This window comes from Amycolatopsis sp. NPDC004625, from assembly GCF_040609695.1.
GTDB lineage: Bacteria > Actinomycetota > Actinomycetes > Mycobacteriales > Pseudonocardiaceae > Amycolatopsis.
Genome location: NZ_JBEXKX010000021.1, coordinates 6,866 through 64,536, shown reverse-complemented (window position 1 = coordinate 64,536; position 57,671 = coordinate 6,866). Strand labels below are relative to the sequence as shown.

Annotated in this window: 42 protein-coding genes (1 of these 42 cut by a window edge); 23 read left to right on the top strand and 19 right to left on the bottom strand. The window is 73.6% G+C overall.

The features are described from left to right. Positions 1-299 carry the 5' portion of an SDR family NAD(P)-dependent oxidoreductase gene (locus ABZW17_RS24230; protein ID WP_354818280.1) on the bottom strand. The gene continues 397 nt to the left of window position 1, outside the view, so the window shows 299 of its 696 coding nt (coding positions 1-299); it begins with the start codon at positions 297-299; its stop codon lies off the left edge, out of view. Between the two features lie 65 nt (positions 300-364). Here ABZW17_RS24230 and ABZW17_RS24225 point away from each other — a divergent pair, with 65 nt between their 5' ends. The 7 genes from ABZW17_RS24225 to ABZW17_RS24195 all read left to right on the top strand — a co-directional run bounded on the left by ABZW17_RS24225 (position 365) and on the right by ABZW17_RS24195 (position 8,512). Then, complete coding sequence (locus ABZW17_RS24225; RefSeq protein ID WP_354818277.1) at positions 365-808, top strand: MarR family transcriptional regulator; 444 nt, start codon at positions 365-367, stop codon at positions 806-808. A 50-nt stretch (positions 809-858) separates the two neighbouring features. Next, positions 859-3,963, top strand: a complete 3,105-nt coding sequence (locus ABZW17_RS24220) for a BTAD domain-containing putative transcriptional regulator (protein ID WP_354818274.1) — start codon at positions 859-861, stop codon at positions 3,961-3,963. A 101-nt stretch (positions 3,964-4,064) separates the two neighbouring features. Beyond that, entirely contained in the window at positions 4,065-4,991 is a 927-nt protein-coding gene (locus tag ABZW17_RS24215; RefSeq protein ID WP_354818271.1) for a 3-oxoacyl-[acyl-carrier-protein] synthase III C-terminal domain-containing protein, read from the top strand. Between the two features lie 10 nt (positions 4,992-5,001). Beyond that, a complete protein-coding gene (lysA, locus tag ABZW17_RS24210) occupies positions 5,002-6,297 on the top strand; it encodes a diaminopimelate decarboxylase (RefSeq protein WP_354818268.1) in 1,296 nt (431 codons plus the stop codon). A 3-nt stretch (positions 6,298-6,300) separates the two neighbouring features. After that, a complete protein-coding gene (locus tag ABZW17_RS24205) occupies positions 6,301-7,098 on the top strand; it encodes a hypothetical protein (protein WP_354818265.1) in 798 nt (265 codons plus the stop codon). Between the two features lie 52 nt (positions 7,099-7,150). Then, on the top strand, positions 7,151-7,795 hold the full coding sequence (locus ABZW17_RS24200; protein WP_354818262.1) for a response regulator transcription factor: 645 nt from the start codon (positions 7,151-7,153) through the stop codon (positions 7,793-7,795). A 9-nt stretch (positions 7,796-7,804) separates the two neighbouring features. Continuing rightward, complete coding sequence (locus ABZW17_RS24195; RefSeq protein WP_354818259.1) at positions 7,805-8,512, top strand: MBL fold metallo-hydrolase; 708 nt, start codon at positions 7,805-7,807, stop codon at positions 8,510-8,512. 112 nt (positions 8,513-8,624) lie between these two features. Here ABZW17_RS24195 and ABZW17_RS24190 read toward each other — a convergent pair whose 3' ends face one another. Further along, positions 8,625-9,911, bottom strand: coding sequence for a sensor domain-containing protein (locus ABZW17_RS24190; protein ID WP_354818256.1), 1,287 nt, complete (start codon positions 9,909-9,911; stop codon positions 8,625-8,627). 142 nt (positions 9,912-10,053) lie between these two features. Here ABZW17_RS24190 and ABZW17_RS24185 point away from each other — a divergent pair, with 142 nt between their 5' ends. The 11 genes from ABZW17_RS24185 to ABZW17_RS24135 all read left to right on the top strand — a co-directional run bounded on the left by ABZW17_RS24185 (position 10,054) and on the right by ABZW17_RS24135 (position 30,412). Next, on the top strand, positions 10,054-10,848 hold the full coding sequence (locus tag ABZW17_RS24185) for an ABC transporter ATP-binding protein (RefSeq protein WP_354818253.1): 795 nt from the start codon (positions 10,054-10,056) through the stop codon (positions 10,846-10,848). Beyond that, the gene (locus ABZW17_RS24180; RefSeq protein WP_354818250.1) at positions 10,848-13,418 is read left to right on the top strand and encodes an FtsX-like permease family protein; all 2,571 of its coding nucleotides are present in this window, start codon (positions 10,848-10,850) and stop codon (positions 13,416-13,418) included. The genes ABZW17_RS24185 and ABZW17_RS24180 overlap by 1 nt, the downstream gene beginning before the upstream one ends. A gap of 107 nt (positions 13,419-13,525) precedes the next feature. Then, entirely contained in the window at positions 13,526-15,202 is a 1,677-nt protein-coding gene (locus ABZW17_RS24175) for an NAD(P)/FAD-dependent oxidoreductase (RefSeq protein ID WP_354818247.1), read from the top strand. A gap of 93 nt (positions 15,203-15,295) precedes the next feature. Continuing rightward, positions 15,296-15,562: an acyl carrier protein gene (locus tag ABZW17_RS24170; protein WP_354818244.1), complete on the top strand. Its 267-nt coding sequence runs from the start codon at positions 15,296-15,298 to the stop codon at positions 15,560-15,562. Positions 15,563-15,565: 3 nt separating this feature from the next. Then, on the top strand, positions 15,566-16,177 hold the full coding sequence (locus ABZW17_RS24165) for a DUF2786 domain-containing protein (protein ID WP_354818241.1): 612 nt from the start codon (positions 15,566-15,568) through the stop codon (positions 16,175-16,177). Continuing rightward, positions 16,174-17,391 carry an acyl-CoA dehydrogenase family protein gene (locus ABZW17_RS24160; protein ID WP_354818238.1) on the top strand — a complete coding sequence of 406 codons (1,218 nt, stop codon included), beginning with the start codon at positions 16,174-16,176 and terminating at the stop codon, positions 17,389-17,391. Before ABZW17_RS24165 ends, ABZW17_RS24160 begins: the two co-directional genes overlap by 4 nt. Next, a complete protein-coding gene (locus ABZW17_RS24155) occupies positions 17,382-18,347 on the top strand; it encodes a pyridoxal-phosphate dependent enzyme (RefSeq protein ID WP_354818235.1) in 966 nt (321 codons plus the stop codon). The genes ABZW17_RS24160 and ABZW17_RS24155 overlap by 10 nt, the downstream gene beginning before the upstream one ends. Continuing rightward, the gene (locus ABZW17_RS24150) at positions 18,347-28,351 is read left to right on the top strand and encodes an amino acid adenylation domain-containing protein (RefSeq protein ID WP_354818232.1); all 10,005 of its coding nucleotides are present in this window, start codon (positions 18,347-18,349) and stop codon (positions 28,349-28,351) included. The genes ABZW17_RS24155 and ABZW17_RS24150 overlap by 1 nt, the downstream gene beginning before the upstream one ends. Then, complete coding sequence (locus tag ABZW17_RS24145) at positions 28,348-29,166, top strand: ABC transporter permease (protein WP_354818229.1); 819 nt, start codon at positions 28,348-28,350, stop codon at positions 29,164-29,166. Before ABZW17_RS24150 ends, ABZW17_RS24145 begins: the two co-directional genes overlap by 4 nt. Before the next feature lie 77 nt (positions 29,167-29,243). Next, positions 29,244-29,447, top strand: a complete 204-nt coding sequence (locus ABZW17_RS24140) for an MbtH family protein (RefSeq protein ID WP_103349347.1) — start codon at positions 29,244-29,246, stop codon at positions 29,445-29,447. Then, positions 29,447-30,412 (top strand): ATP-binding cassette domain-containing protein, encoded by a 966-nt coding sequence (locus ABZW17_RS24135; RefSeq protein WP_354818226.1) that lies wholly within the window; start codon positions 29,447-29,449, stop codon positions 30,410-30,412. Before ABZW17_RS24140 ends, ABZW17_RS24135 begins: the two co-directional genes overlap by 1 nt. A gap of 61 nt (positions 30,413-30,473) precedes the next feature. Here ABZW17_RS24135 and ABZW17_RS24130 read toward each other — a convergent pair whose 3' ends face one another. The 9 genes from ABZW17_RS24130 to ABZW17_RS24090 all read right to left on the bottom strand — a co-directional run bounded on the left by ABZW17_RS24130 (position 30,474) and on the right by ABZW17_RS24090 (position 39,790). Then, positions 30,474-31,793 carry an MMPL family transporter gene (locus ABZW17_RS24130; protein WP_354818223.1) on the bottom strand — a complete coding sequence of 440 codons (1,320 nt, stop codon included), beginning with the start codon at positions 31,791-31,793 and terminating at the stop codon, positions 30,474-30,476. Between the two features lie 143 nt (positions 31,794-31,936). Further along, complete coding sequence (sbnA, locus tag ABZW17_RS24125) at positions 31,937-32,902, bottom strand: 2,3-diaminopropionate biosynthesis protein SbnA (protein WP_354818220.1); 966 nt, start codon at positions 32,900-32,902, stop codon at positions 31,937-31,939. Positions 32,903-32,915: 13 nt separating this feature from the next. Next, positions 32,916-33,953: a 2,3-diaminopropionate biosynthesis protein SbnB gene (sbnB, locus tag ABZW17_RS24120; protein ID WP_354818217.1), complete on the bottom strand. Its 1,038-nt coding sequence runs from the start codon at positions 33,951-33,953 to the stop codon at positions 32,916-32,918. A gap of 58 nt (positions 33,954-34,011) precedes the next feature. Beyond that, complete coding sequence (locus ABZW17_RS24115) at positions 34,012-35,412, bottom strand: hypothetical protein (protein WP_354818214.1); 1,401 nt, start codon at positions 35,410-35,412, stop codon at positions 34,012-34,014. Positions 35,413-35,426: 14 nt separating this feature from the next. After that, positions 35,427-36,167 carry a 3-oxoacyl-[acyl-carrier-protein] reductase gene (fabG, locus tag ABZW17_RS24110; protein ID WP_354818211.1) on the bottom strand — a complete coding sequence of 247 codons (741 nt, stop codon included), beginning with the start codon at positions 36,165-36,167 and terminating at the stop codon, positions 35,427-35,429. Then, positions 36,164-37,273, bottom strand: coding sequence for a beta-ketoacyl synthase N-terminal-like domain-containing protein (locus ABZW17_RS24105; protein WP_354818208.1), 1,110 nt, complete (start codon positions 37,271-37,273; stop codon positions 36,164-36,166). The genes fabG and ABZW17_RS24105 overlap by 4 nt, the downstream gene beginning before the upstream one ends. Then, a complete protein-coding gene (locus ABZW17_RS24100) occupies positions 37,270-38,520 on the bottom strand; it encodes a beta-ketoacyl-[acyl-carrier-protein] synthase family protein (RefSeq protein WP_354818205.1) in 1,251 nt (416 codons plus the stop codon). The genes ABZW17_RS24105 and ABZW17_RS24100 overlap by 4 nt, the downstream gene beginning before the upstream one ends. A 9-nt stretch (positions 38,521-38,529) precedes the next feature. Then, positions 38,530-38,781 carry an acyl carrier protein gene (locus tag ABZW17_RS24095; protein WP_354818202.1) on the bottom strand — a complete coding sequence of 84 codons (252 nt, stop codon included), beginning with the start codon at positions 38,779-38,781 and terminating at the stop codon, positions 38,530-38,532. A gap of 250 nt (positions 38,782-39,031) precedes the next feature. Further along, positions 39,032-39,790, bottom strand: a complete 759-nt coding sequence (locus ABZW17_RS24090; protein ID WP_354818199.1) for an AfsR/SARP family transcriptional regulator — start codon at positions 39,788-39,790, stop codon at positions 39,032-39,034. Positions 39,791-41,150: 1,360 nt separating this feature from the next. On the opposite strand from ABZW17_RS24090, the gene ABZW17_RS24085 reads away from it, so the two are divergent. Next, positions 41,151-41,396, top strand: coding sequence for an ATP F0F1 synthase subunit C (locus tag ABZW17_RS24085; RefSeq protein WP_354818196.1), 246 nt, complete (start codon positions 41,151-41,153; stop codon positions 41,394-41,396). A gap of 22 nt (positions 41,397-41,418) precedes the next feature. Here ABZW17_RS24085 and ABZW17_RS24080 read toward each other — a convergent pair whose 3' ends face one another. From ABZW17_RS24080 to ABZW17_RS24065, 4 genes are read right to left on the bottom strand one after another with little or no spacing between them, the layout of a single operon-like run. Beyond that, a complete protein-coding gene (locus ABZW17_RS24080; protein ID WP_354818193.1) occupies positions 41,419-43,959 on the bottom strand; it encodes a CHAT domain-containing protein in 2,541 nt (846 codons plus the stop codon). After that, entirely contained in the window at positions 43,956-44,423 is a 468-nt protein-coding gene (locus ABZW17_RS24075; protein ID WP_354818190.1) for a hypothetical protein, read from the bottom strand. The genes ABZW17_RS24080 and ABZW17_RS24075 overlap by 4 nt, the downstream gene beginning before the upstream one ends. Next, entirely contained in the window at positions 44,420-45,013 is a 594-nt protein-coding gene (locus ABZW17_RS24070) for a sigma-70 family RNA polymerase sigma factor (protein WP_354818187.1), read from the bottom strand. The genes ABZW17_RS24075 and ABZW17_RS24070 overlap by 4 nt, the downstream gene beginning before the upstream one ends. Beyond that, positions 45,010-46,599, bottom strand: coding sequence for a S8 family serine peptidase (locus tag ABZW17_RS24065; protein ID WP_354818184.1), 1,590 nt, complete (start codon positions 46,597-46,599; stop codon positions 45,010-45,012). Before ABZW17_RS24065 ends, ABZW17_RS24070 begins: the two co-directional genes overlap by 4 nt. Positions 46,600-46,933: 334 nt before the next feature. Between ABZW17_RS24065 and ABZW17_RS24060 the strand changes: the two genes are divergently transcribed. Further along, entirely contained in the window at positions 46,934-50,287 is a 3,354-nt protein-coding gene (locus ABZW17_RS24060; protein ID WP_354818181.1) for a LodA/GoxA family CTQ-dependent oxidase, read from the top strand. Further along, on the top strand, positions 50,277-51,329 hold the full coding sequence (locus tag ABZW17_RS24055) for an FAD-dependent oxidoreductase (RefSeq protein ID WP_354818178.1): 1,053 nt from the start codon (positions 50,277-50,279) through the stop codon (positions 51,327-51,329). The genes ABZW17_RS24060 and ABZW17_RS24055 overlap by 11 nt, the downstream gene beginning before the upstream one ends. Here ABZW17_RS24055 and ABZW17_RS24050 read toward each other — a convergent pair. The 3 genes from ABZW17_RS24050 to ABZW17_RS24040 all read right to left on the bottom strand — a co-directional run bounded on the left by ABZW17_RS24050 (position 51,251) and on the right by ABZW17_RS24040 (position 54,653). Continuing rightward, positions 51,251-52,249 (bottom strand): NAD(P)-dependent oxidoreductase, encoded by a 999-nt coding sequence (locus ABZW17_RS24050; protein ID WP_354818175.1) that lies wholly within the window; start codon positions 52,247-52,249, stop codon positions 51,251-51,253. The genes ABZW17_RS24055 and ABZW17_RS24050 overlap by 79 nt on opposite strands. Positions 52,250-52,307: 58 nt before the next feature. Beyond that, positions 52,308-53,750, bottom strand: coding sequence for a twin-arginine translocation signal domain-containing protein (locus ABZW17_RS24045; protein WP_354818172.1), 1,443 nt, complete (start codon positions 53,748-53,750; stop codon positions 52,308-52,310). 81 nt (positions 53,751-53,831) lie between these two features. Continuing rightward, the gene (locus ABZW17_RS24040) at positions 53,832-54,653 is read right to left on the bottom strand and encodes a PaaX family transcriptional regulator C-terminal domain-containing protein (protein WP_354818169.1); all 822 of its coding nucleotides are present in this window, start codon (positions 54,651-54,653) and stop codon (positions 53,832-53,834) included. 214 nt (positions 54,654-54,867) lie between these two features. On the opposite strand from ABZW17_RS24040, the gene ABZW17_RS24035 reads away from it, so the two are divergent. Further along, positions 54,868-55,803, top strand: coding sequence for a PHB depolymerase family esterase (locus ABZW17_RS24035; protein ID WP_354818166.1), 936 nt, complete (start codon positions 54,868-54,870; stop codon positions 55,801-55,803). On the opposite strand, the gene ABZW17_RS24030 is transcribed toward ABZW17_RS24035, so the two are convergent. Further along, entirely contained in the window at positions 55,798-56,586 is a 789-nt protein-coding gene (locus ABZW17_RS24030; RefSeq protein WP_354818163.1) for an inositol monophosphatase, read from the bottom strand. The two genes, ABZW17_RS24035 and ABZW17_RS24030, sit on opposite strands and share 6 nt — an antisense overlap. A gap of 27 nt (positions 56,587-56,613) precedes the next feature. Between ABZW17_RS24030 and ABZW17_RS24025 the strand changes: the two genes are divergently transcribed. Next, positions 56,614-57,513, top strand: a complete 900-nt coding sequence (locus ABZW17_RS24025; protein WP_354818160.1) for a LysR family transcriptional regulator — start codon at positions 56,614-56,616, stop codon at positions 57,511-57,513. Positions 57,514-57,671 lie beyond the last annotated feature (158 nt).

Sequence of the window (57,671 nt, the reverse complement as noted above, 5' to 3'; positions counted from 1 at the left end):
AGGGACAGCGCGGTGAAGTCCGGCATGGTCGAGGCGTTGTTCACGAGCACGTCGAGCCGGCCGAAGCGGGTGCGCAGGAACCCGGCGCACGCCTCGATGTCCGCCGAAGAGGTGACGTCGAGCCGGATGGCGTCGGCGGGGAGTCCTTCGCCGGCGAGCTGAGCGGCCAGCGCCCGGGTCCGGCCGAGGTCGCGCCCGGCGAGGACGACGTGGTGGCCGCGGGTGGCGAAGGCGCGGGCGACGGCGAATCCGAGACCCTGCGGGCGGCTCGCTCCGGTGATGAGGGCGATTTCGTTCATGACTCCTACTGTAGGGGATCCCCACGATTGTGCCAACCCACTGTTGGTGACCTAGGATCACCGGCATGGCCACCTCGTCGCCCGACCGTCCCCGCGCGCTCCTGCGCTGGCCCACCTACCTGATGGGGCAGCTGCACCGCAGCGGCGTCGGCCGGATCGACGCCGCGCTGGCCGGGTCCGGGGTGGCCCTGCGCGAGTTCTACGTGCTGGTCTGCATCGGCGAAGCCGGCCCGCTGTCCCAGCAGCGCGTCGCCGACCGGCTCGGCCTGGACCGCAGCGACCTGGTCAAGGTGCTCGACCGCCTCGAAGCCGCCGGCTGGGTGCGGCGCGAGCGGGACACCGAAGACCGCCGCCGGCACCTGCTCACCCTGACCGAAGCCGGGCGGGCCACGGTCGGGCGGGTCGAGGAGGTCTCGAGCGCGGTCACCGGTGAGCTGCTCGGCCGGCTGAGCCCGGGGGAGCAGGAGACGTTGCACCGGCTGCTGCTCAAGGCGATCGGCGAGGGCTGACGCCGCGAAGAACGCCAGCGGAGGCGCTCCGGCGCTGGCAGAATCGAAGGGTGGGCACAGGCAGGGGAGGCCATCCGCACACCGAGCCCGGCGACCCGGCGGGGGAGCCGTTCGCGGCGCTGCTGCGCCGCCGACGGGCCGAACTCGGCCTCACGCAGGCCGAACTCGCGCGGCGGGCGGGGGTCAGCGTGCGTGCCGTGCGCTACCTCGAACAGGGCCGCATCCGGACCCCGCGGACGGCGTCGGTCCGCCAGCTGGTCGCCGCCCTCGAACCGGAGCCGGGGGAGCCGGACTGGGCCACCACGCGGGTCGGCGTCCTCGGCCCGCTGCTCGTCGAAACTCGCGGGGAACAGCAGCACCTCGGCGACACCCGGTGGGCGCGCCTGCTCGGGCTGCTCGCCCTGCAGCCGAACCGGCCGGTCGGCGTGGACGACATCGTCGAGGCCCTCTGGGGCAGCCGGCCGCCGCGGTCGCACCTGGACCTGATCGGCAGCTCGGTGCGCCGGTTGCGCGCACTGCTGCACCCGCAGCTGCGGCTGGCGGCCACCGGGCACGGCGGCTACCGGCTCGAAGGCGCGCCGGAGCAGCTCGACGTCCTGCGGTTCGACGCGCTCGTCGAGGAAGCCAGGGCGACCGGCGACCGCGAGCGCGCCTTCCACGCCCTCCGCGAGGCGATGGCCTGCTGGCGCGGCCCGGTGCTCGCCGGGCACGGCGCGCTGCACCACCACGCCGGCGTGGCCGCCCTCTCACGCAGGCGGCTCTCCGCCGCTCTCGCCTTCGCCGACGCGGGGATCACCCTCGGCCGGCACGAAGAGGTCGTCGCGCAGCTGGAGAACGTGCGCGACGACGAGCCGATGCACGAGGGCCTGCACGCGCGGCTCATGGTCGCGCTCGCCGGCAGCGGCCGGCAGGCCGACGCGCTCGCGCTGTTCGACGACCTGCACCGGCGGCTGGCCACCGAGCTCGGCATCGAGCCCGGGCCCGAGGTCCGCGCGGCCCAGCTGCACGTCCTGCGCCAGGAGGTGCCCGCCGCGGCGCAGCCCTTCGGCAGCAGCAACTACCTCCCGCGCGACGTCGACCACTTCGTCGGCCGCGCGGCCGAAACCGTCCGGCTGACCGACGCCGCCGGCCGGAGCGCGGTGTACGGGATCTGCGGGATGGCCGGGGTCGGCAAGACCGCGCTGGCCGTCCACCTCGGCCACCGGTTCGCCGACCGGTTCCCGGACGGGCAGCTGTTCGCCGACCTGCACGCCCACGGCGCGGAGGGCCCGCTGGCCCCGGCGGCCGCGCTCGACTCGCTGCTGCGCCAGCTCGGCGTCGACGGTGCCCGGATCCCCGAACGGCTCGACCAGCGCGCCGCGCTCTGGCGGTCGCTGCTGGTCGGCCGCAACGCCCTGGTGGTGCTCGACGACGCGGCCGACGCCGCCCAGGTCCGCCCGCTGCTGCCCGGCGGCCCCGGCTCGCTCGTGCTGATCACCAGCCGGACCCGGCTGACGAGTATCGACACCGTCACCACGCTGTCGCTGGACGTCCTCGCGCCGGCCGAAGCCGCGCAGCTGCTCACCCGGGTCGCCGGTCCGGACCGCACCACCGGCCGGGACCGCGCGGTCGGCGAGATCGCCGTCCTGTGCGGGCACCTGCCGCTCGCGCTGCGCATCGCCGCCGCCCGGCTGCGCGACCGTCCGCAGTGGACAGTCGGGCACCTGGCCGGCCTGCTGCGCGACGAACACCGGCGGCTGGCCGAGCTGAGCACCGGCGACCGCGGCGTCGGCGCGGCGTTCACCCTGTCCTACCGCCAGCTCACCGAGCCGCAGCAACGGCTGTTCCGGCTGCTCGGCGAGTTCCCGGGCACCGACGTCGACGTCCTGGCCGCCGCGGCGATCGCCGGGGGCGACCCGCGCGGCACCGAGCGGCTGCTCGAAGACCTCGTCGACGTGCACCTGCTCGCGCAGCCCGCGCTCGGGCGCTACCGCTTCCACGACCTGATCCGCGACCACGCCCGCGCCACCGGCCGGGCCGGCGCCGCCGCGCCCCGGGAAGCGGCGGCGGACCGGATGTTCGACTACTACCTGCACGTCGCCGGGCAGGCCGCGGACGTGCTGGAGCCGACGAGGAAGCGGTTTCCGCCGGCCGGGTCACCCCCGGCGGCGCCCCCGCGGTTCGGCACCGAAGCCGAGGCGCTCGCCTGGCTGGAGGCCGAGCGGGCGAACCTGGCCGCCGTCGCCGCGGCGGCCGCGGACCGGGACCGCCCGCACCACTGCTGGCAGCTGGTCCAGACCCTGTGGCGGTTCTACTTCGTCCGCGGGCACGTCGACGACTGGCTCCGGACCCACCGGCTCGCCCTGCGGGTCGTCCGGGCGCTGGCGGACCCGGTGGCGGAGGCGGAGATCCGCAAGAACCTGGGCCTCGGCCACTGGCGCAGCGGCGACTTCGCCGAGGCGGCCGGCCAGCACCACCGCGCCCTCGCCCTCGACCGCGCGAACGACGACGGGTGGGGCCAGGCCAAGACCCACAACCACCTCGGGTTCATCCACGCCCGCGGCGGCAGCCACGAAGAAGCGCTCGAACACCACCGCCGCGCGGTCGAGCTGTACCGCGCGGCGGGGGACCCCTGCGGCGAAGCCCGGGCCCTGGTCGGCCTCGGCGACCTGCACTACCACGCCGGCCGCCGGGCCGAGAGCGCCGCGGACTTCCAGCGCGCCCTCGACCTGGCCCACCGGGTCGGCGACCGCTGGGGCGAGGCGCTCGCCGCCATCGGGCTGGGGTTTTCCAGCGCACCCCGGCACGCCCGCCGGCACCTCGAACGCGGCCTGGCGTACGCCCGCGCGGCGGGCGACCGCTGGGGCGAAAGCATGGCCCTGACCGGCCTCGGCATGGTCCGCCACGCCGACGGCGACCTGACGGAGGCGGCGAACTGCCTGCGCCAGGCCGTCACCCTGGCCCAGGAAGCCGGCGACCGCTGGTGGGAACGCATGGCCACCACGGCACTGGGCCGGGTGCACACCGCCCTCGGCCACCACGAGGAAGCCGTGGTCCACCACGGAAGGGCCGTGAAACTGGCGCGCGACCTCGAAGACGAGGCCGCCGAAGCCGAGGCGTTGGCCGCGCTGGCGGAGTCGTCGGTCCCCGGCCGCCGGGTCGACGCCGAGGTCTGAGGTCCGAGCAGCGGGTCAGCAGGTCGTCAGTGCGCCGTCAGCGTTCGCCGCAATCCTTGCCGGGCAAGCACGATCGGCAGGACCGGGAGGGTGACGGCACGATGACTTCGCTGGTGGCGGTGTCCGCCTACGTGCCGACGACGGTCTCGATCGAGTCGCTGCAGGACGAGCTGGGGCTGTCGGCCACGCAGCTGCGGCGCTTCCGCCGGATGTACGGCCTCGCCGACGTCTGCCGCTCGAGCGAGTCCGAGGCGGACATGCTCCTGGGTGCGGTCAGCAAGCTCGACTTCCTGGCCGGCCAGGAAGAACGCGTCCGGTACGTCGTGCGCGCCAAGACGATGCCGGCCGCCAGCCCGTACCCCGTCAACCCGATGCTCGGGGTGCGGGAGGCGCTCGGCCTGACCCACGCGACGATGTTCACCGTCACCGATCACGCCTGCGCCTCCGGGCTGCTCGCGGTCGACCTGTGCGGCACCCTGCTGGCCGCCGACGGCGATCCCGACGCGCTCGCGCTCGTCCTCACCGGCGAGAAGGCGTTCACCCACTCCGCGCAGGTCATCCCGGACACCGCGATCATGGGCGAGGCGACGGCGGCGGTCCTCGTCGGACCGGGCGACGGGCAGGACGCGATGCTCGGCTACGCCACCACCACCCTCGGCGGCCCGGGCGGCGAAGTCATCCTCGACGACGAGCAGGCCGCGGAGTTCCGGCGGATCTACCCCGGCGCCGTCGCCGACGTCGCGCGCGAGGCCGTCGCGGCGGCCGGGCTGACCGTCGAGGACATCGCGATGGTGCTGCCGCACAACGTCAACAAGATCTCGTGGGTGCGCGCGAGCGGGGCGCTGGGCATCCCGCGCAGCCGGATCTTCCTCGACAACGTCGGAACGACCGGGCACAGCTTCTGCGCCGACCCGTTCCTCAACTACCACACCGCGAACGGCCTCGGCCTGCTGGCGCCCGGGTCCTGCTACTTGATGATCTCGGTCGGCCTCGGGTCGACCTTTTCCGCCATGGTCTTCCGGAAATGAGGAGCGCTTCATGAGTGTCGAGTTCGAGATCCAGGGTATCGGCATCACCGAACTCGCGGAGCGTTACGGCACACCGCTGTTCGTCTACGACGGCGACGAGCTGGGCGGCCGGCTGACCGCGCTGCGCGAGCGGCTGCACCCGCGGCTGGAGATCTTCTACTCCCTCAAGTCCAACCCGAACATCTCGGTCTGCGGCCTGCTGCACGCCCACGGCGCGCGGGCCGAGGTCTCGTCGATGGCCGAGCTGATCACCGCCCGCCGGGCCGGGGTCGCCGGCCAGGACATCATCTTCCTCGGCCCCGGCAAGAGCGCCGCGGAACTGGCCGCCTGCCTCGACGAAGGCGTCTACACCGTGGTCTGCGAATCGTTCGGTGAGCTCCGGCTGCTCGACGACCTCGCGCGGGAGCGGGGGATCGAAGCGCGGGTCGCGCTGCGTGTGAACCCGAGCTTCGCGGTCAAGGGTTCGGGACTCACCATGGGCGGCAAGCCACGCCAGTTCGGCATCGACGAAGAGCAGCTGCTCGCCTCGGCCGGGCTCGCGGAGCAGCACCCGAACCTGCGGCTGATGGGCGTGCAGGTCTACATGGGAACGCGGATCCTCGACGAGGAGCCGATCGTCGAGAACACGCGGCGGATCTTCGAGCTCGCCGAGCGGGTTTCGCGGCAGATCGGGTTCCCCCTCGAAATGGTCGACGTCGGCGGCGGGCTCGGGGTCGCGTACTTCGACGGCGAACGGGACCTCGACCGCGATCGGCTGGCGTCGATGCTGAACCCGGTGATCGACGAGTTCGCCCAGCGGCACCCGGACACCCGGCTGGTGATGGAGCTCGGCCGGTACCTGGCCGCCACGTCCGGGACCTACGTCGTGCGCGTCCGGTACACCAAGACCTCGATGGGGCAGAACTTCGCCGTCGCCGACGGCGGGACCAACCACCACATGGCGGCCGTCGGCATCGGCTCCTACGTCAAGCGCGACTTCCCGATCCGGCTGCTCAACCGGATCGACGAGCCCGCCACCGAAACCTGGCAGATCACCGGCCCGCTGTGCACGCCCAACGACGTGCTCGCCAAGAAGGCCGCCCTGCCGCCGGTGCGCAGCGGCGACCTCATCGGCGTCACCCGGTCGGGCGCCTACGGCCCGACGGCGTCCCCGGTGCTGTTCCTGAGCCACGGCTACCCGGCCGAGGTGCTGGTCTACGGCGGGCGCGCGCACCTGGTCAGCGAGCGCGACGAGCCGGCGGACCTGCTGCGCCGCCAGCACCTGCACGAGTTCGCCCCGCTGGCCGCCGCGGGCGCGGAGCGCTAGGCGATGTACCGCGCCGCCGCACCGGTCCTGTCCGCCACGCCGCCGGTGGGCCTGCAGCCGTTCCCGCTGCCCCTGGCGTGGGCGGCCCGCCGCGAGTTCGGGCCCGGCGACCGGGAGATCGACGTCCCCGAACTGCACCACTACTTCGCCGACCTCAGCCGCGGGCACGAGATCGGCTTCCGCCCCAGCCGGGTGACGCGGGCCCGGGGCAACCCCTTCCTCGCGATGGCGCGCGAACTGCTCGCCGGGCGGCTGTCCGGCGAGCGGATCGACCTGGCGATCGTGGCGCACGCGGCGCCCGAGTTCGACCCGCGGCTGTCGGCCCCGGTGAACCTCACGGCCGTGCTCCCCGGCGGGCCGCTGGTGTTCGCCGTGTCGGGGCAGGGCGGCCTGGCGCCGTTCAGCGCCCTGCGCGTCGCGGCGGCCTACGTGCGGCGACACGGGTTCCGGCGGGTGCTGGTGCTGATCATGGACCAGGGCGGCACGCCCTACGACCTCCCGGAACGCATCGGCGACGCGGCGGCGGCGCTGCTCTTCGAGCCCGGCGGCGGCCGCACGGTCCGCGCCGGCGTCGTGCCGGGCGTGCCGGCCGCGGCCGTGGCCGGGTTCCGGCAGCCGGGCGCCGCCTTCGTCGGGCGCGGGCTCGCCCGCACGGACGCGTGGCCGGGCGCGGGCGTCGCGCCGGCGGAGTACCCGTGCACGGGCCTGTGGGCGCCGCTCGCGGACGGCACCGCGGGCCCGGTCGTGCTGGCCGACCACGACCCGCACCACCGCGCGCTCGGCGTCTGCGTGGTGGCCTGAACCCGCCCCTATGATGGGGTCGTCAACGGGCTCGACAGCGGGGGACGGACAAGTGCGCGTGGTCATCGGCGAGGACCAGTTCCTGCTCCGGGACGGGCTGGTGCGGCTGCTCGAGGCCCACGAATTCGAGGTCAGCGCGGCGGTGGACAACGGGCCGGACCTGCTGGAGGCGATGCTGCGCGAACGGCCGGACATCGCGATCGTGGACATCCGCCTGCCGCCGTCGTTCACCGACGAGGGCCTGCGCGCGGCGATCGAAGCCCGCCGCCGCATGCAGGGTTTCCCGGTGCTGGTCCTTTCGCAGTACGTGGAACGGTTGTACGCCGACGAGCTCCTCGCGGACGGCGAGGGTTCGGTGGGCTACCTCCTGAAGGACCGCGTCTTCCACGGCGACCAGTTCGTCGACGCGGTCCGCCAGGTGGCGGCGGGCGGCACGGTGATGGACCCGGACGTGGTGACCCGCCTCCTGACCCACAACACCCGCGACGACCGCCTGGAGCGCCTGACGGCTCGTGAACGCGAAGTGCTGAAGCTGATGGCCGAGGGGCGGTCCAACAGCAACATCGCGGGGGTGCTGGTGGTGTCGGAGAAGGCGGTTTCGAAGCACATCAACAACATTCTGGCGAAACTGAACCTGCCGCAGTCGGAAGACGCGAACCGGCGTGTGCTGGCGGTGCTGGCCTACCTCAAGCACTAGAGTCGTCGCATGCTGAACGAGGTGGCCGACGGCGTTTGGGTCCGGCAGAGCGAATGGGTCTGGAGCAACAGCATCGTCGTACGCGGGGACGCCGGGCTTATTCTCGTCGACCCCGGCATCACCGGTGCCGAGCTCGGCGAACTCGCCGACGACGTCGCCGGCCTCGGGATTCCGGTGGTCGCCGGGTTCGCCACCCACCCGCACTTCGACCACCTGCTCTGGCACCCCCGCTTCGGCGACGTCCCGCGTTACGCCACCGCCGCCTGCGCGGCCATCGCCACCGAAGCGCGGGAACGCGCGCAGGCGATGGCGAAGGAAACCGCGCCGGACATCCCCCTGGACGTGGTCGCGCGCGTCACGCCACTGCCCGGCGACGGCGGACCGCTCCCCGGCGAGCTCATCGAGCACGACGCCCACGCCCTCGGCCACGCGGCCCTGCTCCTCGCCGACCGAGGCGTCCTGCTCGTCGGCGACATGCTTTCCGACGTCCTGATCCCGCTGCTCGACCCCCGCCGCGACGGCCAGGAAGACGCCTATCCGGCCGCGCTCGACCGGCTCGAAGAGGCTGCGCGGCAGGTCGACGTCCTCATCCCCGGCCATGGCGCCGTCGCCAGGGGCCCCGAGGTGGCGGCCCGCTTCGCCACCGACCGGGCCTACCTCGAGGCTCTCCGGCGCGGTGAGGAACCGGAGGACGGGCGCTGGGGGAAACGCCGCTAGCCGGTGGTGCAGCCGGCCCGGTAACGCGGCCCGGCGCTGGGCCGCGGGTGGGTGGAAACGTGCGCAGGCCCATCCCTCGGCCAACTCGGGACAACGTCCCCGGACACCACAGCTAGCCCAGCGCTTCGAGGGCGCAGGGGATCTCGATCGTCACCATCGTCGGCCCGCCCAGCGGGCTGAGGATCGTGATGAACCCGTCGAGCGGCGCCAGGCGCTTCTCGATGCCGCGCAGGCCCGTTCCGTTTTCGGTGTTCGCGCCGCCGCAGCCGGTGTCGCTGATGTTGATCACCAGCCGGCCGAACTCGTAGTGGACGTTGATCTCGCCCGTCTGCGCGCCCGAGTGCTTCACCGCGTTGGTCAGCACCTCGGACACCGAAAAGTACGCCGCCGTCTCGACCGCCAGCGACGGGCGGCCGGGCAGGTCGATCGTGGTCGTGATCTGCAGCGGGTTTTCCAGCGCCAGCGTGCGGATCGCGTCGGCGATGCCGCGGTCGACCAGCACCGGGGGCTGGATGCCGCGGACGAGGTCGCGCAGCTGCTGCAACGCCTTCGCCGAACTGTTCTTCGCTTCGTCCATCAAGGACCGTGCCGCTTCGGGGTGGGAATCCAGCACGCGCATCGCGGCATCGAGCGTCATCCCCATCGCCACGAGGTGGGTCTGCGCGCCGTCGTGCAGGTCGCGCTCGATGCGGCGCAGCTCGCTCGCCTGGGAACCCACCGCGTCGTCGCGGCTTTCCGACAGGTGCTGCACGCGGTTCGTCAGCCGGGTCACCTCGGTCGGCGAAAGCAGCGTCGCCGCCAGCTTCGCGTGCAGCCGCAGCAGGTGGGGTGCGCTCCACAGCGCGAGCGGGAAGTGCGCCAGGCCGAGGATGGCCGCGAACCAGGCCGTCGGCTGGTCGTCCACCGGGAGCACGACGTACCAGCTGCCCAGCCAGTCGGCCGCCTCGGAACCGACCAGGAACGGCATCGCGAGCCCGCGCAGGCCGTGCAGGACCAGCAGCAGCGGCGTGAGCGTGAGCAGGATGCCGAGGGAGCTGTCCACCACCAGCCACAGCACGTCGCGCCAGTTCGCGCGGTCGCCGAGCAGGTGGTGGCAGCGGCGCAGCGGCGTGCTGCCGCCCGCCGGCTCCGGCAGGTACGGCTCCGGGATCCGCACGCCCGACCACGCCGCGGCCGACGCGCGCACGCCGTTGGTCAGGGCCCGCATCAGCAGCACGGCCGGGGGCAGCACGAAGAGCCCGACGCCCACGCCGAGCAGCGAACCGGCGGTCACCACGACGACGAACACGAGGAGTTCGGTCACCGCCAACACGGCGAGCGCGCTGCCTCGCACTGTCGCCAGGCCGCCGTCGCGCAGCAGTGACCGCGTCATCGTGGCGACCGGGCTTCCGCTAGTCATGGCGCCCATTATGCGCAGGTCGGCCCGGTCTCCGCGGTAGTGCTAACCCCCGCATAAGTCCGCTCCCTAGCACCCTCGGAAACCGGCGCGCGGCTTCGTAACGTGGTCGCCGTAAAGAAACGCGAAGCCAGGGGAGCCGCAGATGTACCAGCAAGGCGACACGGTCGAAGTCGTGCGGCTGCTGTCCGTACGCAAGGCGTACGGCAAGGACCGCGCCCAGGTCCTCGCCCTCGACAACGTGACGGCGGGCTTCGCCGGCGGCACGTTCACCGCCGTGATGGGGCCGTCGGGGTCGGGCAAGAGCACGCTGCTGCACTGCGCGGCCGGCCTGGACAAGCCGACGTCCGGCACGGTCACCCTCGGCGGCACGGACCTCAGCGTGATGCGCGAGGTCGAGCTGACCAAGCTGCGGCGCGACCGGATCGGGTTCGTGTTCCAGGCCTTCAACCTGCTGCCGGCGCTCGACGTCGAGCAGAACGTGACGCTGCCGTTGCGGCTGGCGGGACGGCGGGCCGACCCGGCCCTCGTGCGCCGCGTCATCGAGCAGGTCGGGCTCGGCAAGCGGCGCCACCACCGGCCCTCGGAACTGTCCGGCGGGCAGCAGCAGCGGGTGGCGATCGCGCGGGCGCTGGTCACCCACCCCGAGGTCATCTTCGCCGACGAGCCGACCGGCGCCCTGGACACCCGGTCCGCGCAGGAAGTCCTTACCCTGCTGCGGGAAGCGAAGCACGTGTCCCGGCAGACCATCGTGATGGTCACCCACGACCCGGTCGCCGCCTCGTACGCCGACCGCGTGCTGTTCCTCGCCGACGGCCGCGTCGTCGACGAGCTGCGGCAGCCGAACCCCGACGAGGTGGCCCGCCGGATGACCGCCCTGGTCGCCCGGACCGAACAACGGTCCCCGGAGGGACCCTGGCTGAGTGAGCTGACGCGCTGATGCTGGCACTCGTCCTGCGCACCCTGCGCTACCGCACCGGTGGTTTCATCGCCACCCTCGTCTCGGTGTTCGTCGGCACCGCCGTCATGCTCGCCTGCGGCGGCCTGATGGAAACCGGCATCCGGACCGTGATCCCGCCGCAGCGGCTGGCCGCCGCGCCGATCGTGGTGGCGGGCAACCAGTCCTACGACCTGCCGACGGTCGGCCACGGCGAAGACGCCGACCACGAGACCGCGACGCTGTCCGAGCGCGTCCGGCTCGACGAGGGCCTGGCGAACACGATCGGCGGGATCCCCGGTGTCGCCCACGTGGTCCCGGACGTCTCCTTCCACGCCGACGTGCTCGCCGACACCGGTGGCTCGTCCGTGCCCGGTACGCAGGCCGGCCACAGCTGGGTTTCCGCGGAGCTGGCGCCCTACCGGCTGACCGACGGCGTGGCCCCGATCCGCGAGGGCGAGGTCGTGCTCGACTCCGCCACCGCGGGCCGGATCGGCGCGCACGCCGGCAGCAAGGTCGACGTCGCCGTCCGCGGTGGCGTCCACTCCTACCAGGTCACCGGCATCGCCGACGCCGGCCGCCGGATGGCGGGCGACGCGGTGTTCTTCTCACCCGCGGAAGCCGGCGGGCTGCGGCCCGCGGCCGGGCGGGTCGACGCCTTCGGGGTGCAGCTCGCGCCCGGCGCCGACGTCAACGCCGTCAGCGCGCAGATCGCGACCGCGGTGCACGACCAGCACGCGGTGACCCTGACCGGCGACGCCCGTGGCTCGGCCGAGTTCGCCAGGGCGGCCGGCGACGGCGAGCTGCTGATCATCCTCGCGGCCGTGTTCGGCGGCCTCGCGGCGCAGGTCGCGATGTTCGTCGTCGCGAGCACGCTGACGCTTTCGGTGCAGCAGCGCCGCCGCGAGGTGGCCATGCTGCGGGCGATCGGCGCGACCCCGCGCCAGCTGAGCCGGATGATCACCGGCGAGTCGATGATCATCGGCACGCTCGGCACCGCGCTGGCGATCTTCCCGGGCATGCTGCTCGGCGACTGGCTCTTCGGCCGGCTGACCGGGTTCGGCGTGATCCAGCCGGTGCTCAAGTTCGAGCAGGGCTTCTACCCGGTCGTCGCCGCCGCGGTCGTCGGCCTGAGCTCGGCGTGGGGCGCCGCGTTCGTCGCCGCCCGGTACGCGGGCCGCACCCGGCCCGTGGAAGCCATGCGGGAGACGGCGATCCCCACGCGCTGGCTGACCCCGACGCGGCTGTGGCTCGGCGTGTCGAGCCTGATCGGCGCGGTGGCGCTGGCCTACCTGACGATCACGGTGGTCGACGGCCCGCTCGCGGCGAGCACGGCCGGCCCGGCCGTCACGCTGGTGGCGACCGCGGTGGCGTTGTTCGCGCCCGGCCTGACCAAGCTCCTGGTCGGGCTGGTGCGCCGGCCGATCGACGCGCTCGGCGGCCTGCCCGGCTACCTGGCCTCGCTGAACGCGCGCGCCCGCTGGATGCCGATGGCCGGCGCGGTCACGCCGATCATGCTCGCCACCGGCCTGGCGATCTTCATGCTGTACTTCCAGACCACCGAGGTGGCGGTCGCGGAGAAGCAGTACTCCGACTCGCTGCTCGCCGACGCCGTGGTGACGTCCGCGACCGGCGACCTGCCCCCGGACCTGCTCGCCAAGGTGCAGCAGGCCCCCGGGGTCGGCGGCGCCACGGCCTTCGTGACCAGCAAGGGGTACAACGAAAAGCCGTCGGACTCGACGCAGGACGAGGACGGCGTGGACCTCACCGGGGTCACCGCCGACGGCATCGCGCCGGCCTGGGGGAGCATCGTCGCCACCGGGAAGCTCGACGACCTGCACGGCAACACGATCGCCCTGCCGTCGGACCTCGCGCAGCGGCTCGGGGTCGGGGTCGGCGCCAAGATCGTGATGCGGCTGGGCGACGGCTCGCTGGCCACTCTGGACGTCGTCGCGACGCTGCGGACCACGGCGGCCTCGGCGTCCGCGCTGATGCCGGCCGACACCCTGGCCCCGCACACGGCCGCCGGCTCGGCCGACCGGATCCTCGTCATGGCGAAACCCGGGACCGCCGAAGCCGACCTGCTCACCGCGTTGCGCAGCCAGGTCGGGGGAACGGACGGCGTGCAGGTGGCCGGCCGGGAGGCGCTCACCAAGGCGTTCGTCGCGGAGGTCCAGGCCAATGCCTGGGTCAACTACCTGATCGTCGGGCTCCTGCTCGTGTACGCCGCCATTTCCATGGTGAACACGCTGGTGATGGCGACGGCGGACCGGCGGCGGGAGTTCGGGCTGCAGCGGCTCATCGGGTCGACCCGCGGGCAGGTGATGCGGATGATGGCCGTGGAAGCGGGGATCGTGGCCGCCATCGGGGTTTTCCTCGGCACGCTGGTCGCCGCGTCGATGCTGGTGCCCTTCAGCGCGGCGGTCTCGGACAGCCCCTTCCCGTCCGGTCCTTTGTGGATATATCTTGTGATACTCGGGCTGGCCGTCGTGCTGACGGTGGTGGCCACCTGTGCGCCGACGTGGTTCACGTTGCGCACCAGGCCGTCGCCTTCGACGCTCGCCCCTGAATAAGGTGACCTCGGGCGGGCCGGGGACCCCAGTGAGGCGCTGACGAACTCTCCCCCAGATTGTCAGCGCGCGGTCAGCCCGAGGTCACCGCTCCGGCATAGCGTCGGGGCGTGGACACAGAAGAGACGGCCGCCGGTCGCTGGGACGCCATCGTGGTCGGATCCGGCATCGGCGGCCTCGTGTGTGCCGGATACCTGGTGGCCGGCGGGATGCGGGTGCTCGTGCTCGAACAGCACGACGTCGCGGGCGGCAACAGCCACGTGTTCCGGCGGCGGCGGGCCTACCAGTTCGACGTCGGGGTGCACTACCTCGGCGACTGCGGACCGGACGGCCTCCTGCCGCGGGTGCTCACCGGGCTCGGCCTCGGCGACCGCGTGCGCTTCCACCCGATGGACCCCGACGGCTTCGACCGGATCGTGCTGCCGAGCGTCACGGTGGACGTGCCGGCCGGCTGGGACCGCTACGCCGACCGGCTGCGGGCCGCGCTGCCCGCGGAGGCCGAGGGCATCACCCGCTACATCGGCATCTGCTCGGCGATCGCGCAGGCGTGCCGCCAGTCCGCCTTCGCGGCGGGCCCGGCGGCGAAGGTGCCGGCCGTGATGCTGCGCTGGGGCCGCCGGACGCTGGCGCAGCTGTTCGACCACTGCGGCCTCTCGGCCCGGGCGCGCACCGTGCTGGCCGCCCAGTCCGGCAACTACGGCTCGGCCCCGGCGAGCACGCTCGTCATCGCGCACACCATGATGCTCGACGACTACCTCCGCGGCGCCTACTACCCGGAGGGCGGCGGGCAGGTGATCGCCGCGTCGTTTGTCGAGCTGCTGGAGTCGCACGGCGGCACCCTGCTCACCCGCACGCGGGTCGACCGGATCCTGATCGAGGACGGCAAGGCGGCCGGCGTCCGGCTGACCGACGGCACGGTCCACCGCGCGCCGGTGGTCGTGTCCAATGCGGACTACTGCCGCACGGTGCTGGAACTGTGCGGTGGCCGGGAAAACCTGCCCGACCCCGTGGTGTCCCGCGCCGAGACGGCGACGATGCGCCTGCCGCTGGCGGTCTGCTACGTCGCCCTCGACAAGGAACTCGACGTGCCCAGCGCGAACATCTGGTACTGGCCGGACGAAGACGTCGACGCCGCCTACGCGAAGGTGGAGTCGGGCAGCCTCGACGAACTGCCGTTCGCGTTCCTGTCCTTCGCTTCGCTGAAAGACCCGGTGCCGGGCGCGGCGTGCCCGCCGGGGCACACGAACTTCCAGATCATGACCGCCTGCCCGCCGGGGTACGCGCCCTGGGGACTCGCCGACGGTCCCGCGCACGGGGCCCGGTACCGGCGCGAACCGGCCTACGTCGGCGCCAAGGACCGGCTGACCGAGCAGCTGCTGGACCTGGCCGAGGCGGCGATCGGGCCGTTCCGCGCGAACGTGGTGCACGCCGAAACGTCGACGCCGCTGACCCAGGAGCGCTACACGCTTTCGACCGGGGGCACGGCCTACGGCCTGCAGACGTGGGGCCGCGTCGGGCAACGACCCGATATCGGTTCGGGCGTCGAAGGTCTCTACCTGACCGGCCAGAGCATCCTGCACGGGGGCGGCATCGTCGGCTGCGCCACCGGGGGAGCGCTCTGCGCGTCGACGATCCTCGGCCGGCCGGTCCTCGCGGACGGCCCGCTGGGGAACCCCGAGCTCCTCCCGGACCGCGAACCGGGCTGGGACCCGCTGCGCACCTCCCGCGGCCTGCGGCGGCGCGAGGCGCGTGGCCTCGCCCTGCTGGACCGGGTCGTCGCGGGCTAGGGAAGCGAACCGAAGAACTCGAGGCCCGGTTCCGGGCCCGTGGTGATGACTGCTGTCTTGACGAAGGGAATGGTGAGGATTGTGACCGAAACCGTGGCTGAACCGACGGAGATCCTGGACGACCGCGTCGTCGCGGGGATCTGCGCCGCGCTCGAATCCGTGCTGGAGACGGAGGTGTCCGACCTCGGCCCGGAGACCCGGCTCGCGGACGCGGGCCTCGACTCCACCGGCGTGCTGGAACTGCTGATGCAGCTGGAAGAGGCGCTGGGCATCGAATTCGACGCGGAGAACCTGGAAATGAGCCACTTCGAATCGGTGGGGTCGCTGGCCCGGTTCGTCTCGGCGGAAATGGCCGCCTGAGCGATGACCACGATCTCGCCGCCGATCACGGCGACCTGGCTGCGGTGCCACGACATCGCGCGCGCGGAAGGGATGGCCCCGGCGCTGGCGGCGCTGCACGCCGCGCTGCCGGCGGGGGCGCCGGTGTTCGGCACCGGCGGTTTCGCGGTCCTGCCGGCCGGGCCGGTGGACGGCGACGTGCTCGTGGTCCGGACCGCGGAGCTGCCGGGCGGCACCGTGGTCCTCGCCCGCACCGGCCGGCCCGCGGGCCCCGCCGGCCCGGTCCTGGCGATCGGGTCGGTGTGGCTGCGGCTGGGTCTGTCCGGCGCGCTGCTCGACGCGGCGCTGGGCTACCTCGGCGGCCGGCAGAGCGGCGACACGACGCTGCTGCGCCGCCAGCTGGTCCAGGGCGCGGTCGCCGAGGCGCTGACCGGGCAGCTCCAGGTGCGGGCGGCCCTGACCGCGGACGCCTCGGCCCCGGCCGCACTGTCCTACCTGCACACCCGGCTCACCGAGGCCGACCGGGTCCTGCTGCGCCTGCTGGGGGCGGCGGGGTTCGCCCGGGGCGGTGCGGGCGAGGTCGCGGACGTGTCCGAGCTGCTCGCCGGGGCCTACACGCCGGAGGTCGCGGCGTGACGGCGACGGTGCTGGACGAACGGCTGCGGGCACTGCAGGACGCCGCCCGCGAGTGGGGTGCGGAGTTCCGCACCGCGGGCGCCGGCCTCGACGCCGACCCCGACGGCGTGGCCGCGCACCTGGACCTGGCCGGGGTCCGCTGCCTCGCGAGCATGCTGGTCCCGGCGGAGTACGGCGGCACGGGCCTGCGCCTCGGCGGGCACCGCTTCCACGGCATGACGGCGATCGAGCGGGTGGTGGTGCTCGAAGAGCTCGCCCGCGGCGACGCCGGCCTGATGCTCGCCAGCCCGGGCGCGTCGATGTCCGGCGTGCTCGTCGACGTGCTGGCCGACCACGAGCAGAAGGAGTGGTTCTACGGGCGGCTCCTCGAACGTCCCACGTGGACGTTCTTCGCCCTCACCGAACCCGGCCGGGGTTCCGACGCCGCCGCGCTGGAGACGGCGCTTTCCCCGGCAGCGGAAGGAGTCCACCGGCTCGACGGCCGCAAGAAGTACGTCGGCAACGCCGCCCGGGCCGGCCTCGGGGTCGTGTTCGCCCGCACCGGCCCCGGCCCGCTGGGCGTCACCGCGGTCCTGGTGGACACGGCGGATCCGGGTTACCGCGCCGAGCCGATCGAGACACTGGGGTTGCGCGCCGCGCGGATCTGCGAACTGACGCTGGACGACGTGGCGGTGCCCGCCGCGCGCGTGCTCGGCCGGGACCGTTCGCCCGCCCGGCGCGGGATGTGGGCCTGCGTGCAGACCTTCAACCGGCTGCGCCCCGGGGTCGCCGCGATCGCGGTCGGCATCGCCGCGGCGGCCCACGACTGCGTGCTGGCCGGCCGGCTCCGGCTCGACCGCGCCGAGCGCGACCGGCTCGAAAACCTCGCCCACCGCATCGAAAGCGTGCGCCACCTCGTGCACCTGTCCGCGATCGAGGTCGACGCCGACGGCTCCCGCGGTCACCTCGCCTCGGCGGCCAAGGCCGAAGCGTGCCGGCTGGCCGAGGAAGCCACGCTCGCCGCGTGCAGCTTCTTCGGGCCACGCGCCCGCTGGGACCACCCCGCGCTCGACAAGCTCGTCCGGGACGCGCGCGGCGTCGAGTTCATGGAGGGCGCCGGCAACATCCAGAAGCTCACCCTCTTCCAGGGCCTGCTCGCGGGGAAGGTCGGCCGCGGCGAGCCCTTTCCCGCCCACCACGCGAAAACGCCGAGCGGAGGTTCGTCGTGCAGGTGATCACCAGGCCGGAGGAGTTCGACGTCACGGACCTGTACGTCGACCTCCACCACGTCGTCGGCCGGCGGGTCCTGATGAAGTGCGAGGGCTTCAACTTCGCGCGGTCGAGCAAGCTCAAGCCGGCGCTGGAAATGGTGACGCTGGCCGAACGCGCGGGCGTGCTGCGCCCGGGCTCGACCATCGTCGAGACGTCGTCGGGCAACCTCGGGGTGGCGCTGAGCCTGGTCGCCGCCAGCCGCGGGTACAAGTTCGTCTGCGTCACCGATCCGCGCAGCACCCTGCTCACCCGGCAGCTGATGCAGAACCTCGGCACCGAGGTGCTGGTCGCCCCCGACCCGGCCGCGGGGCTGCGGCTCGTCCGCCGGCTGTGCGCGGAGAACGCCGGCTACACCTGGCTGGACCAGTACGTCAACGCCGGCAACTGGATGGCCCACTTCCGCTCGACCGGCCCGGACATCCTGCGGACCGTGCCGGACCTCGACGTGCTCTTCGTCGGCGTCGGCTCGGCCGGCACGCTCACCGGCTGCGCCCGCTACCTGCGCCAGGTCCGGCCGCAGGTGCGGATCGTGGCCGTCGAGTGCGTCGGCCCCGGCCCGCGGGCCGCCCGGCGCAGCACGGCGGTGCGCACCAGCGTCCGGTTCCCGGTCATCGACATGTCCCTTGTGGACGATCTGGTGCGGGTCGACGAGGCCGCCGCGATCCGCGCGTGCCGCCGGCTGGCGCTGAGCGGGTTCCTGCTCGGCGGTGGTTCCGGCATGGTGCTGGCGGGCGCGCTGGGCTGGCTGGAGGAGAACGACGCGGCCACGGCGGTGGTGATCTCACCCGATCTCGGTGACCGCTACCTGGACACGATCTACCAGGACCAGTGGGTCAAGGACAACTACGGTCCCGAAGCGCTGCTCGACGGCGCCGACGACGAATTCCCCTACGCCAAAACACTCTTCGAGGTGCCCTGATGACCGCGGTCGACGCGTTCCTGCCCCTGTCCACCGCACAGACCGACGTCTGGTACGACGAGCAGCTCTCCGGGGGTGGCCTCGCCTACGCGATGGCGGACTACCTGGACATCACCGGCCCGCTGGACGTCGGGGTGTTCCGGACGGCGCTGCGTGCCCTGGCCGACGAAGCCGAGTGCTTCCGCGCCCGGTTCGTCGAGGTCGAGGGCGAACCGCGGCAGCTCATCGAGCCGCTGACCGAGCTCCCGATCAGCTACCCGGACGTGACCGGGGAAGCCGACCCGGAGGCCGCCGCGCTCGACTGGATGCACGAGGACATGCGGCACCCGTTCTCGCTGGCGGACTTCCCGCTGTTCCGCGGCGCCCTGATCAAGGTCGGCGCCCAGCGGCACTTCTGGTACCTCACCACCCACCACCTCATCGGCGACGGGTTCAGCGCGGCGATCTGCCACCGCCGGCTGGGCGAGCTCTACAACGCGCTGCTGAACGGGGAGGACCCCGGCCAGGCCGCGCTGCCGCCGTTCCGGCTGCTGCTCGACGCCGACCTCGCCTACCAGGACTCCCCGCACCGGTTGCGCGACAAGGCGTTCTGGAGCCGGCACTTCGACACCACCCCCGACCTGATCAGCCTGTCGGGCAAGGAACCGGCACCGGCCCGGGGCTTCCTGCGCCGCACGACGATCCTGCCCGCGGAGACGGCGAAGGCCGTGCGCGAGGCGGCCGCGAGCGCGAAGGTGACGCTGCCGACGTTCTTCATCGCCGCGATGGCGGCCTACACGCAACGGCTTTCCGGCATCAAGGACCTGCTGCTGACCGTCCCGGTCGCGGCGCGCGCGGGCGTGCGCTCGCGGGCGACCCCGGGCATGGTCGCGAACTACCTGCCGCTGCGGATGATCGTCGAGCCGCAGACGACGATCGCGCAGCTGCTGGCCCAGGCCTCGGGCGAGCTCGCCGCGACGCTGAAGCACCAGCGCTACCACGTGAACCAGATCCGCCGGGACATCGGCGTGCGCAGCGACGAGCGCCGCCCGTTCGGCGGCCCGTTCGTCAACGTGCTGCCGCCCGAGCCCGGCCTGCGGCTCGGGGCGTGCCACACGCGCGTGATGAACCTGTCGACCGGGATCACCAACGACCTGTCGCTGACCGTCCTGGACGTCACCGAAGACATCATCGAAATCCACCTCAACGGCAACCCCGACCTGTACGACGCCGACGGCGTCACGGCCCACCTCGAACGGCTCGCCGGGTTCGTCGGCCGGCTCGCCGAGGCCGACGCTTCGGCGGTCCTGGGCTCGGTCGACGTCGTGTCGGCGGACGAGCTCGGCGAACTGCTGGCGGCCGGGGTCGGGACCGCCGGCGAGGTGGGGGCCGACGTGGTGACGCGGGTGCGCGACCTCGCGCTGGCCTCGCCGGACGCGCCCGCGGTCGCCGACGGCGGGGACTGGGTTTCCTACGCCTCATTGGTGGGCCGTGCGAGCGCACTGTCCCGCCGGCTGCCCTCCCGCGGGGTGGTGGGCGTGCTGGCCGACCCCGGGGTCGGGTTCGTCGCGGCCGTGCTGGGCGTGCTGTGGTCCGGCGCCGCCTACGTGCCGCTGGACGCCGGGATGCCGGTGGCCCGCCTGGCCGGGTTGCTCTCCGACGCGGGCGCGAACGCCGTGGTGGTGGGCGCCGGCTACGAGGACTTGGCCGCCGAGGTCGTCGCGGCAGCCGGTGGCGGCGCCGACGTCGTCGTGCCGGACGACACCGAAGACCGGGAATGGGCGCCGGTTCCCGCCGCCGATGCCGGCCTGGACCTGGCCTACGTCATCTTCACGTCGGGTTCGACGGGCCGGCCGAAGGGTGCCATGGTGCACCACCGCGGCATGGTGAACCACCTGCTGGCGAAGGTGGAGGACCTGGGCCTGGCGGCGTCGGACGTCGTGGTGCAGAACGCTCCGGTGACCTTCGACGTCTCGGTGTGGCAGATGCTGGCGCCGCTGCTGGTCGGCGGCCGGGTGCGGGTGGTGTCCCGCGCGGTCGCGGCCGATCCGGACGCCCTGTTCGGCCTGATCCGGGCCGAGAGCGTCTCGGTGCTGGAGGTCGTGCCGTCGCTGCTGCGGGCGGCCCTGGACTCGTGGGACCTCGCCGAGCAGCCGGATGTCTCCGGGCTGCGCTGGCTCGTCGTGACCGGCGAAGCGCTGCCGCCGGACCTCTGCGCGCGGTGGTCCGCGCGGTTCCCGGACGTGCCGCTGGTGAACGCCTACGGCCCCACGGAGTGTTCGGACGACGTGACGCACGCGGTGATCCGGTCCGGCGTCGAGGTGGTGCCGATCGGCCGTGCGGTCCGCAATTCCCGGCTGTACGTGCTGGGCGACGAGCTGCGCCCGGTGCCGGCGGGCTCGGTCGGCGAGCTGTTCGTCGGCGGGCTGGTCGTCGGCCGGGGTTACGTGGGTGATCCCGCGAAGACGGCGGCGGTGTTCGTCGCGGACCCGTTCGGCGGCCGGGGGGCGCGGATGTACCGCACCGGCGACCGCGTCCGGCTGCGCGAAGACGGCCAGCTGGAGTTCGTGGAGCGCCGTGACTTCCAGGTCAAGATCCGCGGCCACCGCATCGAGCTCGGCGAGATCGAAAGCGTCCTGCGGTCCGTTCCGGGCGTGCTGGACGCCGTCGTGCGCGTGCTCACCGACGCCGACGGCGGCAAGCGCCTCGCCGGCTACCTGATCGGCGTCGACGGCGAAGGCCCGATCGACGCCGGTGCCGTGCGCAGCACCGCCCAGCAGCTGCTGCCGGACTACATGGTCCCCTCGGCGCTGGTCGTGCTCGACGAACTGCCGCTCACCGAACACGGCAAGGTCGACCGCGAAGCGCTGCCCGCGCCGGACTTCCGGGCCGAGGTCGTCGGGCGCCGGCCCCGCAACACCGTCGAGACGGTCGTCTGCGACATCCTCGCCGAGGTGCTGTCCGTGCCGCGGGTGTACATCGACGACAACTTCTTCGCCCTCGGCGGCGACAGCATCAGCGCGATCCAGGTGGCCGGCCGCGCCCGCACGGCCGGCATCGAGCTCACCCCGCGTGACATCCTCGAACGCCGCACGCCGGCCGCCATCGCCGAGCAGGTCGGCGTCCGCGAGCCGGGGTCCGACGTCGTCGCGGTGGCCGACGGGCCGCTGGTCACGCTGACCGACGGCGAGCTGGACGAGCTCGCCCCGGACGGCGGCCGCATCGAGGACGTCTGGCCGCTTTCCGCGCTGCAGCAGGGTTTGCTGTTCCACTCGGAGTTCGACCCCGACGGCGTCGACGTCTACACCGTGCAGGCCACCGCGGACCTCGCCGGCCCGCTCGACGTCGAGGCGCTGCGCCAGGCGTGTGCCGCCCTGCTGCGCCGGTACGCGACCCTGCGCGCCTACTTCCGGCACCGCAGCGGCGGCGACGCCGTCCAGCTGATCGCCGCCGAGGTCGCCCTGCCGTGGGCCGAGATCGACCTGTCCGTGCTGCCCGAAGGCGAACGCGAGGAGCGGCTGGGCCGGCTGGCGGCCGAGGACCGGGAACGCCGGTTCGACCTCGCGCACCCGCCGCTGGTCCGGTTCACCCTGATCAAGGTCACGCCCGGGCGGCACCGGTTCCTGTGGACCGCCCACCACATCGCCACCGACGGCTGGTCGGTGCCGATCCTCATCCGCGAGCTGGCCACGCTGTACGCGCAGGGCCCGGCGGCGGCGCTGCCCGAGGTGGCGCCGTTCCGGACCTACCTCGCCTGGCTCGGCCGCCAGGACGAGCAGGAAGCCCGGCAGGCCTGGCGCGAGGTGCTCGACGGGCTCACCGAGCCCACGAAGGTCGCGCCGGAGCTCGACGGCCACCTGACCGCGGTGCCGGCGTCGGCCGAACTGGTGCTGACCCGGGAGGAGACCGCCGAACTGGTGGCGTGGGCCCGCCGGCACGAGCTCACCCTGAACACCGTCGTGCAGGCCTGCTGGGCGATCCTGGTCGGCCGGCTCACGGGCCGCCGCGACGTCGTGTTCGGCTCGGTCACCTCCGGGCGCCCGGCGGAGCTGCCGGGCGTGGAGACCATGGTCGGGATGTTCATCAACACCGTGCCGGTCCGGGCGGACCTCGACCCGGCGGGCACCCTCGACGACCTGCTGGTCTCCCTGCGCGACCAGCAGGCCACGATGTCGGCCTACCAGCACGTCGGCCTGGCCGAGGTGCAGCACGACGTCCCCGCCCTCGCCGGCACCGGCGAGCTGTTCGACACCGCGATCGTCTTCGAGAACGTGCCCGCGGACGACGAGGGCACCGAGCTGGTCCTGGGCGACGACGTGCGCGTGCTCGACGCCGTCACCGAGGACTCCCGCCACTACCCGCTGAGCCTGGTGGTGAACCCGGGCCGGGAACTGGCCTTCCGCTTCGACCACGCCCCCGAGGCGTTCGACGCCGAGCGGATCGGCCTGGTCACCCGCATGTTCCGGCACCTGCTCGACACCGCGCTCGCCGATTCGTCGGTGGCGCTGGGCCGGGTGGACGTGGTGCCGGCCGGCGAGCTGGAGCGCGGCGCCGGTGTCACCGGGCCGGTCGGTCCCGATGTGGTGTCGCGGGTGTGTGCCTTCGCGCGGTCGTCGCCGGCGGCGCCCGCCGTGTCCGACGGTGGCGCCTGGGTTTCGTACGGGTCCCTGGCCGGGCGGGCGAGTGCGTTGTCCCGCCGGCTGGCCGGGGGCGTGGTCGGGATCCTGGCCGACCCCGGGGTGGGCTTCGTGTCGGCCGTACTGGGCGTGTTGTGGTCCGGGTCGGCCTACGTGCCCCTGGACCCGGCGCTGCCGGTGGCCCGGCTGGCGGGCCTGCTGGCGGATTCCGGCGCCGCGTCCGTCGTGGCGGGTCCGGGCTTCGAGGACCTGGCGGCCGAGATCGCCGGCGACGGTACCGGGATCGTGGTGCTGGACGATGCCGAAGACGAGGAGTGGGCCCCGGTTCCCGGTGGCGACGCCGGCCTGGACCTGGCCTACGTGATCTTCACGTCGGGTTCGACCGGCCGCCCGAAGGGGGCGATGGTCCATCGCCGCGGGATGGTCAACCACCTGCTGGCCAAAGTGGACGACCTCGGTCTCGCGGCATCGGACGTGGTCGTGCAGAACGCGCCGCTGACGTTCGACGTTTCGGTGTGGCAGATGCTGGCGCCGCTGCTGGCCGGGGGCCGGGTGCGGGTGGTGTCCCGGGTCGTCGCGGCGGATCCGGACGCGTTGTTCGGTCTGATCCGGGCCGAGGGCGTTTCGGTGCTGGAGGTCGTGCCGTCGCTGCTGCGGGCGGCGCTGGACTCCTGGGACCTGGCGGAGCAGCCGGATGTCTCGGGGTTGCGCTGGCTGGTGGTGACCGGTGAGGCGCTGCCGCCGGACCTGTGCGCGCGGTGGTTCGCCCGGTTCCCGGACGTGCCCCTGGTGAACGCCTACGGCCCGACCGAATGTTCGGACGACGTGACGCACGCGGTGATCCGGTCCGGCCCCGAGGTGGTGCCGATCGGCCGTGCGGTCCGCAACTCCCGGCTGTACGTGCTCGGTGACGAGCTGCGCCCGGTACCGGCCGGCTCGATCGGCGAGCTGTTCGTCGGCGGCCTGGTCGTCGGCCGCGGGTACGTCGGCGATCCCGCCAAGACGGCGGCGGTGTTCGTCGCGGATCCCTTCGGCGAGCCCGGGACGCGCATGTACCGCACCGGCGACCGCGTCCGGCTGCGCCCCGACGGCCAGCTGGAGTTCGTGGAGCGCCGTGACTTCCAGGTCAAGATCCGCGGCCACCGCATCGAACTCGGCGAGATCGAAGCCTGCCTGACCGCGCACCCCGCGGCCGGCGAAGCGGTCGTCACGGTGCACGGCACCGGCAACGACCGGCGGCTCGTCGCCTACGTCACCGGTTCCGCCACCGCCGACGAACTGCGCGCCCACGCGACCGCGCAGCTGCCGGCGTACATGGTCCCGGGCGCGTACCTCGTCCTCGACCGCTTCCCGCTGACCGCGCACGGCAAGATCGACCGCAAGGCCCTGCCCGCGCCCGAACAGCACACCGGGACCACCGTCCGCGGGCCGCGCACCCCGGTCGAAGCGACGCTCTGCGCCATCTGGGCCGACGTCCTCGGCGTGGCCGAAGTCGGCATCGACGACGACTTCTTCGTCATCGGCGGGCATTCCCTGCTGGCGAACTCGGTCGTGAGCCGCGTCCGGTCCGCGTTGGACGCCGAACTGTCCATCCGGGACCTGTTCGAGGCGCGCACGGTCAGCCGGCTCGCGGGCCGGCTCGTCTCCGCGGGCCAGGCGGGCGCCGGCTTCCGGAAGCTCGAGCGGCCGGAGCGGATCCCGCTGTCCCACGCCCAGACCCGCATGTGGTTCCTCAACCGGCTCGAAGGCGCCGGGTACAACATCCCGCTGGCCGTCCGGCTCGGCGGGGACTTCGACCCGGCGGCGCTGGCGGCCGCGCTCGGCGACGTCGTCGAGCGGCACGAGATCCTGCGCACGATCTTCCCCGACGTCGACGGCGTCCCGTACCAGCAGGTCCTCCCGCCCGCCCCGGGCTCGGTGCTCGCCACCGCGACGAGCACCGAGGCCGACCTCACCGCGACGCTGGCGGCGGCGGCCGGCCGCGGCTTCGACCTCGCCACCGACCGCCCGCTGCGGGCGACGCTGTACCGCGTCGGGGACGAGCACGTGCTGCTGCTCGTCCTGCACCACATCGCCGGCGACGGCTGGTCGGTGGACGTGCTGGCCCGCGACCTGGCGATCGCGTACGACGCGCGGGTCCGGGGTGTCGCGCCCGGCTGGGCGGACCTGCCCGCGCAGTACGCCGACTACGCGGTCTGGCAGCGTGAGCTGCTGGACGACCGGCAGGCCGCGGACCGGCCGTGGGAGTACTGGCGCACCGCGCTCGACGGCCTCCCCGACGAGCTGCGCCTGCCCGCGGACCTCCCGCGCCGCGCGAGCACCGCCTTCCGCGGCGGCTCGGCGGGCTTCGAGGTCCCGCCGTCGGTCCACAAGGGACTGACCGCGCTGGCCCGCCGGTCCGGCGCCAGCACGTTCATGGTGGTCCAGGCGGCGGTCGCCGCGCTGCTCACCCGGCACGGCGCGGGCACGGACGTCCCGCTGGGCAGCCTCGTCGCGGGCCGGTCGGAGGAGGTGACGAACGACCTCGTCGGGTTCTTCGTGAACACCCTGGTGCTGCGCACCGACACGAGCCGCAACCCGACGTTCGCCGAGCTGGTCGCCCGGGTGCGCGACACCGACCTCGAGGCGTACGCGCACCAGGACCTGCCGTTCGAGCTGCTGCTGGAGATGGCCCGGCCGGCGCGCTCGCTGTCCCGGCAGCCGTTGTTCCAGGTGATGCTGTCGTACTACGAGGTCCCGGACCCGCGGTTCGAGATCGGCGGCCTGCGCGTGCGGCCGGAGATCCTCCCGGCGACGGGCGCGAAGTTCAAGTTCGACCTGACGTTCCAGCTCGGCGAGCGCCCCGGCGACGGCGGGCTGGAAGGCAGCATCGAGTACAGCGCGGACCTGTTCACCCGGGAGACGGCGGGCCTGCTGGCGGAGCGCCTGAACCGGCTGCTGGCGGCGGTCGCCGAAGACCCGGAACTGCCGTTGAGCGGGATCGAACTGGTGCCGGAGACCGCGCTGCCGGTCTTTTCCGGGGAGCCGGCGCAGCTGCCGGCGCTGCGGAACACCCGCGGCCCGGCGTTGGTTTCGAAGGACGGCCGGCTCAGCCACGCCCAGCTGCGCCGCCGCGTGACGACGGAGGCCCGGAGGTTGCGGGCCGGCGGCGTCGGTCCGGAGTGGACGGTCACGGTCGGGGCGGAGTCGGCGGTGGACCGGGTGGTCCACGTCCTGGCGGCGCTGGAGGCGGGCGCCGCGTACCGCCTGGCGGACCCGGCCGAGGAACCCGGCATGGTGCTCGAAGTCGCCCGCCCGCAGGAGGAATCCGGCGCGCAGAGCGGCTCGGCGGTCTCCGGCGGTACGCCCGCTCGCGCGCTGAGTGGCTCGGCGGTCTCCGGTGAGACCGGTACCCCCGTCGCCGCCGCGCACGCGGCGGCCCACCTCCCCGACGGGACCGTCCTCTCCCGCCGTGCCCTCGCCGAGGCCGTCGCCGCGCTCCGGGAGTCCATTCCGGACGGCAGCCGCGTTCTCGTTCCCGACCTGGCCGGTGCTATTCCCGTGGTGCTCGCCGCGCTGGGTGCCGGTGGCTCGGTGCACTTCGTCGAGGCCGGCACCGCCGCACTCGCCCGCCTGCTCGAAGGCGAGCTCCCCGCCGTGCTGTTCGCGACCCCCCACCAGGTCCGGGCGCTCGCGGCGCGGCACGAAGGCGCCCTCGCCGGCGTCCGGCTGATCGTCGGCGGCGAACCGCTCGCCGCGCCGCTCACCGAACGGCTCCACCGCGCCGGCGCCGAGGTGCACACGCGCGACGGCGACCTCACCGGCCCGGCCGCCCCCGGCGCCCTGCCCCAGCCGGTCCGCGCCACCCGCGCCTACGTCCTGGACGAGACGCTCCGGCCGGTTCCGCCCGGCGCCCACGGCGAACTCTGGCTCGCCGGCCCGGCCCTCGCCCGCGGCTACGCGGGACAGCCCGGCCGCACCGCCGCCCGGTTCGCCGCGGATCCCTTCGGCGAACCCGGGACGCGGATGTACCGCACCGGCGACCTGGTCCGCCGCCGCCTCGACGGCACGCTGGAGCCGGCGGCCGGAGCCGTGCGGGCGCGCGGGTTCGCCGTCCGGCCGGTCGAGGTCGAGGCCGCCCTGCTGCGGCACCCGGGCGTCGCCGCGGCCGAGGTGGTCGTCCGTGACGACCAGCTCGTCGCCTACGTCGTGCCCCGCGGCGACACCGGGAACCTGCGTGCGCACCTGACGCGGGAACTACCGGACTTCGCGGTGCCGTCGGCGGTCGTCGAGCTGCCCGCCCTCCCGCTCACCGCGGCGGGCGAACTCGACCACGCGCAGCTGCCCGCCCCGAGGACCACGACCCGGGGGAGCACCCCGGCCGAGGAGGTGCTGCGGCTGGCCTTCGCCGAGACGCTCGGCCTGCCCGAGGTCGACGTCGACGCCGACTTCTTCGCCCTGGGCGGCAACAGCCTGCTCTCGGTGCGGCTGGTCGCCCTGGCCCGCAACGCCGGCCTGCGGTTCACCGTGGCGGACGTCCTGACGCACGGGACCGTCGCGCACCTGGCCGCGCTGGCCGGGTCCGGCGACGACACCGGCGAGGTGCTCGACCCGTTCGCGCCGGTGCTGCCGATCCGGCCGGCCGGCGACCGCGAGCCGCTGTTCTGCGTGCACGCCGGGCTCGGGCTGAGCCTGCCCTACCTCGGGCTGGTCCAGCACCTGGATCCCGGCCGGCCGATGTACGGGCTGCAGTCGCCGAACGTCGGCGGCGACGGCGAGCTGCCGGTCAGCGTCGAGGACGTCGCCGAGGAGTACGCCGCCCGGATCCGCGAGATCCAGCCGGCCGGCCCGTACCACCTGCTCGGCTGGTCCTTCGGCGGCCTGCTGGCGCACGAAATCGCCGTGCAGCTGCAGGAAGCGGGGGAGCGGGTGGACAGCCTGTTCGTGCTGGACAGCTTCCCGGTCGACCCGGCGGACCAGGTCTCGCCGACCCGGCAGGAGCTGCTCGTCAGTTTCCTCGAGCACCTCGGTTACGAAGCCGGCGATGACGCCGAGCTGTCCCCGGCGGACGTCCTCGACGTCCTGCGCCGCGGCGGGTCCCGCCTGGCCGGGATCGGCGAGGACCGGATGGCCCGCGTGCTCGACGTGATGAGCAACAACGGCGAGCTCGCGCTCCGGTACGAGCCCGCCCGCTTCTCGGGGCGCCTGCGGCTGTTCCTGGCGGCCGAGGGACGCACCGAGGACGACCTCGCCGCCCGGCCGGGTCAGTGGTCGCCGTACGTCGACGGCGGGATCGAAACGCACCGCATCGACTGCGGGCACGAATTCATGATGCACCCGCAAGCCCAGGCCGCCATCGGCCGGATCGTCGCCGCCGCACTGGACGGCTCTTCCGAGGAGGACGAATGACTGTGATTGCCCCGGCGGAGCGCCGCCGGTCCGCGGTGGGCGACGGGGTGGCGGAGGTCCTGGCCCTGGCCGGGCGCCGCCTCACCCACCTGCGCAACGTCCCGGGCCGCCTGCTCGCGGTCACGCTCAACCCGCTGATCACCATGCTGGCCATCGGGTACGTGTTCAAGGACGCGGTGATCGTGCCCGGCAGCGGCAGCTACCCGGAGTTCCTGTTCCCGGCCGCGCTGATGCAGGTCGGCCTGGCCGGCATCGCGCCCACCGCGATCGCCGTGGCCACCGACCTCAACGGCGGCCTCACCGACCGGTTCCGCTCGCTGCCGATCGTCCGGCCCGCCGTGCTGATCGGGCACTCTCTCGGCGACTTCGTGGTCGGCCTGATCGCCCTCGCCATCACCGTGGCCTCCGGCCTGCTCGTCGGCGGCCGGGTGCACACCGGGGTGCTGCCGCTGCTCGGCGGGCTCGCCCTGCTCGTGGTGTTCCTCTACGCGATGATCTGGGTCGGCATCCTGCTCGGCCTCTCGCTGCGCAACCCGGAGGCCATCGACGGCATCGGCGCGGTGGCCACGCTCGGCCTTTCCTTCCTCTCCAACGCCTTCATGTCGACCGACCGGCTGCCGTCGTGGCTGCGGCCGGTCGCGGAGTGGAACCCGGTCAGCTCGGTGACCACCGCGGTCCGCCGGATGTGGGGCACCCCGGTCGACGAGACCGGGTTCCCCGCCCAGCACCCGGGCGTGGTCGTGGCGATCACCCTGGTCTTCACCCTCACCGTCGCCGGGTTCCTGAGCTTCCGCAAGTACCGGACCATTTCGTAGTCAGGTGGCGGTCAGCGCGCCGTCAGCCGAGCCGAACACCATGACAGCAAGCCACCCGATACAGACGGAGATGTGCAGTGACGAGTCCATTCGACGATGAGAACGGCCGGTTCCTCGTGCTGGTCAACGCCGAGGAAGAACGCAGCCTCTGGCCGGTGTTCGCCGCGGTGCCGGCGGGCTGGACGGTGGCGCAGGGGGAGAGCTCCCGGGCCGACGCGCTCGCCCACGTCGAGGCGACGTGGACGGACCTGCGCCCGAAGAGCCTGCGGGACGCCGGCTGATGGCGAGCGGCGAGCTCGACCGCGAAGCGGCCATCGAAGTCACCGGGCTGCGCAAGGGATTCGGCAGTCACGAGGCCCTGGCCGGCATCGACCTGCGGGTACCCGCGGGGTCGGTGCTGGGCCTGCTCGGCCCCAACGGCGCGGGCAAGACCACCACCGTCCGGATCCTCGCGACGCTGCTGCGCCCGGACGGCGGCACCGCGCGGGTCGCGGGCTTCGACGTCGCCACCCAGGTGAAGGAGGTGCAGCGCCGGATCGGCCTGGTCGGCCAGTACGCCGCGGTCGACGAGCTGCTCACCGGGCGGCAGAACCTGCAGCTGCTCGGCACGCTGCTGCACCTCGGGCGGCGCGGGGCCCGGAAGCGGGCCACCGAGCTGCTCGAGCGCTTCGACCTGACCGCGGCGGCCGACCGCGCGGTCGGCACGTACTCGGGCGGCATGCGGCGGCGCCTCGACCTGGCGACCTGCCTGATCGGCCGCCCGTCGGTGCTGTTCCTCGACGAGCCGACCACCGGCCTCGACCCGGCCAGCCGCACCACCCTGTGGGGGATCGTGCGGGGCCTGGTCGACGAGGGCGTCACGGTGCTGCTCACCACGCAGTACCTCGAGGAGGCCGACTACCTCGCCGACCACATCGTGGTGATCGACCACGGCCGGGTGATCGCCGAGGGCACCGCCGACGAGCTGAAGCGCAAGATCGGCGCGGAGCGGCTCGAGGTCGCCGTCGCCGATTCGCGCTGGCTCGCCCCCGCGGTGTCGGCGCTGACCGGCATTTCGGGCTCGCCGGTGATCGTCGACGAACGCAAGAAGAGCCTCGCGGTCGAGCTGCCCGACACCGCGGGCGGTGTCGCGGCCGCGGCCGCGGCCCTGCGCGACGCCGGCGTCGAGTACACCGACTTCGCCCTGCGCCGCCCGACGCTCGACGAAGTGTTCCTCGACCTCACCGGGCGCCCTTCCGGCCCCTGAGCGGAGTACCGGCTGTCGAGCTGCCCGCCCCGGCGGGCGGCTTCGCGGCCGTTGCCCGCCGTCACCGCGTGTCCTTCGGGCCCCGGAGCCGCCACCAGTTCGCCCGGCCGCCGAGCACCGCCAGCCGTGGGAGCAGGTAGAACCGGACGACGAACGTGTCGACGACCAGGACCACCGCGGTCGCCAGGGCGAACTCGCGGACGTCCCCGCTCTCCGTCAGGCCCCAGACCAGCCACATCACCACCGTCACCAGCAGCGCGCCGCCGGATGCCGACCAGGCCCGGCGGCACGCGTGTGCCACCGTGTTGCGCCGGGACATCCCGGCCAGGGTTTCGCTCCGCAGCCGGTGCAGCAGGTACACCTGCAGGTGGTTGGCCGGCACGAGCAGCACGACCACCAGGACCATCGGCGCCCAGCCGGGCAGCGGATCGACCAGCAGGGCCAGCATCCCCAGCCCGGCGAGCGCGGCGACGCCGTTCAGCAGGAAGGTCGCCAGCGCCACCACCGGCCGCCGGTAGACCACGAGCGTGGCCACCCCCAGCACCAGCAGCAACGTCACCACACCGCCCGTGTCCATGTCCTGGACCAGCGGACGGCGGCCCGGGGCGCCGGGGGAGAACACGCGCAGCGAGCCGTAAACCGCCGCGGCGGCGAGGGTGAGCACGCCGGCCGCGATCGCCGCCGGCCGCACGAACCGGGGCAGGTCGCTGACCTTCCACCGCGCGGGCGGTTGGGGCGGCAGGGCCTTCGGCGCGGTGAGGACGCGGTCGTTCAGCGCGGGCAGCAGGCTCAGCGCGGCGAGGGTCGACACCAGCACCGCCACGAGCACGGCGGTGGCCAGCGGCATCAGGTCCGCGCCGCCGGTGACCGCGACCGCGGCCAGCGCCGCGGCCACGCCGCTGCCGGAGACCAGTGCGGCGTTGCCCGCCGTGCTCGCGACGATCCGCGCGGCCCGTGCCGCGTCGTTGCCGCAGGCCAGTGCCTCCCGGCGGCGGCAGAAGGCGAACAGCATGTGCTGCACCGAAACCGTGATGACGACCAGCAGGGCCGCGTCGCCGGTGAGCGGCGACATCGCGACGGACTCGGAGACGGTGTCCAGCAGCGCCGCCGACGCCGTCGTGACCACGCTGGTGAACAGCGCGGACACGAGCAGCAGCAGCCGGGAGAACGGCACGCTCAGCAGCACCGCGACGGGCGCGGCGACCACCGGCCACCAGTTCGCCGCCACGTCGGGGTCGGCGAGCGAACCGTCGCCCAGCCGGTGCCCGCCGGCGAGACCCGGCAGCTCGGTCACGGCCACCAGGACCAGCCAGAGGGCAATGACCGCGCCGGCGTGGCCGGCGGACCAGCAGGAGGCGCGGACGGCCAGCGAAGGCTTCACGATCGTCCCCGTTCGACCCGATGGGCATGCGGCGTTCGCGGCCGTTTCTATCCGCGCATGTGTTCGAGTCTAGTGAACCGTGATCGTTCGTTCACGGGGTGTGAGTCCCGGATCCGCGGTGGTGCTAGGCCGTGTGTGGTGAATCACAAACTGGGCACGTGCTCATCGAGCAGGTCCTCGCCGTAGAGGTCGGCGACCCACTGGTCGTGGTAGACGGTGTCGAGGTAGCGGTCGCCGAGGTCGGGCGCGATCGCCACCGCCGTCCCGGGTTCCTCGTGCGTGGCCAGCCACGCCAGGGCACCGCTCACGACGGTCCCGGTCGAGCCGCCGAAGCAGAACCCCTCCCGGGTGAGGGCCCGGCAGGTGCGCACGGTGTCCGCCTCTTCCACGTGCACGACGTCGTCGACGTGGGAGAGGTCGAGCATCGGCGGCCGGATCCCGGTGCCCAGCCCGGGGATCATCCGGCGGGCCGGCGGCGTCCCGAAGGTGACCGAGCCGACCGTGTCGACCGCGACCACCCGGGTGCCGGGCCGGTGCTCGTGCAGGTACCGGGCGCAGCCCATGAGCGTCCCGGTGGTGCCCGCGCCGATGAAGACGACGGCGGCGTCCGGGAAGGCGCCGGCGATCTGCGGGCCGGTGGTTTCGTAGTGGGCGCGCCAGTTCCCGGCGTTTTCGTACTGGTTGAGCCAGACGTACCCGCGTTCGGCGCACAGCCGCCGCACGAGGTCGATGCGCGCGCCCAGCAGCCCGTGCTCCGGGTGCGGTTCGGTGACGATGCGGACCTCGGCGCCGAGCGTTTCCATCAGCTGGCGGGCGCCGAGGGTGCACCGCGAGTCGGTGACGCAGACGAACCGGTAGCCGGAGCTGGCGGCGACGAGGCTCAGGGCGACCCCGAGGTTGCCGGACGAGCTCTCCACGAGCGTCGAGCCGGGCCGCAGGTCGCCGCGGCGCTCGGCCGCGGCGACCATCGAGCGGGCGGCCTTGACCTTGATCGACCCGGCGAAGTTGAAGCCCTCGCACTTGAGGAAGAGGGGCCGGCCGGCGAACCGGCGGAGGTCGACGAACAGGTCGTCGGTGTTGAAGTCCTGCGGGGCGGTGATGATCGGCACGCGGAGTTCCCCCTCAGCGCTTGCCGTACCGGTCGAGTTCGAAGAAGAACTCGTCCACGGTCCGCAGGTCGCCGGAAGCGTGCAGCTGGTCGTGGATGTGCTTGCCGACGGCCAGGTCGAGCACGCCGAGCCCGAACGGCGAGAAGACCAGCGGCCGGTCCTTCGGCAGGGCCGCCTTGCCGGTCATCACGTCGTGCAGGGTCCCGGACAGGAAGTCCCGGCCCCCGGTCTGCTGCTCGGCCAGGTGCACCGAGGTGTTGGCCTTCAGGCAGTGCTCGACGTCGTCGACGACGTTGGCCGAGGCGAGGATCACCTCGGGCGAGAGGTCGCGCAGCGAGACGTGCAGGACCAGCGGGTTGTGGTCGAACCACGCCGGGTCGTGGACGTGCGGCTCGCCGGCGACCGTCGCGAACACGACCAGGTCGCTCCCGCGGATCAGGTCCTCGGCGGACTCGTGCACGGTCACCGACGGCTCCCCGGCCGCGTTCAGGTAGCCGCGGAACCCTTCGGCGTGCGCCGGGCTCAGGTCGAACACGCCGACGTCGTCGAAGCTCCAGCCCCCGGCGGCCAGGTAGGTGTGGATGTACCGGGCGATCAGGCCGGTGCCGACGATGCCGAGCCGCGCGGGCCGCGCCCGGTCGCGGGTCAGCCAGTCGGCGGCGAGGGCGGCCGACGCGGCGGTGCGGGTGGCGCTGATGATGGAGCTTTCCAGGCAGGCCAGGGGATAGCCGGTCTTCGGGTCGTTGAGGACGAGGATCGCCGAGGCCCGCGGCAGCCCGTTCGCGACGTTCTCCGGGAAGCTCGAGATCCACTTGATCCCGTCGACCGCCAGGTCCCCGCCGACCGACGCCGGCAGCGCGATGATCCGCGAGGTCGGCCGGTCGGGGAAGCGCAGGAAGTAGGACGGCGGGTTGATCGTGTCGCCTTCGCCGTGCAGGCGGTAGGCCGACTCGATGAGGTCGATGACGAGCTTTTCCTGCCCGCTCAGGACATCGTGGACCTGCGCCCCGGAGATGACGGCGAACGCCGGGACGGACGTGCTGGTACTCATGCTGTGCTCTCCTGGGACGTGGGTGGTCGTGAGTGGTAAGGCGTGTTTTAACCGGCCCTTACACTAAAGACGGGGGGGGGGGGTTATAAGCGGCGAGGGTGGCGAGGCGGTCGGTGATGCGGCTGTCGAGTTCGTCGAGCTCCTCGGCCGAGGGCCCGATGAGGACGCCGTACAGGCGCCCGGCGAACGCTTCGCCCGCGGCCGCGAGGGCGGCGCCGGCGTTGACCGTGGCGAAGTTGTTGACGAGCAGGCCGCGGCCGGACCCGGTGAACAGCAGGTCGCCGAGCGCCGAGCGCAGCCGCGCGAAAGGCAGCGGAGCGGTGAGGCGCACCGGGTAGTGCCGCGCCATCGCGACCGCGCCGGCCGGCACGAACCGCTCCTGCAGCGGCACCTGGTAGGTCGACATGTTGTTGCGCGCGTTGATCTCCAGCACCGGGAAGATCCCGCCGTCCGGCTCGACCAGCGCGTCGACGCCGACGACACCGTAGTAGCCGTCCTGCGCCAGGCGGGCGCCGAGGACGTCCGCCGCGTGCCGGATCACCGCGTGCTGGGCCTCGTCGAGGCGCGGCGGCATCCGGTGTCCCTTGTGGACACCGTTTTCGGTGATGGCCTCCTTGACGAAGTCGAACCGCACCGAGCCGTCCCGGCCCACGGTGAACTGGTAGTTGAGGTCGGCGAGCTTGTCGACCCAGGTCTCGGTGACCAGCGCGATCCGGTCGCGGCCCGCCTTCTGCGCGGACCGCTCGATCATCCGCTGCAGGCGCAGCAACCGCTGTTCGCCGGTGACGACGGCGATGCCCTTCCCCGACACGCCGAACGCCTCCTTCACCACCACCGTGCCGCCCTCGGCGAGCACCTTGGCGGCCTCCGGCACGGCGTCGGCCAGCTGGGCGGGCGTGTCGCAGATCCAGCCGGGCGGCTGCCGCAGCCCGAGCTCGTCGGCCAGCTGCCGGCTGTAGACCTTGCTGTTGACGGCCTTGCAGAGCGCGGCGGGCGGCGTGGCCAGCGGCACGCCCGTCCGGGCCGCCAGGTCCTCCTCGACGGCCGACGCGCCGTGCGGCAGCAGGTGCGCGCCGTCGGTGGCCAGCTCGGCGAGCGCGGCGACGACGCCCGCGTCGGCGAGTGCGTCCTGGCTGACGTTGCGCGCCGGGTCCGGCGCCGCCACGACGTGCACCTCCGGCAGCTCGAAGCCGAGGTCGAGCAGGTAGCGGTGGTACCCGGGGTCGGGCGCGTGCTTCAGCACGACGTGGTCGCCCTTGCCGCCCAGCAGCAGCGCGAACTCGTCCATGCTGTTGACCACCGCGGTGCTGCCCGCGGCGGACACCCGCGGCAGGCCGAGCTCGTCGGCGGCCCACAGCTCCTCGACCTCGAAGTTGCCGAGGAAGACGAACGGGTGCTCGGCCGAGCCGAGCGCGGCCGTCTTCAGCCGCGCGATGAAGTTCGGGCTCTCGGTGTCCATGGCGGACCTTCCCCTCAGACGACCAGGCCGCCGTCGATCTCGAATACGCTTCCGGTGATGTAGGCGGCGCGGTCGGACACCAGGTAGGCCACCAGGTCGGCGACCTCCTCGGCGGTGCCGAACCGGCCCAGCGGGACGGCCGCGCGCAGCTTCTCCCGGGCCTTGTCCGTCATCTGGGCCGTCATGTCGGTCTCGATCAGGCCCGGCGCGACCGAGTTGACCCGGATGCCGAACCGGCCGACCTCCTTGGCCAGTGCCTTGGTGAGACCGATGACCCCGCTCTTGGACGCCGAGTAGTTCACCTGCGTCGGGTTGCCGTGCACGCCGGACACCGAGGACAGCGCGACCACGCTGCCGCGGCGCTGCTTGAGCATCAGGAACACGGCCGGCTGGCAGACGTTGTAGACGCCGTCGAGGTTGGTCCGCATGACGTCGGTCCAGCGGTCCCCGGTCATCGTCACGAACGCGCCGTCGCGGGTGATGCCCGCCGACGTCACCACGGCGTCCGGGGTGCCGAGGTCGGCGGCCGTGCGGGCCACCCACTCGGCGGCCGCTTCGCGGTCGGTGACGTCGACCTTGGTCGCGACCGCCCGCCGCCCGAGCTCGTGCACCTCCTTGGCGAGCACGTCGGCGGCCTGTTCGTCGGCGCGGTAGCAGAACGCGACGTCGTGGCCGTTCTCGGCCAGGCTCAGCACCACCGCCCGGCCGATCCCGCGGGAACCGCCGCTGACGAGGGCGACCTTGGGCGCGCTCATGCGGCGGGCTCGCCGAGCCGCAGCAGCGTGCAGGCCACCGAACCGTCGTCGTCGCAGGTGGTGACGACCGTGTGGTCGGCGCCGGCCCGCCCGGCCGACTCGGCGACGCTGAAGACGGCGGCGAGCTGGAACATCGCGCTCGCCGAAGCCGTGTCGCCGAGCAGGTCCGCGGACGGCACCCGGTCGACGGCGGCGTCGCCGAACAGGCCCCGCAGCGCGATCGTCTCGACGGCGTTCCCGCCGGCGTCGGTGAACCCGCTGCCGGTCGCCGCCCACACCCGATCGGGCGCGACGCCGGCCGAAGCGAGCAACGCGCGGACGGCGACGGTGACGGTGCCGGCGAGGTCGCCGTCCAGGCACACCCGCGACTCGAACCCCTCCAGGGTGCCGAGGACGCGGCGGCCGGGCGGCCGCAGGTCCGCCGGTTCCAGCAGGAACATCGCGCAGCCCTCGCCGATGACCACCGGGTCGCCGCCGCCCCGGCGGTGGTGTTCGACCCACGCCCGGGCGGGGGAGTACTCCTCGGCGGCGCCGCAGAGCACCCGGGTCGCCCGGCCGGTGCGCAGCAGCCGCCGCGCGTAGTTCAGGGCGTGCGGGCCGGTGGTGCGGCCCGCGGCGATCGTCGCGTTGGGGCCCTTGAGCCCGTGCCAGATCGCGGCCTGGCCGGCGGCGCAGTTCATCACGCACCCCGGCACCGCGGCCGGTTCGACGTGGTCGGGTTTGTCGCCGGTGAGCGACGCCCGGGTCAGGTCCATCATGCTCTGGACGCTGCCGGTCGTGGTGCCCAGGACGAACCCGATGTCGTCGCGGTCGTCACCGGGCTCGACGCCGATGTCGGCGAGCAGGTGCTTCGCCGCGGCGACGGCGAGCCCGCTGACGCGGTTCATCGCCCGGGTGCCCTTCGTGCCGAGGAACTCCCGCGGCTCGAAGCCCGGGACGGTGGCCGCGGTCTCGCCGGGGCCCCGCGCCCAGCGCCCGGTGTCCACTGCGGACACCGGGGACGTCCGGGTGCGGACGCCGTCGGCGAAGGCGGCGCGGTCGTGCCCGAACGGCGAGATGGCCGTCCAGGCGGAGATGACCGGGGGGTTCAGCGTTCCGGTGCTCATGCCACCGCCTCCCGCGGGCCGTCGTAGCGGCCGATCAGCACGACCGAGTTGTTGCCGCCGAAGGCCCAGCCGTTGTTCTGCACGATCCGCAGGTCCGCCTCGACGGCCACGTTGGGCACGCAGTCGACGGCGCACTCGGGGTCGGTCTCGATGTGGTTGATGGTCGGCGGGATGAACCCCTCGGTGATCGCGACCGAGCAGCCGATCGCGGCGAGCGCGCTCGCCGCGCCCATCGAGTGGCCGAGCATCGACTTCATCGAGACCACGCGCGGGGTGTCCTCGCCGAACAGTTCGCGGATCGCCGCGGCTTCGGTCTTGTCGTTGGCGTGGGTGCCGGTGCCGTGCGCCGAGATCAGGTCGACCTCCGCGGGCTTGACGCCGGCGTTCTCCAGGGCCAGTTCCATGCAGCGGGCGATGCCGCCCTGGTGCGGGGCCACCGGGTGGTGGGCGTCGCAGGACAGGCCGTAGCCGAGGACTTCGCCGTAGATCCGGGCGCCGCGGGCGGTCGCCGACTCCAGGCTCTCCAGCATCAGGATGCCGGCGCCCTCGCCGGTCAGGATGCCTTCCCGGTTCTTGTCGAACGGGCGGCAGCAGTCCGGCGCGATGCTGCGCAGCCGGTAGAAGGAGGTGAACGTCTTGCGGCAGACGGCGTCCGCGCCGCCGCACAGCGCGAAGTCGGCTTCGCCGAGGCGGATCGCGTCGAAGGAGTGGCCGATCGCGTAGTTGCCCGCCGAGCAGGCCGTCGCGATGCTGCCGACCTCCACATTGGACAGCGCGAGCTCGTGGGCGATCGAGGTGGCGAGCCGGCCGGCCGACGTCCGCCGGGCCAGCCGCGGGCTCATCGCCTCCGGGCCGGCCGCGATCTCCAGCGAGACCATGCTGTCGAGTTCGTGGGACTCGCCGTCGGTCGTGCCGACCGACAGCAGGCAGCGCGCCTCGCGCAGCACGTCCAGGTCGATGCCCGAGTCCGCGACCGCCAGCCGCGCCGCGGCGGTCGAGAACCGGCTCGCGCGGCCGAGCGAGTCGATGTCGACGTTCCGGATCCAGCGTTCGGGCTCGAAGCCGACGACCTCGCAGCCGTTGTTGTGCTCGAAGCCGGTCGTGTCGAAGACGCTGATCGGCCGGACGTTGCTGCGCCCGGCGCGCAGGGCCGCGGTGAACTCGTCGATGCCCGTACCGAGGCTGGACACCACCCCGCAGCCGGTGATCACCACCCGGCGCCCGGGTGCGGTGGAATGCTCGCTCATCAGCTTCCCCTACCAGCCGGCGGATTCCGCGACGACGTCGTAGGCGCTGTTCAGATCGGTCATCCGGCGGAACTGCGCCTGGTCGATCGTGACGCCGAACGTCTTCTCCAGGGCCGCGAGCACGTCCATCAGCGTGAGCGAGTCGGCTTCGTGGTCTTCGATGAAGTTGCTGGTCTCGGAAAGCTCGTTGTCCTCGAGCTCGAGGTGCTCACGGACGATCGCGCGGATCTGTTCCCTGCGCTCGGACACTGCCGCTGTCATGACGACTCCTGGGTTTCGGGCGAACTTCGGCCTCGCCGGAAACTAGCCAGGGGAGATGACCGCCCTCTGACCGAACGCTGACGGCGGTTCGCGTCGGTGAGCCGTCAGCGGTCGGTCATCCCGGTGCGTCATGATCACGTCCGGTGATCACGGAACCACGGCGGGACAAGGAGGAAGATGAGCCCGGGAGGAACCGGACCCCGAGCGGGACGACGGCGGGGACGGCCGGTGGAGGCGCCGTCCCCGCGGTTCAGTCGAGCATGCAGTCCTGGACCAGGATGGCCTGGTACAGCTGTTTCAGCGCCCGGCCGGGTGAGAGGCCGAGCTCGTTGCCGAGCCACTTGCTGGTGTGGTGGAAGACCGACAGCGCCTCGCTCTGCTGCCCGGTGCGGTAGAGCGCGAGCATCAACAGCTCGCTGAGCCGTTCCCGGCCCGGGTTTTCGGTCGCCAGCAGCCGCAGTTCGTGCACGATGTCGTGCTGCTCGCCGACGGCCAGGCGGGCGGCGATGAGGTCCTCCTGGACCGCCAGGCGCCGCTCGTTCAGGTGGGTGGCCGCCGCCCGGCACCGCACCCCTTCCTGGACGTCCATCAGGGCCGGCCCCCGCCACTGCATCAGCGCTTCGCGGAGGATGCCGACGGCTTCGTGCGGCGCGGAGCCCACCAGGGCGGTGCCGCGGCGCGCGAGGTCGAGGAACCGGTGCGAGTCGATCGACTCGGCGGGCACCTCCAGCTGGTAGCCGCTGTAGGTGGTCCGGACGATCTCCTCCTCGCTCGCGTCCGTGATCGGCTTGAACAGCCGCCGCAGGCGCGCGATGTTCGCCTGCAGCGCGTTGCGCGAGTTGGCGAGCGACCTCGGGCCCCACAGCTCGTCCGCCAGTTGCTCGTAGGACACCGGACGGCCCGGCGACAGCGCCAGCATCGCCAGTAAAGTCCGGACTTTCTTGGCGCGTATTGCGTGAATTCTCCCACCCGATCTTATTTCCAAGGCGCCCAGCAGTTCGATTTGCACTTAGACCTACCCCCAGATTCGGCTGACCCGAGGACTATATCCAGGCCGGATCACCCGACGATGTATTTTTCGGAGATAGTGGCAGAGGGCCGGAGGCTTAGGTACCTCCGTTCGGACCAGTGAAACGTCGAACTCGTCAGTAGTTTCACCTGGTGGACGGTTTGGGTATGGATGTATTCGGACATCGCCCGGCATGGTGGTGTTAGGTCCACCATTAATGGTGGTGCCAGCACTCCGACAGCGGGTTCTGATCTACGCAGGTGAGACGCCCGTGATCGGCGCTCGTCTTGCACGGCGTGCCGGGGTCTCATTACACCGTAGGCGCACCGTGATCACTTGGTTGCGCTCGCGGAGGGGGCCGGGCGAAGGACCTTCGGTAGGCGCTCCCGGCGCGGCCGCACCGAAGGCCGCCGCCGGTGCCGGGGGACGGCCGGGCATTGGACACCGGAAACGCGATTCCGGAGCGGGATCGGGGCGAAATCGAGGCCGTGGTATAGGCGGCTGTTATTAGTCTGAAGATTATTCAGGTTTCTATTGTCGGTGGCTCATCCGAGTGGCTGCGGTGACTCGGGGCATTCGGCTCACCGGCTGTCGGGAAGAAGAACTCGGGTCACTCGGGCAAAAGCCGGAGAAGGTCGAGCTTCGTGAACTGCTCGCGGACGCGGCCGAGCGCCCGCCGCGATTCGATCCGGTGTCCCTCAGTTGCCTGGTAGCGGCGAGCACACGAACGATCGCAACGCGTGCCCGCACGTCCCGGACGTGCTCACCAGGGCCGAGGAGGGCCGGCGACGGGCTGGGCCCCCCGGTTGCAGGCGCCCGCCCGCCACATCGCCCCGGCCCTCCCGGCGCGGCCGGGTTCGCCGAGGCCCGCCTGGGCGCGGCCAGGAGAGTGATGCCCTTCCAATCACGCGTGATGCCCCTCCAGTCACGCGTGTGACCCCCGGCGCGCGGAGCCGGACGGTCCCCGTGTGCGCCGAGGGGCATCGGGCGTGATCGAGCGGGCATCACCCGTGATTGGAGGGGCGACACGGTGACCAACCGGTCGCGTGATCGGTTTCGGCGACCGGCCACAGTGGACATTGCTCGGCGGTGAAGCGGGCCCTGGTCATCCGTGCCGACGTCCACGGGCGATTTTGCGGCGGCGGCGGAGGATTGGGCGTGATAGTATTGGGGTGACCGGAGACCCCGATTGCCGGGAATCGCCGCCGGTTTTCTCCCCTGCCCGACGAGATCTGCCCGCTTCGACGACAGCCGCCGATTTCCGACGCCTTCGCCCAGCCCTGATCCCTTGTCCGGTGTGACCACACAAGCCGCTGCTCCACGCGAGCGTGCGCGTGGACCGATGTGAAGGGGAACGTCCATGAACGACACCGTTATGGCCCAGACGGCCAGCATCAACCCGGGCCTCGCGGCCATCGGCTACGGCCTGGCCGCAATCGGCCCGGGAATCGGCGTCGGCCTCATCTTCGCGGCCGTCATCAACGGGAGTGCGCGCCAGCCGGAAGCGAGCGGAAAACTGCAGACGATCGGGTATTCGACGTTCGTGCTGACCGAGGTGCTCGCCCTGATCGGCATCGTCGTCTATTTCATCGCGTCGCTGTCCTGAGTGGACGAACCTCGCGCTACCGTCACGCGCCGAAGCACACGAACGGGGTCAGTGGCTCTCCCCGGGTCGCGTCGGCCAGGGCTCGGGGTGCGCGGACTCCGCGGACCAACGCCCGGTGGTAGGCGTACATCACCTCCACCGCCGCCTGGTCGTCGACGCGGGCCACGCTCGACACCACCGTTTGGCTGCCCGAATACAGCAACGCCGCCGTGAAGCCGAGGAACTCGTCGCCCGGGCGGACCACCGATCGGCCGACGTCGCAGGCCGACAGGACCACGTGGCGCGGTGCCGTCTCGAGCTGGTGGACGTCGTAGGCCATCAGCGGGCCGTCCGCCAGGTCGAGGCGGGAGAACAGCACGTTCTCCGGTTCGTGGTGGCCGTGCGCCGCGAAGTGCACGATCGCCGCGTCGCCGAGGGCGCCGAGCGTCGCCGCCACCGTGGCGTGCGCCCCCGTCAGGAGGGTTCCTCCCGGGTACACCGCCGAGATCCGGCTCGCCTCGGCGGGGGCGTGGTCGAGGGCCGGCCCCGCGACGACCAGCACCCGCCCGGCGGCGGTGCCGTCCGCGCCGCGGCGGGCCGCGTGCCAGGCCGACGGCGACGGGCTCACCGTCACCGGACGGCCGCGCAGCGGGGGCAGCAGGCCCCACGGCACCGTCGACAGCGGCGCGTTCGGCACGATGACGACGTCGGCGTCGGCGATCGTGGCCGCGAGCGGGGCCAGCAGGTGCTCGGTCAGCACCGCGAGCTGCCGCCGCAGGGACGTCCGGACGACCCGGTCGATGGCGTGCGGCAGCCGGCGCCCGCACAGCGTGTCGAGGTCGCTGTGCAGGCGGGCCAGCGCCTCGGCGACCGCGGCCGGGTCGCCGAGCGCGACCAACGACAGCCGGCCCCCGGCGAGCACCAGCGCCTTGAAGCCGGTCCGGTCGGTCAGGAAGCTCAGCAGGACGCTGCCGGCGCGGTCCAGCTCGGCGGCGACGTCCGCGAACGGCGCGCCGGCGTGGTAGCCGTCCCCGCCGCCGGTCTGCCAGTCCCGCGCCCGGATCACCCGTTCCAGCGCCAGGCACCGCCGCCGGGCCTGCGTCGCCGGGCGGCCGGCCAGCTCGGCCGTGCGGGCCTCGTGCGCGAGGTGGCGGAGCTCGGCGACGGCGTCGAGGGTGCGCTCGTCGGTCGGCGCGCGCACCGCCGGGACCTGGAACGCCCGGGCCCGCGACCGGTCCAGCCAGCGGAAGACGACCATCGGGTCCGCCGTGCCCAGCGCCGCGGCCAGGCCGGCCCGGGCGAGCTCGTCGCCCAGCGAGGCGGCGCCCGTCTGCAGGTCGAAGCTGCCGAACCGGACGCGGTGCGCGTCGAGGCGGTCCAGCCCGGCCCGCGCGGTGGCGAACGCGCGCCCCCCGGCGCCCGTGGGCCTCGCCCGCACGGCCCCCGCCCCGGAGCGCACCACGTGGGACGGGGGCGGGGCGCCGGCGCCGAGCCGTTTCGCCAGCTGGTCCCCGGCGCGGCCGACCTCGCGGCGGGCGATGTTCGCCCGCGCCGAAAGCAGCGCCGCGGCTTCGGCATCGTTGCGCAGCCCCAGCGCGGTCAGCTGATCGGCCAGGGCTTCGGTGGCCGCCGCCACCGCGGCCAGCCGGCGCCCGGCCGCGAAGTCCGCCCGCAGGACGGTGAGCGTGGCCACCGCGGCCCAGGTTTCGTTGCCCCGCCGCCGGAAGTGCGCCCGCGCCCGCGCCGCCCACTCCCGCGCCTCCGCGGGCCGCCCGGTCGCCAGCGCCGCGCGCGCCCGGGTGAGCTCCGCTTCGGCGTGCTCCTGGTCGAGCCGGGAGACGGCGAACAGGCCGAGCGCCGCGTCGAGCTCGATGGCCGCCTCGCTCGGCAGCCCGGCGGCGAGCAACGCCCGGGCCTTGTCGACCCCGAGCGGGCCCAGCATCTCCGCGCACAGCTCGGCGTAGACGACGCCGGCCGCGTCGAAGTCCCGCAGGGCGCCCGGGATGTCCCCGGTGAGGACCCGGCACTGGCCCCGGCCGTGCCGGGCCTTGGCGACGAGCGCGCGTTCGGACGGGTACCGGCTCCCGAGCTCGGCGCACTGGCCGAGGTCGGCCATCGCCGGCCGCACCCGCCCGGCGATCTGGTGCAGCAGCGCCCGGTTGAGCAGCGATCGCGCCAGGACGACCTCCTCGCCGGCGCGGCGCAGCAGCGGGATGGCCTCGTCGAGGTACGGCAGCGCCTCGCCCATCCGGCCGACGAGCACCAGCAGCAGGCCGCGCTGCTGCAGGAGGACCCCGCGGTCCTCCGGCGCCACCGCGGCCTCGGCGGTGTCGAGCAGGTGGAAGCCGCGCTCGCTGTGGCCGAGCACGACCTCCACCCCGGCCAGGCTGGTCAGCACGCGGACCGCCGGCCGGTCCGGGCCGGGCCCCGGGGGCGTGTCGGGCGAGGACCACCCGAGCAGCCGCAGCGCGGTGTGCAGCAGCCGCCGCCCGGCCAGCGGCTGCCCGTTGTTGGTCGCCTCGACCGCCCGCTGCTGCAGAACCCGGACCTGCTCGCCGAGGTCCGGGACCGCTTCGGCCGTCACAGCTCGATGACCGGGGTCGTCACGGGCGGGCCGGCGCCGGCGGGCCGGACCGCCAGCCGGGCCGGGCCGGGGCGCGCGCCTTCGATCACGAACCGCCCTTCGCCGTCGCACCGGGCGGTCCGCGGCCCGGCCGTCGTCAGGAGCTCGACGTCGTGGGCGGCCGGCGGGGCGAGCCAGCCGTCCACCCGGACCGTGCCGGCGGCGCCGGTGGTCACGTTGACCAGCACGGCGAACCCGTCCCGTTCGAACGTCAGCACGCGGCTCGCCCCGTCGCCGCGGGCCGAGACCACCTCGAGCCGGACCGGCATCGCGGTCAGCTCGGCCTCCAGGTTCGCCAGCCGCACCGCGAAGCGGACCCGGCCGGCCAGGGACGGCGGCACGGGATCGGCGTCGCTCCACATCCGGCGCAGCTCGCTCAGCAGCGCGCGGTCGTCCGCCCCGGCGGTCCGCGGCCGCCCGGTCACGGCCGGTCCCCGTCCGCGAGCAGGGACCGCAGCCGGCTCAGGCAGCGGCCCCGGGTCGGGCCGATGCTGCCCTTCTTCATCCCGAGCGCGGCGCTGACCTGGTCGTAGTCGGGCCGCGGCACGAACGCGACGATGCGCAGGAGCCGGCGGCACCGCTCGGGTAGCCGGTTGACCGCTTCCCACAGGCGAGCCCGGCGGTCCTCGGTCAGGACGTGGTGTTCCGGGCCGGGCGCGGGGTCCTCCAGGGCGGGGAACCACCGCTCGTCGACCGGCTGTTCGGTCCGGTACTGCGCCCGCGCCCGCCACGCCTGCCGCTTGGTCACGGTGATCAGCCAGCTGGTCAGGGCGACGGGGGAGCGGATCTCCTCGAGCGAGCCGAGCAGGCGCAGCCACACCGTCTGGACGACGTCGCCGCTTTGGTCGCGGTCGATCCCCTGCGCGCGGGCGACGTGCCACAGCAGCGGGGTCAGCAGGCCGATCAGCTCGTCGAACGCCTCGGCGTCCCCGGCGCGGGCGGCGGTGAAGACCGCGGCCACCCGGTCGTGGTCGAGGGGCTGCGCCGGCGACCGGCCGGCCTCGGCTGTGCTCATGGCAACTCCGGGAGCGCCGCGCGGGCGCGCTTGACGGTGGTTTTCCGGTCCACTTTGGTCAGGGCGAGCTTCGCCTTTTGCTCGCCGAGGCGCAGGAGCCGGTTCGCGAGTTCGGCGGCGACCAGCGGCGTCGCGAACGACGTCCCGCTCCACACGGCGTACTCCCCGGTGAACTTGTCGGGGTCCAGCGAGGCCCGGTTCAGCTCCGGGACCACGTGCTCCGGCGTCTCCGAACCGTCTCCGGCCGGGAACGTGCTCACCACGTTGACGCCGCTGGCCCACGCCTTCACCGACGCGTTTTCGTTGGAGAACAGGGCTTTGCTGCCGTCGGGGTTCAGCGCGCCGACCGCGACCACCGCGGGACCGCCCTGCGGGTCGGCCCGGGTGGCCAGCCACGCCGGGAGGAACGGCCGCGCGGTCGACTCGTTGCCCGCGGCGGCCACGAAGAACACCCCGCGCCGGACGAGATCCGCGATGACGTCGGCGAACTCGGTGGCTTCCTCCCATTCGCCGTAGTAGCCCGCCGAGAACGACACGATGTCGATCATCTTGTCCGGGCAGTCGTTGTCCTGCGCTTCGGTCACCCGGTCCAGGATTTCGGTCAGCGCCGTCAGCGCGTCGCCCGAGTAGCCGATCTTGTCGCTGTGCACCGCGCGGATGGCGAGCACGCGGGCGCGGGGCGCCGCCTGGCGGATCAGGCCGGCGATGAACGTGCCGTGCCCGTAGGCGTCTTCGAGCGCGCCGACGAGGGGCTCGGTGGGGAGCGGCGTGTCCTGGTATCCGTCGATGAGCTGGAAGGCCGGTGCCGCGTCGGCCGGGCGGTTCTTGACGATCTCCGCCTGGATCTCCGGTGACACGGTGACGAACTCGTCGTCGAACGGGGTGTTCGGGTCGGACACCCAGCAGGACAGCAGCGGGTGGTCGGCGTGGCCGCTGTCCACGACGGCGATCACCGGACGGCGGGCGGCGGGTTCCCGGTACGGCAGCGGGCCGGGCAGGACGGCCGGCAGCCGCCCGCGCGTCGAGGACCGCAGCGAACCGGCACCCGGCGTGTCGCTGATCGCCCACGGTTTCAGCACCATGTCGTCGGCGGTGGCGATCAGGTGTTCCAGCGAAATCCGCGCCACGTCGGCGTGGGTGAGCACGGAGTCGTCGGCGGCGGCCTCGTACCGGCCACCGCCGGCGTCGGGCGGGGGAACCGAGGCGCGCAGGTGCTGCAGGGCGCGCCAGGAATCGACGGCCACGGCGAGATTGGCTTCGCGCGGCCGGAGCGAAATCCGCACCGGCGCCCGGGCCGGCCGGATTTCCGGCGGTTCCGGGCGCAGTTCGATCTCTCCGAGCAGAGTGGTGATCGCGGCCGCTTTCCCGGCCCAGATTTCGCCGGGAACCAGCAACACACCCGGCCGGTAGACCGTCGGGCGGTAGCGGGCCCCCGGTGCGGGCCAGCCCTCGACGACGTTCGCGGTGGGATCGAGCACCCGGCCGCCGTGCCGGTCCAGCAGTTCCGGGGAAATCGCGGGCACGAACCCGGGCGAGCCCAGGCCGTCTTCCCCGCGTCCTTCCGGCGGATCGAATCGGACCACCATGCGTCGCTCCCTTGAGCCGGTGCGGCCGGCCTGCTGCCGAAGCCGCTGCCACCCCGGGAAGGCCGGTGCGCGCCCCGCCAGATACGGGCCCGCGGTCACGAAGCGGTAAACCCCCGGCCCGGTACCGAGAATAACACGGTCGTCAGATGTCGTAATCGTGCTCACCCAAGCGGTGCAAAGCCGGGTAAAACAGGTGATCAATGATTGTCGAATGCCTTCGGTGTGCCAAATTTTTTCGACGTCGAATGGCGTGCGTCAAATGCGCGCCGACGTATCCGGCGGCGACCGGGCCCCACTTCACCGCGAAGCACGCACACCGAGGGAGAGGGCCGTCATGGCGATCACGGAAGTCCGCATCCACCCGGCGATCGGCATCGCGCGGGTGGGCAACAGCGACACGGAGTTCTTCGTCGGGCCGGAACGGCGGTGGGACCGGTCGGCCCCGCCGGGCGGCTACAAGGACGCGCAGTGCCGGATCAAGCGGCAGGCCGCCCGGTTCCGGGTCTTCGGCTACGACAACGGCGTGCCGACCGAGCTGACCGCGGCCGACGCGACCATCGAGTGGACCGTGCACCTGGTCAACCGCAAGGCCGCCGCGATCGGCTTCGACCAGCCGGGCCCGCGCAACAGCGGGGTGACCGGTGCCGCGCGGGACAAGCTGGTGATCGACCCCGGCGCGCGGACGCTCACCGGCCCGGACCAGCGGGTGGTGCTCGATTCCGGCACGTTCGAGGTGCCCGGCCACGCGGCCGTCCCCGTGCCGCTGGGCGAGGTCCGCACCGACGACGACGGGCACCTGCTGGTGCTGGGCGGGCTCGGGACCTCCGGGACCCCGGCCGGCGCCGCGCTCCAGCACTTCGCCGACAACGACGGCTGGCACGACGACGTCGCGGACGGGCCGGTGACGGCGACGGTCACCATCGGCGGGCAGACGTTCACCGCGCTCGGCTCGTGGGTGGTCGTCGCGCCGCCGAAGTTCGCGCCGCCGGTCGACAACACCATCCGGCTGTGGGACGCGGTCTACGACGCCCACGCCGCGGCCGGGCTGCTCGTCCCGCCCGCGACCCCGTCCTACACCGACGACATCTACCCGGTCCTGCAGTCGGCGCTCGACGCGGCCGCGGTGAACTCCGACGCCAAGGGCCACCACGGGTTCGCCCACCCGATGCCCGGCGCGCAGTGGGTGTACGACCGGCTGACCGCGCCGCCCGGGCCCGCCCACATGCCGCGGCAGTACTCGGTGTCGAACAGCGGGCAGTGGGACCAGAACCTGACCGGCACCCAGCTCGCGTTCGTGCAGCAGTGGGCGGCCGGCACGGTGACGGCGGACTGGGACCCGGCGTGGGGCCAGCACCCGCCGCCGGACTCCGACGTCACCCCGGGCGGCCTCGACAAGGCGGCGCTGGAGAACTGCGTCGGCGGCGCGTTCTTCCCCGGCATCGAGGGCGGGGTGATCCTCACCGACACCGCGAGGTACCTGCCGGTGGTGAGCAACGACGGCGTCCCGTCGTTCCGGCTGGACCACACGAAGGTGACCCCCGGCGACATCACCGCGCGGATGGCCGTGCCGTGGCAGTCGGACTTCTACGCCTGCAGCACCTACTGGTGGCCGGCGCCGCGGCCGAACCAGGTCGACGTCGCCGGGGCGGGGAGCAAGGACTGGGCCCGGTCGGTCGGCGGCACCGCGGCCTTCGTGGCGGGGCAGTGGGCGAAGATGGGCTTCGTGACCCGCCAGGGCACGGCCCTCGTGGAGACCGACCGGTGCGACAGCGCCGACACCGTGGTCAACCTGGTGACGCCGTCGCTGACGTTCCGGGACGTGCCGCAGGGGCCCGGCGGCACCACCCGGAAGGCGGCCCGCGCGGTGGTGTTCGAGGTCCGGTCGCCGGTGCCGGTGACGCTCACCTTCACCGCCGGCCCCACCGACCCGAGCCTGTCCCGCTACACCCCGACCCCGGTCACCGTGCCGCCCACCGGGGCCGGGCTCACCACCGTGCGGCTGTGGATCGTCTACGCCGCCCCGAACACCGCGCACAGCGTCACCGACAGCCTCACCGCGTCGTGCGCCGAAACCGGGCAGACGTGGACCATCCCGGTCAACGCCAGCTCCGTGCCGCGCCTGACCGCGGCGGCCGCGCTGGTGCTCGACAAGTCCGGCAGCATGAGCGAGGACCGCGGCGACGGGCTGGGCAGCAAGGCGCAGAGCCTGCGCGAGGCGGCGAGCACGTTCCTGGACGTGATGCTGCCCGGCGACGCGCTCTCGCTCACGGCATTCGACGACGACGCGGTCGTGGTGCGGGGCCTGACCACCCTGGGTGCCGCGGACGACCCGTTCGACACCACGCGCAGCGACCTGCGCAGCGCCATCTACGGCCCCGGCTTCGACCCCGGCGGCAACACCTCGATCGGGGACGGCATCTTCACCGGCCGGGGCACCCTCACCGACGCCGGGACCCCGGTCCGGTCGCTGGTCGTGCTCACCGACGGCGTGGAGAACCGCCCGCGGTGGATCGCCGACGTGGCCGCGGAAATCGACGAGACCACCTACTCGGTGGGGCTCGGCACGGCCGCGAACACCAGCGCGGCGGCCCTGCAGACGGTGTCGGGCAACCACGGCGGCTCGCTGCTGATCACCGGCCCGGCGCTCGGCGGGGACAACCAGTTCCTGCTCAAGAAGTACTTCCTGCAGATCCTCGCCGGCGTGAGCAACGCCGAGGTGGTGCTCGACCCGGTCGGGCACATCGGTTACCGGCAGGCGCTGCGGGTGCCGTTCTCCGTCTGCGACGCCGACAACCTGGTGGACGTGATCCTGACCGCGGAGAACCGCCGCGGCCTGACGTTCCTGCTGGAGACGCCCTACGGCCGGCTGGTCGACCCGGCGCTGGCCCGGTCGCTCGGCGGCGCGTTCGTGGCCACCGACCAGGTGTCCTACTACCGCCTGCCGCTGCCGCTGCTCGCCGATCCCGGGCGGCCCGCCCACGAGGGCATGTGGAACGCGGTGCTGGCCTACGACCGGCGCGGCGGTGGCCAGGACGACCACGGCGGCCGGGACCCGGCCGCCGCCCGGTTCCAGCGCTACTCGGTGATCGTGCACGCGTGGTCGGACGTGTCGTTCACCGCGTCGGCCCAGCAGAGCAGCCACCAGCCGGGCGCCACCGTGACGGTGGTGGCTTCGCTGGCCGACTCGGGCATCCCGCTGACCGCGGACGCGACCGTCTGGGCGGAGATCACCCGGCCCGGCGGTGCGGCGAGCACGCTGGCGCTGACGCCCGACGGCGACGAGTTCACCGGATCCTTCGTGGCGCACACGATCGGCGACCACCAGATCCGCGTCCGGGCGGGCGGCCGGACCGGCCGCGGCCACCTCTTCACCCGCGAGCGCACGCTGTGGGCGGGGGTCTGGCGCGGCGGCGACACCCCGCCGCGCGGCGGGCCGGGCGACGTCGGCGGCGCACTGGCCGAGCACGACCGCCGGTGGTGCGCGCTGCTGCGGTGCGTCCTGCTCACCCTGGCGGCCAACGACCGGCTGATGCGGCGGTGGAACGAGTACGGCGTGGACCCGAAGGAGTTCCTGAAGTGCGTGGAGGCGCTGTGCCGCGACGCTTCGCCGGACGCCGGCGCCGAGGCGTCCGGCGAGGTGCGCCGGCTGGTGGCCGAACTGCGGCGGACGGTCGGCGATGCAGGGTGACGTCGCGGTCGTCGGGGGCGGCCCGGCCGGCGCCGTCGCCGCCCTCGAACTGGCCCGCCGCGGCGCCGCGGTGACGCTGTTCGAGCGGTCGGACTACGGCGGGCTGCGAATGGGGGAGACGCTGCCGCCCGCGGTGAACCCGCTGCTGCGCGCGCTCGGGGTGTGGGACCGGTTCGTGGCGTCCGGGCCGGTCCCGTCGTACCAGACGGCCAGCGCCTGGGGCGGGCCCGAGGTGGCCGAGCGCTCGTTCGTGTTCAGCCCGCACGGCCACGGCTGGCACACCGACCGGGCCGGGTTCGACCGGATGCTGGCCGACGCCGCGGCCGAGGCGGGCGCCGACGTCCGCCGCGGCGTCGCGGTCCGCGGGGTCCGGCGGGTGCCGGGCGGCTTCGCGGTGGACGCGGACGCGCCGGTGCGGGCGGCGGTGGTGGTCGACGCGACCGGCCGCGCGGCCCGGATCGCCCGGTCGCTGGGCGCCCGCCGCGAGCGCCTCGACCGGCTGGTCTGCGTCGCGCGGGTGTTCGCCCGGCCGCCGGGAACCCCGCCGGGCGACACGTTCCTGGAGGCGGTCCCGGACGGCTGGTGGTACGCGTCCCCGTTGCCCGCGGGCCGGCGGCTGGTCGCCCGGTTCGCCGACGCCCGGTTCGCGGCGGCGACCGGGCTGGCGACCGCGGCGGGCTGGTCGGCGGCGCTGGCGTCGGCCCCGCGGAGTCGCGAGCTGGCGGCGGGGACGCCGATCGGCCCGGTGCGCGTGGTGAGCGCGGCGAGCCACCGCCTGACCCCGGTGTCGGGGCCGGGCTGGCTCGCGGTCGGCGACGCGGCCCTGGCGGTGGACCCGTTGTCGTCGGGCGGCGCGGCCTTCGCGATGGAGTCCGGCCGGCGGGCGGTCGCCGGGCCGGAGGAGGACTACCGGGCGTTCGTCCGCTCGGCGGCGGTGGAGTACCGGGCGGTGCGGAGGGAGGTTTACGGCTGGGAGCGGCGGTTCGCGGGGAACGCGTTCTGGCGGGACCGCGCGGAGGACCCGGGGCCGGCGGCGGGGTGATCCCGGCCGCCGAACTCGGCCGCGAATCCTTCGGCCGCCGAAGGGAACCGTGGCCGCCAGCTCAGCCGCAGCCGGGCCAGCGCGTTGTCCGCGCCGCGCAGCCGGTTCAGGAACGCCACGCCCCAGCTGCCCACGGCCAGCCGGGCGACCGCGGCCGGGACCCGGTGCGGTGCCGGGGCGTCCAGCAGGCGGGCCAGGCCCGGCAGCCACTCGTGGAGCGGGGCCGGCTCGTCGTCGACGATGTTCAGCACGCCGGTCACGTCGCGGTCGACCGCCGCCAGCACGGCGGCCGCCGCGTCGCCGGTGTGGGTGAACGAAAACACCGCGTGGCCGCCGCCGGCCAGGGGGACCCGGCCGGCTCGCACCTGGCGCGTGAACCGGCCGTCGCCGGCGAAGGTCGTGCCCGGGCCGTACAGGTGACCGAGCCGCAGGACCAGGCCGTCCGCGCGGGTGGTCAGGCGCTCCAGCTCCATCAGGGCCGCCAGCACCGGCGCGAACTGCGGCGGCGGGCCCGCGCGCCACAGCGGCGCGTCTTCCCCCGCCGGCCCGTCGTCGGGCTGGTAGCCGTAAGCCAGACCTTGGCTGATCACGCGCGCGTCGCCGGCCGCCGCCAGCAGGTTCCGGGTGCCTTCGGTACGCAGCCGGTTGGTGACCGCCAGGTCCCGGGCCAGGTGCTTCGGGTCGGGCTCGGCCGGGATCGCCGTCAGCAGGTTGACCACGGTGTCCGGCGCCGCCCGCCGGACCGCCGCCCGGACGCCGTCGCGGTCGAGCGCGTCGGCCACCAAAACCTCCGCGCCGGCCGCCACCAGCGGGGCCCGGCCCGGGCGGGCCAGCGCCAGCACCTCGTGCCCGGCCGCGGCCAGCTGCGGAACCACGCGGCGGCCGAGCACACCGGTCGCTCCCGCGACGAGAACCTTCATGACCCGAAGGGACGGGGAGCGGCCGGGCGAGGTTGACGCCTTCCGGGTGTGACGTGGGTCACGACGACTGCATCAGGATGAAGTCCCCGTGCCCGCCGTAGCCGAGGACGTCTTCGGCGTACTGCGTGCCGTCGAAGGTCGGCAGCCACCACCGCCGGCCGATCCGCACGAGCATCGGGTGCGGGATGTTGGTGCCGTACGGCGCGTTCAGCGTGCCGAGCTTCCGCAGCCGCAGGTCGTACACCGGGTACTCGCGGGCGTTGCCGTCGCTGGCGAACAGGTACCACCGGCCGCCCACCCGCTGCAGGATGGTGCCTTCGGTCTGGGTGACCGACCGGTCCGCGCCCAGCAGCGTCAGGCCGTGGTCGTAGTCGGCCCCGCGCGGCGCGGCCGCCAGCGCGGGGTGGAACACGAAGGACGGTTGCTGCGCCGGGCTTTCGACGAACGCGAGGTGCCAGCGGCCGTCGATCTTCGTCAGGGCCGGGTCCCACGAACTGACCGTCGTGGGCAGGGCCAGCTGTTCGGTGGGCAGGACGTGCACGCCCGAGAGCACGTTCTCGCGGGTGGTGGTGTGCCGCACGTGCACGCCGGTGAAGGCGAAGTCGCCCCACGAGCTCATCAGCAGGATGAACCGGTCGTCGTCGACGACGATCTGGCCGGCGTGGTCGCCGAGCACGACGCCGTCCCGCGCGAAGAACAGCGTCGCCACCTGTTCGAGCTTCGTGGGATCGGCCAGGTCGAGGGTCCACACCGCCCAGTGCGCCTGCTGGAAGAACCCGAGGCCGGCGTTCGTCATCGTCAGGTAGAGCTTGCCGTGGCGGAGGTAGGGCCGGCCGTCGGCGTACTGCACGACGTGCGGATCGCGGACGCCGGCCTGGCCGTAGTAGCCGGCCCGGACCCGGCCCAGCCGCGCGGGACCGCGGCGCCCGTAGGCGTACCCCAGCTTGCCCAGCACCGCCGGGTCGCGCAGGTCGATCCGCGCCCGGACCCGGTCGCGTTCGGTCAGCAGGGGCTGCCAGCCCGTGCCCTGGTCGGCCAGCACCGTCACGGCGTTTTCGTTGACCACCACGGCGAAGCCGAACGGCGCGCGCAGGTCGGCGGGCGCGGTCTTGACCACCGCCCGGCCGGCCGCCGTGGTGATCTCGATGGCCGCCTGCTTCGCGGCGGGGTCGTAGGTGCCGAGCACCGAAACCCCGTGGCCGGCGAGCCCGGCGACGACCGGTGCGCCCGCGTCGGGCACCTCGACGGTCACCGTGCCGTACGGCGCCTTCGGCCGGACGCCGGTCTCGGCGAGCGCGCCGGGCCGGGCCGGGGTGTCGACCTGGACGAACTTCGGCGCGATCAGGGCGAACGGCCGGAACTGCTCCGTGCCGGAGAACTTCAGGTCCAGCGGGCTCTCGCCGGACGCTTCGGCCGTGCCGCCGAACAGGCTCGCGGTCACGCCGGTCACCCCCAGCGCGGTGAGGGCTCGCAGCACGTCGCGTCGATCGATGTCGGTCACCGGTGACCTCCGGGGTGGGGACGGGATCGGGCCGTGGCTCAGTTTGCAACGTGGCATGCGACGTTGCAACCGCCGTCGGGATCACTCGTCGACGAGCGACTCGAGCACCTCGGCGGCCAGCTTGGCCGCCGGGCGCGCCCAGCGCCGGCGCAGGCTGCGGAACAGGGCCGCGGCGCGCGTGCCCGGCCAGCCCGGCGGCAGCAGGGCCGGCGGCAGCACCGGGTCGCGGCGGATGAGCAGCAGCCACTCCGCACCCAGCCGGATGCTGCGGGACAGCTCGTCGAGCTCGCCGTGGGCCTCGCCGGTCCAGCGGCCGAGGAACTGCTCGTAGCCGGCCGCGAGCCGGGGCAGGTCCCACGCCTCGCGGGCGATCCGCGCGGGGTCGGTCCACATGAACGGTTCGGCGCGGAACACCTCGGCGTGGTCGAGCAGGTCGAGCCCGGCCAGCGCCGGCGCGATGTCGGCGGCCGACGTCGAGACCCACAGCCCGCTGCGCAGCAGCCCGAAGCCGAACCAGTCCAGCCGGGTGCGCAGGGCGTGCCGGTCCGCGCGCCTGCTCTCCGGCACCGAGAACGTCAGCAGCGTCCACCGGCCGTCCCAGTGCCGGTCGACGACGTCGCCGTCGAGCTTGCGCTGCCCGTCGCGCAGCACCGCCGCGCCGTGCGCGGTCAGGCCGAGGAACGCCTGGCGGCCGCGGCGGACGGTGTGCAGCAGGTCGCGGCGGATCATCCGGCTCAGCGTCGCCCGCGTCGCGTGTTCGCCGACGCCGAGCCGGTCCAGCGCGGCGAGGACGCCGCCGGTGGACACGGCGATCCCGCGGTCCAGCACGTGGTCGCCGAGCAGGGTGAGCAGCAGGGTCTCCGGCCGCACGCCCGGCGTGCCTTCGCCGTCCGCTCCGGCCATCCGCCACCTCCTCGCCGGAGTCAACCTAACGCCCGCCGGGTCGTTCGTCATCCGGCCGGTGATCGGCGGAAAACTGTCGAAGGATTGTCGGCCCGCGCGAAAGTTTCGTTTCTCCCGCTGGGCTGAATCGCGTAAATAGTGGGTGTTTCGTTGACGGTCGTTGTGGATCTGCCTAACGTCGCCGGGGAGGGGGATCGCCGAGCGGAGGTCACCGATGAGTGGATTCAGAACGGCGTTCACGGCATTCGCGAGCAGCGTGCTGATCGCGGCGACCGCGGTGGCGGGCGCGCCACCGGCGGCGGCCGCGTCCCTGGTCGAGGTGACCGGTTTCGGCAGCAACCCGGGCGGGATGCGCATGCACGTCTACGTCCCGGACACCCGGCCGGCCAACCCCGCGATCGTGGTCGCCATGCACGGCTGCGGCGGTTCGGGGCCGGGTTTCTACTCCGGCAGCGAATTCGCGTCACTGGCCAACCGGTACGGCTTCCTCGTGATCTACCCCAGCGCCCAGCAGCAGGCCGGCTTCGGAAACTGCTTCGACACCTGGTCCGACGCGGCGAAACACCGCGGCGGCGGCAGCGACCCGGTGTCGATCGTGTCGATGGTGACCTACGCCGAACAGCACTACGGCGGCGACCCGAACCGCGTTTTCGCCACCGGTTCCTCGTCCGGCGGCATGATGACGAACGAAATGCTCGCGCTCTACCCCGACGTGTTCAAAGCGGGTGCGGCGTTCATGGGCGTGCCGTTCGGCTGCTTCGCCAACGCCGCCGATTTCCCGCCGTGGTCGAGCAAGTGCACCGGCGGTGGCGGCGCGAACCGGACGCCGCAGCAGTGGGGTGACGCCGTCCGGCAGGCGTACCCGGGTTACGCCGGTCCCCGCCCGCGCGTCCAGCTGTGGCACGGCACCGCGGACCCGCTCGTGCCGTATTCGCTGCTGCAGGAGGAAATCGAGCAGTGGACGAACGTGTCCGGGCTCAGCCAGAACCCGACGTCCACGGACACGCCGCAGGCCGGCTGGAACCGCCGCCGGTTCGCCGACGGCTCCGGCAGCGTCCGGGTGGAGGCCTACAGCATCCAGGGCGCCGGGCACAGCCTGCCCGCGGGCGGGATGGCCGCGGTCGCGATCGCGTTCTTCGGGCTGTCATAGGCCGAGGCCGGCGAGCACGTCCAGCGCCGCCGCGTGCACCCCGGGCGCGGCGGCCAGGTACCGCTCGCTCGCCGGCTCCCACGGCTTGCCGTCGAGGTCGGTCACCACGCCGCCGGCCTCCCGGACCAGCAGCACGCCGGCCGCGTGCGACCGGACGTTGTCGAGCTGCCAGTGCAGGTCCAGCCGGCCCGCGGCGACCTGGGCGAGCTGCTGGCTGACCGGCACCGAGATCCGCACCTGCAGCGCGGCCTTCGACATCGCCGTGAACGACGTGCCCATCCGCGCCAGGAGACCGGCGTCGTGGCCCGGCTGGGCCTGGCCGGTGCCCGCCAGCGCACCGGCCAGCGACGTCTTGGCCGACACCCGCACCCGTTCGCCGTCGAGGAACGCCCCGCCGCCTTCGCGGGCTGTGAACGTCTCGTCGAGGACGGGGAAGTGCAGCACCGCGAGCACCGGCTGCCCGTCGGAGACGAGGCTCACGCCGATGTTCCAGTCCGGCATCCCTTGCACGGCGTTGACGTTGCCGCCGACCGGGTCGATCAGCCACCACTCGCCGTCGGGCAGCGGGCCCGACCCGTGTTCGTCGTTCAGCCACTGCGCCTGCGGCCGGACCGCGGCCAGCGCGGGCCGCAGCACGTCGGCGACGGCCGTGTCGTTGGCGTGCAGGCTGTCGAGCAGCTCCGGCAGGCCCGGCTGGCGGGCGGCGGGGGAGTAGCGCGCCAGCATCCGGGCCCCGGCCTCGCGGACGGCGGCGGTCGTGGCGGCGAGCAGGTCCTGGGTCATGGTTCCTCCTGTGGTTGTCTTGCGTGCGTGCAACTCGATCTGAACCTGCTCACCGTGCTCGACGCCCTCCTGGCGGAGGGCAGCGTGATGGGCGCGGCCGAGCGGCTGCACCTGTCCTCACCGGCGGTCAGCCGCACCCTGGGCCGGCTCCGCGCGGTGACCGGTGACGAGATCCTGGTCCGCACCGGGCACACGATGGTCCCGACGCCGTACGCCCGGTCCGTCCGCGAGGAGGTGCACCAGCTGGTGCGCCAAGCCCGCGCGGTGCTGCGGCCGGCCCGCGAACTGGACCTCACCGAACTGGACCGCACTTTCACGGTCCAGTGCCACGACGCCCTCGCCGCGTCGGTCGTCCCGGTCCTGGTCGGCCGGATCCAGGAGCGGGCACCCGGTGCGCGGCTGCGGGTGCTGGCGGAGCACTCCGGTGACACCGACGACCTGCGCCACGGCCGCGTCGACCTGGAGCTCGGCGGGAGCCGGCCGCACCTGCCCGAGTTCCGGTCGGCGGTGCTCGGGCACGATCCGCTCGTCGTGGCGATGCGGCCGGGCCACCCCTGCGCCGCCGGGCTCGACCTGCGGTCCTACGCCGCGGCGCCGCACGTGCTGGTTTCCCGCCGCGGCCGGCTCACCGCGCCGATCGACGACGTACTGGCCGCCGAGGGGCTGCGCCGCCGGGTGGTCGCGGCGGTGGCGACGGTCGCCACCGCCCTGCAGCTGGCGGCCCGCAGCGACGTCCTGGTCAGCTGCACGGAAATCCTCGGCCGCCCGCTCGTGGACGCGTTCGGCCTGATCACCCGGCCGCTGCCGGCCCCGTCCCCGGCGGCGGAGATCTGCAGCACCTGGCACGAACGCTACGACGCCGATCCCGCGCACACCTGGCTTCGCGAGCAGGTGCAAGCCGCCTTCGACGAGGTGACGGCCACTTAGCCCACCGCGGCGCGTGAATCGCACCTTCCGGCCCTGCCGCAGTGGTGGTCGTGAGTGTTTAGGCGCGTTCTAAACCCCCCAAAAAAAAAACAACCCCCCGGGCGCCGGCCCGGCCCCCCCCCCGGGGATCGCGGCGGGGGGGGCCCGGGGGGCCAACC

Excerpts from the sequence above, each read along its gene's own strand:
- ABZW17_RS24070 (WP_354818187.1), bottom strand. The coding sequence starts at position 45,013 with ATGAGCACAGCCGAGGCCGGCCGGTCGCCGGCGCAGCCCCTCGACCAC.
- lysA (WP_354818268.1), top strand. The coding sequence starts at position 5,002 with ATGAGTGTCGAGTTCGAGATCCAGGGTATCGGCATCACCGAACTCGCG.
- ABZW17_RS24190 (WP_354818256.1), bottom strand. The coding sequence starts at position 9,911 with ATGACTAGCGGAAGCCCGGTCGCCACGATGACGCGGTCACTGCTGCGC.
- fabG (WP_354818211.1), bottom strand. The coding sequence starts at position 36,167 with ATGAGCGCGCCCAAGGTCGCCCTCGTCAGCGGCGGTTCCCGCGGGATC.
- ABZW17_RS24150 (WP_354818232.1), top strand. The coding sequence starts at position 18,347 with ATGACCGCGGTCGACGCGTTCCTGCCCCTGTCCACCGCACAGACCGAC.
- ABZW17_RS24185 (WP_354818253.1), top strand. The coding sequence starts at position 10,054 with ATGTACCAGCAAGGCGACACGGTCGAAGTCGTGCGGCTGCTGTCCGTA.
- ABZW17_RS24135 (WP_354818226.1), top strand. The coding sequence starts at position 29,447 with ATGGCGAGCGGCGAGCTCGACCGCGAAGCGGCCATCGAAGTCACCGGG.
- ABZW17_RS24180 (WP_354818250.1), top strand. The coding sequence starts at position 10,848 with ATGCTGGCACTCGTCCTGCGCACCCTGCGCTACCGCACCGGTGGTTTC.
- ABZW17_RS24225 (WP_354818277.1), top strand. The coding sequence starts at position 365 with ATGGCCACCTCGTCGCCCGACCGTCCCCGCGCGCTCCTGCGCTGGCCC.
- ABZW17_RS24040 (WP_354818169.1), bottom strand. The coding sequence starts at position 54,653 with ATGGCCGGAGCGGACGGCGAAGGCACGCCGGGCGTGCGGCCGGAGACC.
- ABZW17_RS24050 (WP_354818175.1), bottom strand. The coding sequence starts at position 52,249 with ATGAAGGTTCTCGTCGCGGGAGCGACCGGTGTGCTCGGCCGCCGCGTG.
- ABZW17_RS24100 (WP_354818205.1), bottom strand. The coding sequence starts at position 38,520 with ATGAGCGAGCATTCCACCGCACCCGGGCGCCGGGTGGTGATCACCGGC.
- ABZW17_RS24105 (WP_354818208.1), bottom strand. The coding sequence starts at position 37,273 with ATGAGCACCGGAACGCTGAACCCCCCGGTCATCTCCGCCTGGACGGCC.
- ABZW17_RS24035 (WP_354818166.1), top strand. The coding sequence starts at position 54,868 with ATGAGTGGATTCAGAACGGCGTTCACGGCATTCGCGAGCAGCGTGCTG.
- ABZW17_RS24205 (WP_354818265.1), top strand. The coding sequence starts at position 6,301 with ATGTACCGCGCCGCCGCACCGGTCCTGTCCGCCACGCCGCCGGTGGGC.
- ABZW17_RS24030 (WP_354818163.1), bottom strand. The coding sequence starts at position 56,586 with ATGACCCAGGACCTGCTCGCCGCCACGACCGCCGCCGTCCGCGAGGCC.
- ABZW17_RS24065 (WP_354818184.1), bottom strand. The coding sequence starts at position 46,599 with ATGGTGGTCCGATTCGATCCGCCGGAAGGACGCGGGGAAGACGGCCTG.
- ABZW17_RS24095 (WP_354818202.1), bottom strand. The coding sequence starts at position 38,781 with ATGACAGCGGCAGTGTCCGAGCGCAGGGAACAGATCCGCGCGATCGTC.
- sbnB (WP_354818217.1), bottom strand. The coding sequence starts at position 33,953 with ATGAGTACCAGCACGTCCGTCCCGGCGTTCGCCGTCATCTCCGGGGCG.
- ABZW17_RS24165 (WP_354818241.1), top strand. The coding sequence starts at position 15,566 with ATGACCACGATCTCGCCGCCGATCACGGCGACCTGGCTGCGGTGCCAC.
- ABZW17_RS24060 (WP_354818181.1), top strand. The coding sequence starts at position 46,934 with ATGGCGATCACGGAAGTCCGCATCCACCCGGCGATCGGCATCGCGCGG.
- ABZW17_RS24055 (WP_354818178.1), top strand. The coding sequence starts at position 50,277 with ATGCAGGGTGACGTCGCGGTCGTCGGGGGCGGCCCGGCCGGCGCCGTC.
- ABZW17_RS24115 (WP_354818214.1), bottom strand. The coding sequence starts at position 35,412 with ATGGACACCGAGAGCCCGAACTTCATCGCGCGGCTGAAGACGGCCGCG.
- ABZW17_RS24145 (WP_354818229.1), top strand. The coding sequence starts at position 28,348 with ATGACTGTGATTGCCCCGGCGGAGCGCCGCCGGTCCGCGGTGGGCGAC.
- ABZW17_RS24215 (WP_354818271.1), top strand. The coding sequence starts at position 4,065 with ATGACTTCGCTGGTGGCGGTGTCCGCCTACGTGCCGACGACGGTCTCG.
- ABZW17_RS24085 (WP_354818196.1), top strand. The coding sequence starts at position 41,151 with ATGAACGACACCGTTATGGCCCAGACGGCCAGCATCAACCCGGGCCTC.
- ABZW17_RS24195 (WP_354818259.1), top strand. The coding sequence starts at position 7,805 with ATGCTGAACGAGGTGGCCGACGGCGTTTGGGTCCGGCAGAGCGAATGG.